The organism is Musicola keenii (assembly GCF_014855505.1).
GTDB classification, from domain to species: Bacteria; Pseudomonadota; Gammaproteobacteria; order Enterobacterales; family Enterobacteriaceae; genus Musicola; species Musicola paradisiaca.
The window spans coordinates 1-57,671 of sequence record NZ_JAAWVW010000003.1 but is presented as its reverse complement, the minus strand read 5'-3'; the positions used below and the strand labels follow the sequence as shown (position 1 = coordinate 57,671).

At 52.7% G+C, this 57,671-nt stretch carries 40 protein-coding genes, 1 tRNA gene, 2 pseudogenes and 1 riboswitch (1 of these 44 running past the window's edge); of the genes and pseudogenes, 20 read left to right on the top strand and 23 right to left on the bottom strand.

From position 1 onward, the window contains the following. Positions 1 to 835, bottom strand: the 5' portion of a protein-coding gene (oppA, locus tag HEP82_RS03970; protein ID WP_192456899.1) for an oligopeptide ABC transporter substrate-binding protein OppA. 809 nt of this gene lie to the left of the window's left edge; the window shows 835 of its 1,644 coding nt (coding positions 1-835); it begins with the start codon at positions 833 to 835; its stop codon lies off the left edge, out of view. Positions 836 to 2,459: 1,624 nt separating this feature from the next. On the opposite strand from oppA, the gene adhE reads away from it, so the two are divergent. Next, positions 2,460 to 5,141, top strand: coding sequence for a bifunctional acetaldehyde-CoA/alcohol dehydrogenase (adhE, locus tag HEP82_RS03965; RefSeq protein ID WP_192456898.1), 2,682 nt, complete (start codon positions 2,460 to 2,462; stop codon positions 5,139 to 5,141). Positions 5,142 to 6,255: 1,114 nt separating this feature from the next. On the opposite strand, the gene HEP82_RS03960 is transcribed toward adhE, so the two are convergent. Then, a complete protein-coding gene (locus HEP82_RS03960; RefSeq protein WP_192456897.1) occupies positions 6,256 to 6,852 on the bottom strand; it encodes a thymidine kinase in 597 nt (198 codons plus the stop codon). A 377-nt stretch (positions 6,853 to 7,229) separates the two neighbouring features. Here HEP82_RS03960 and hns point away from each other — a divergent pair, with 377 nt between their 5' ends. Continuing rightward, positions 7,230 to 7,637: a histone-like nucleoid-structuring protein H-NS gene (hns, locus tag HEP82_RS03955; protein WP_192456896.1), complete on the top strand. Its 408-nt coding sequence runs from the start codon at positions 7,230 to 7,232 to the stop codon at positions 7,635 to 7,637. A gap of 109 nt (positions 7,638 to 7,746) precedes the next feature. Here the strand turns inward: hns and galU are convergent, their stop codons facing one another. The 3 genes from galU to rssA form a co-directional block, all read right to left on the bottom strand. Continuing rightward, positions 7,747 to 8,658, bottom strand: a complete 912-nt coding sequence (gene galU / locus HEP82_RS03950) for a UTP--glucose-1-phosphate uridylyltransferase GalU (RefSeq protein ID WP_192456895.1) — start codon at positions 8,656 to 8,658, stop codon at positions 7,747 to 7,749. 190 nt (positions 8,659 to 8,848) lie between these two features. Continuing rightward, entirely contained in the window at positions 8,849 to 9,865 is a 1,017-nt protein-coding gene (rssB, locus tag HEP82_RS03945; RefSeq protein WP_192456894.1) for a two-component system response regulator RssB, read from the bottom strand. A gap of 49 nt (positions 9,866 to 9,914) precedes the next feature. Further along, positions 9,915 to 10,817, bottom strand: a complete 903-nt coding sequence (gene rssA, locus HEP82_RS03940; RefSeq protein ID WP_192456893.1) for a patatin-like phospholipase RssA — start codon at positions 10,815 to 10,817, stop codon at positions 9,915 to 9,917. 126 nt (positions 10,818 to 10,943) lie between these two features. Here rssA and HEP82_RS03935 point away from each other — a divergent pair, with 126 nt between their 5' ends. The 3 genes from HEP82_RS03935 (at position 10,944) to HEP82_RS03925 (ending at position 12,565) form a co-directional block, all read left to right on the top strand. Continuing rightward, complete coding sequence (locus HEP82_RS03935; protein WP_192456892.1) at positions 10,944 to 11,411, top strand: YchJ family protein; 468 nt, start codon at positions 10,944 to 10,946, stop codon at positions 11,409 to 11,411. A gap of 72 nt (positions 11,412 to 11,483) precedes the next feature. Then, positions 11,484 to 12,332, top strand: coding sequence for a formyltetrahydrofolate deformylase (purU, locus tag HEP82_RS03930; protein WP_192456891.1), 849 nt, complete (start codon positions 11,484 to 11,486; stop codon positions 12,330 to 12,332). 148 nt (positions 12,333 to 12,480) lie between these two features. Beyond that, positions 12,481 to 12,565 (top strand) — tRNA-Tyr (locus HEP82_RS03925). 146 nt (positions 12,566 to 12,711) lie between these two features. On the opposite strand, the gene HEP82_RS03920 is transcribed toward HEP82_RS03925, so the two are convergent. Then, complete coding sequence (locus HEP82_RS03920) at positions 12,712 to 13,332, bottom strand: trimeric intracellular cation channel family protein (RefSeq protein WP_192456890.1); 621 nt, start codon at positions 13,330 to 13,332, stop codon at positions 12,712 to 12,714. A 21-nt stretch (positions 13,333 to 13,353) separates the two neighbouring features. After that, positions 13,354 to 13,448: riboswitch (glycine riboswitch) on the bottom strand. Between the two features lie 248 nt (positions 13,449 to 13,696). On the opposite strand from HEP82_RS03920, the gene xthA reads away from it, so the two are divergent. Beyond that, positions 13,697 to 14,503 carry an exodeoxyribonuclease III gene (xthA, locus tag HEP82_RS03915; RefSeq protein WP_192456889.1) on the top strand — a complete coding sequence of 269 codons (807 nt, stop codon included), beginning with the start codon at positions 13,697 to 13,699 and terminating at the stop codon, positions 14,501 to 14,503. Between the two features lie 56 nt (positions 14,504 to 14,559). Here the strand turns inward: xthA and HEP82_RS03910 are convergent, their stop codons facing one another. The 3 genes from HEP82_RS03910 to HEP82_RS03900 form a co-directional block, all read right to left on the bottom strand. Next, entirely contained in the window at positions 14,560 to 14,892 is a 333-nt protein-coding gene (locus tag HEP82_RS03910) for a DUF1496 domain-containing protein (protein ID WP_192457097.1), read from the bottom strand. A gap of 11 nt (positions 14,893 to 14,903) precedes the next feature. Next, complete coding sequence (locus HEP82_RS03905) at positions 14,904 to 16,823, bottom strand: DNA topoisomerase III (protein ID WP_192456888.1); 1,920 nt, start codon at positions 16,821 to 16,823, stop codon at positions 14,904 to 14,906. Positions 16,824 to 16,911: 88 nt separating this feature from the next. Then, positions 16,912 to 17,463, bottom strand: a complete 552-nt coding sequence (locus HEP82_RS03900) for an NAD(P)H nitroreductase (RefSeq protein WP_192456887.1) — start codon at positions 17,461 to 17,463, stop codon at positions 16,912 to 16,914. Positions 17,464 to 17,644: 181 nt separating this feature from the next. Between HEP82_RS03900 and sppA the strand changes: the two genes are divergently transcribed. The 3 genes from sppA (at position 17,645) to pncA (ending at position 21,284) form a co-directional block, all read left to right on the top strand. Beyond that, entirely contained in the window at positions 17,645 to 19,498 is a 1,854-nt protein-coding gene (gene sppA, locus HEP82_RS03895) for a signal peptide peptidase SppA (protein ID WP_192456886.1), read from the top strand. 85 nt (positions 19,499 to 19,583) lie between these two features. Then, the gene (gene ansA / locus HEP82_RS03890) at positions 19,584 to 20,603 is read left to right on the top strand and encodes an asparaginase (protein ID WP_192456885.1); all 1,020 of its coding nucleotides are present in this window, start codon (positions 19,584 to 19,586) and stop codon (positions 20,601 to 20,603) included. Between the two features lie 42 nt (positions 20,604 to 20,645). Further along, positions 20,646 to 21,284: a bifunctional nicotinamidase/pyrazinamidase gene (gene pncA / locus HEP82_RS03885; protein ID WP_192456884.1), complete on the top strand. Its 639-nt coding sequence runs from the start codon at positions 20,646 to 20,648 to the stop codon at positions 21,282 to 21,284. Between the two features lie 140 nt (positions 21,285 to 21,424). Here the strand turns inward: pncA and HEP82_RS03880 are convergent, their stop codons facing one another. Continuing rightward, a complete protein-coding gene (locus tag HEP82_RS03880; RefSeq protein ID WP_192456883.1) occupies positions 21,425 to 21,694 on the bottom strand; it encodes a YeaC family protein in 270 nt (89 codons plus the stop codon). 64 nt (positions 21,695 to 21,758) lie between these two features. Beyond that, positions 21,759 to 22,175, bottom strand: a complete 417-nt coding sequence (gene msrB / locus HEP82_RS03875) for a peptide-methionine (R)-S-oxide reductase MsrB (RefSeq protein WP_192456882.1) — start codon at positions 22,173 to 22,175, stop codon at positions 21,759 to 21,761. A gap of 350 nt (positions 22,176 to 22,525) precedes the next feature. Here msrB and gapA point away from each other — a divergent pair, with 350 nt between their 5' ends. Further along, on the top strand, positions 22,526 to 23,521 hold the full coding sequence (gene gapA, locus HEP82_RS03870; RefSeq protein ID WP_192456881.1) for a glyceraldehyde-3-phosphate dehydrogenase: 996 nt from the start codon (positions 22,526 to 22,528) through the stop codon (positions 23,519 to 23,521). 96 nt (positions 23,522 to 23,617) lie between these two features. Then, entirely contained in the window at positions 23,618 to 24,490 is an 873-nt protein-coding gene (locus tag HEP82_RS03865) for a D-hexose-6-phosphate mutarotase (RefSeq protein WP_192456880.1), read from the top strand. Positions 24,491 to 24,543: 53 nt separating this feature from the next. On the opposite strand, the gene HEP82_RS03860 is transcribed toward HEP82_RS03865, so the two are convergent. Both HEP82_RS03860 and HEP82_RS03855 read right to left on the bottom strand, forming a co-directional pair. Then, positions 24,544 to 25,398: an aldo/keto reductase gene (locus tag HEP82_RS03860; protein ID WP_192456879.1), complete on the bottom strand. Its 855-nt coding sequence runs from the start codon at positions 25,396 to 25,398 to the stop codon at positions 24,544 to 24,546. 118 nt (positions 25,399 to 25,516) lie between these two features. After that, the gene (locus tag HEP82_RS03855; RefSeq protein ID WP_192456878.1) at positions 25,517 to 26,212 is read right to left on the bottom strand and encodes a MipA/OmpV family protein; all 696 of its coding nucleotides are present in this window, start codon (positions 26,210 to 26,212) and stop codon (positions 25,517 to 25,519) included. A 514-nt stretch (positions 26,213 to 26,726) separates the two neighbouring features. Here HEP82_RS03855 and yeaG point away from each other — a divergent pair. Both yeaG and HEP82_RS03845 read left to right on the top strand, forming a co-directional pair. Continuing rightward, entirely contained in the window at positions 26,727 to 28,661 is a 1,935-nt protein-coding gene (gene yeaG / locus HEP82_RS03850) for a protein kinase YeaG (RefSeq protein WP_012765584.1), read from the top strand. 37 nt (positions 28,662 to 28,698) lie between these two features. Continuing rightward, positions 28,699 to 29,976: a YeaH/YhbH family protein gene (locus tag HEP82_RS03845; RefSeq protein WP_192456877.1), complete on the top strand. Its 1,278-nt coding sequence runs from the start codon at positions 28,699 to 28,701 to the stop codon at positions 29,974 to 29,976. 47 nt (positions 29,977 to 30,023) lie between these two features. On the opposite strand, the gene HEP82_RS03840 is transcribed toward HEP82_RS03845, so the two are convergent. Together HEP82_RS03840 and HEP82_RS03835 are read right to left on the bottom strand one after the other, a co-directional pair. Beyond that, on the bottom strand, positions 30,024 to 30,692 hold the full coding sequence (locus HEP82_RS03840) for a metallophosphoesterase (RefSeq protein ID WP_192456876.1): 669 nt from the start codon (positions 30,690 to 30,692) through the stop codon (positions 30,024 to 30,026). Between the two features lie 254 nt (positions 30,693 to 30,946). Then, the gene (locus HEP82_RS03835; RefSeq protein ID WP_192456875.1) at positions 30,947 to 32,197 is read right to left on the bottom strand and encodes a D-amino acid dehydrogenase; all 1,251 of its coding nucleotides are present in this window, start codon (positions 32,195 to 32,197) and stop codon (positions 30,947 to 30,949) included. Positions 32,198 to 32,486: 289 nt separating this feature from the next. Here HEP82_RS03835 and HEP82_RS03830 point away from each other — a divergent pair, with 289 nt between their 5' ends. Beyond that, positions 32,487 to 34,022: a SpoVR family protein gene (locus HEP82_RS03830; RefSeq protein ID WP_192456874.1), complete on the top strand. Its 1,536-nt coding sequence runs from the start codon at positions 32,487 to 32,489 to the stop codon at positions 34,020 to 34,022. Positions 34,023 to 34,073: 51 nt separating this feature from the next. Here the strand turns inward: HEP82_RS03830 and fadR are convergent, their stop codons facing one another. Then, positions 34,074 to 34,793, bottom strand: coding sequence for a fatty acid metabolism transcriptional regulator FadR (gene fadR, locus HEP82_RS03825; RefSeq protein WP_192457096.1), 720 nt, complete (start codon positions 34,791 to 34,793; stop codon positions 34,074 to 34,076). A 231-nt stretch (positions 34,794 to 35,024) separates the two neighbouring features. Between fadR and nhaB the strand changes: the two genes are divergently transcribed. From nhaB to HEP82_RS20085, 3 genes and pseudogenes are all read left to right on the top strand, one after another. Then, positions 35,025 to 36,599, top strand: a complete 1,575-nt coding sequence (nhaB, locus tag HEP82_RS03820) for a sodium/proton antiporter NhaB (protein WP_407938273.1) — start codon at positions 35,025 to 35,027, stop codon at positions 36,597 to 36,599. A gap of 197 nt (positions 36,600 to 36,796) precedes the next feature. Further along, a complete protein-coding gene (dsbB, locus tag HEP82_RS03815) occupies positions 36,797 to 37,327 on the top strand; it encodes a disulfide bond formation protein DsbB (protein ID WP_192456873.1) in 531 nt (176 codons plus the stop codon). A gap of 401 nt (positions 37,328 to 37,728) precedes the next feature. Then, positions 37,729 to 37,857, top strand: a pseudogene (locus tag HEP82_RS20085) (SymE family type I addiction module toxin); the annotation flags it as partial. Between the two features lie 42 nt (positions 37,858 to 37,899). On the opposite strand, the gene HEP82_RS03805 reads toward HEP82_RS20085, so the two are convergent. From HEP82_RS03805 to HEP82_RS03780, 6 genes are all read right to left on the bottom strand, one after another. Beyond that, complete coding sequence (locus HEP82_RS03805) at positions 37,900 to 38,280, bottom strand: CDI toxin immunity protein (protein ID WP_192456872.1); 381 nt, start codon at positions 38,278 to 38,280, stop codon at positions 37,900 to 37,902. Positions 38,281 to 38,285: 5 nt separating this feature from the next. Then, positions 38,286 to 51,017 (bottom strand): hemagglutinin repeat-containing protein, encoded by a 12,732-nt coding sequence (locus HEP82_RS03800; protein WP_192456871.1) that lies wholly within the window; start codon positions 51,015 to 51,017, stop codon positions 38,286 to 38,288. Positions 51,018 to 51,303: 286 nt separating this feature from the next. Further along, positions 51,304 to 52,953, bottom strand: a complete 1,650-nt coding sequence (locus HEP82_RS03795; protein ID WP_192457093.1) for a ShlB/FhaC/HecB family hemolysin secretion/activation protein — start codon at positions 52,951 to 52,953, stop codon at positions 51,304 to 51,306. 451 nt (positions 52,954 to 53,404) lie between these two features. Further along, positions 53,405 to 53,851 carry a YcgN family cysteine cluster protein gene (locus tag HEP82_RS03790; RefSeq protein ID WP_192456870.1) on the bottom strand — a complete coding sequence of 149 codons (447 nt, stop codon included), beginning with the start codon at positions 53,849 to 53,851 and terminating at the stop codon, positions 53,405 to 53,407. Positions 53,852 to 53,975: 124 nt separating this feature from the next. Next, positions 53,976 to 54,632 carry a fumarylacetoacetate hydrolase family protein gene (locus HEP82_RS03785; protein ID WP_015853703.1) on the bottom strand — a complete coding sequence of 219 codons (657 nt, stop codon included), beginning with the start codon at positions 54,630 to 54,632 and terminating at the stop codon, positions 53,976 to 53,978. Positions 54,633 to 55,046: 414 nt separating this feature from the next. Beyond that, entirely contained in the window at positions 55,047 to 55,340 is a 294-nt protein-coding gene (locus HEP82_RS03780) for a YcgL domain-containing protein (protein ID WP_192456869.1), read from the bottom strand. Between the two features lie 136 nt (positions 55,341 to 55,476). Between HEP82_RS03780 and minC the strand changes: the two genes are divergently transcribed. The 3 genes from minC to minE are packed head-to-tail and all read left to right on the top strand — an operon-like array spanning position 55,477 to position 57,270. Beyond that, positions 55,477 to 56,148: a septum site-determining protein MinC gene (minC, locus tag HEP82_RS03775; protein WP_192456868.1), complete on the top strand. Its 672-nt coding sequence runs from the start codon at positions 55,477 to 55,479 to the stop codon at positions 56,146 to 56,148. Between the two features lie 21 nt (positions 56,149 to 56,169). Further along, complete coding sequence (gene minD / locus HEP82_RS03770; RefSeq protein WP_015853706.1) at positions 56,170 to 56,982, top strand: septum site-determining protein MinD; 813 nt, start codon at positions 56,170 to 56,172, stop codon at positions 56,980 to 56,982. A 3-nt stretch (positions 56,983 to 56,985) separates the two neighbouring features. After that, the gene (minE, locus tag HEP82_RS03765; protein ID WP_192456867.1) at positions 56,986 to 57,270 is read left to right on the top strand and encodes a cell division topological specificity factor MinE; all 285 of its coding nucleotides are present in this window, start codon (positions 56,986 to 56,988) and stop codon (positions 57,268 to 57,270) included. Positions 57,271 to 57,314: 44 nt separating this feature from the next. On the opposite strand, the pseudogene HEP82_RS03760 reads toward minE, so the two are convergent. After that, a pseudogene (locus tag HEP82_RS03760) lies at positions 57,315 to 57,671 on the bottom strand (ribonuclease D); the annotation flags it as partial.

The following is a 57,671-nucleotide window of genomic DNA, read 5'->3' as shown; positions in this document are numbered from 1 at the left end:
CAATCGGCAGGTTGGTATAACTCATATCGATTTCGCCACTGCGATAACGGTTAACATCCGTCACTTCAGAGGAAATCGTCAGGAACGTGACCTGATTGATCACTGTATGCGCGTTATCCCAGTAATTCGGGTTGCGCTCCACCACCAGCTTTTCATTGACGACCCACTCTTTCAGTTTATAAGCGCCATTACCGACCCAGTGTTCGGGTTGAGTCCATTTATCGCCGAATTGCTCGACAACTTTCTTGTTGACCGGATAGGTAGACGGATGCACCAGCAGCTTATAGAAATAAGGCACCGCTTCACTCAGTGTGACTTCCAGCGTGTGGTCATCAATGGCTTTCAGGCCTAATGTATCGGGGGATTTTTTGCCGGCAACCACATCATCGATATTCACGATATGGCCGAATTGCAGGTAACTGGCATAAGGCGATGCGGTCTTCGGATCAGAAATGCGCTGCCAGCTGTAGACGAAATCTTGTGCTGTCACCGGATCGCCGTTTGACCATTTGGCATTTTTACGCAAATGGAACGTCCAGACTTTGTAGTCTTTATTATCCCAGCTTTCCGCTACACCAGGCCCAACCTGACCGTCTGGCGTCACCATCAACAGCCCTTCCAGCAGATCACGAGCAATATTGGACTCGGGCACGCCTTCAATTTTATGTGGATCCAGTGAAGCCGCTTCCGAGCCGTTATTACGTACCAGTTCCTGCTTCTCTGCCAGTTGCACACCGGCAGGCACGATAGCGGCCCAGGCGCTAACGCCTGCTGACGCGGTCAATGCGGCGACAATTCCCATCGCCAAACGCTTTTTAATTGTTTTAGTCACCATGAGTTACCTTGCTCCTGTATTACCATCATCACGCTTTCCGCGTGTAACCCTTTTCCTATGCGATTACCCGTCGCGCCGATCGCGTCACTGAAGGAACGACTTCAGCGATACTGCGATTCAGACTGACGCCTGCTATTGCTGCCCGCCGAAAACAGAGATATGCAATAGTGAACCCCACCTAAGCATAGAAAACCTTTATCTCTGCGCTCTGCATACAGAATGACACGGGATAGACCACTGGTTTTCCGGCACCCCGAAACACCTCTGCCTGCGTTACCTACGACAGTGGTTCTCCCCGTTTACTCATTGATCGACGCGCGGGTCAGACAAGGTAAAGACACATCATCATCTGCATTTATATCTCTGCGTGAATGCGGTCGTTTACGACTGTCTCAAAACCCAAATATTTCGTTAAAAATATTTGCTCCATCACAAATCAATGCGCAAAAGCAATAAATTTAACTTATGCATAACAATCATGAGTAATAATGTGATGCCGAACGTATCAGAAGAATCTGTATTCGCCAATAGGTTTTGCAGAATGTTACTTAAATTTCTTTATTGCGTTTATATGCGCAAAAACATGTTTTTCACAACAACAAGCTGAATACATAAACAACTGGATACATTGGTCCAATGTGGCGGTATATACAGTGTTTTTTTTATATATCAGCAAATTTTATAAAATTAACCCCAGACAAGACCCAAAAATGAGCGATAAAATACTGTGGAATTCCATGGAATTTTCTCAACATGAGAAACAAACAATGTGACGAAATTAACAACAAAAAAGCAATCAGGTGTGGATGTGTAAAGCAGAAAGTATAGATTGGGTGGGTATATTCGATGAGCTTATTTCGCACAAAAATATAAATATATTTAATAAATAGAATAATGTTATGGCGTGCATAAGACGCGACGAGTCAGGGAAGAACCTGGTAGTCGCCAGACTTTTCCCTCCGAGCCCCCATACCGGATTGAATGGCCCCGCGGAGCTGGCGCCATTCAATCCGGGAAAACGCCGGGACGGTTCATGGCGAACTGTCTCATCTTGGGGGACATCATTAGGATTTCGCCACCACGCCATATTGTCGATTTCCGCCACGGCATGACGATGTATGGGTAACATTAGGAATTCTGATCGCTTGAATGATGATGTTCCGCGCTTCTTTCCACTGAATTTAACGTGATCATCACCCATGTTTTATTAAAATAATGGGATAAAAACACAGACAGAATAGATTTAACAATTGATTATCTTATTCAAATAACAACGAATGACTGTGTATTTGATCATCAAAAACGCAATGCTGAATGGAGTCAGCTTGAAGATTTGTAGATATTGATCACAAAATAGGGGTAAGCAAACGAGTATTCTGGATTCATACTGAAACAGACGACAATTAATATCTGTTGCCGATCGTATTTTTAGGAAAGATTGAGAAACCCATATAGATAACATGAATTGTCAGCTATAGGTGTCATAGTAAGCGCTTTGAGTCAATGGAGATAACCTCACATTACCCGACGTCAGAGACGTTTCGCCCGTCGAGGTCGTAGAGAGAGTTACTTGCCTGTAATCCGGCCCATTGACTGAAAGAGCTTAACATTACAGGAGAGTATTATGGCCGTAACAAACGTTGCTGAACTCAACGCCTTGGTCGAACGAGTGAAGAAAGCACAGCATATCTTTGCTAATTATACGCAGGAGCAGGTAGATAAAATCTTCCGTGCGGCTGCATTAGCTGCTGCTGATGCCCGAATTCCGTTGGCCAAAATGGCGGTAGCGGAATCCGGCATGGGAATTATCGAAGATAAAGTGATCAAGAATCACTTTGCTTCCGAATACATCTATAACGCTTATAAAGACGAACAAACCTGCGGCGTCTTGTCCGAAGATGATACCTTTGGCACCATCACTATCGCAGAACCCATCGGCATTATTTGCGGTATCGTCCCAACGACCAACCCAACCTCCACCGCAATCTTCAAGGCATTGATTAGTCTTAAAACCCGCAATGGCATTATCTTCTCTCCACATCCTCGTGCGAAAAACGCCACGAACAAAGCAGCGGATCTTGTGTTACAGGCCGCGATTGCTGCTGGCGCGCCGAAAGACATCATTGGCTGGATCGACGAACCTTCCGTTGAGCTTTCCAACCAATTGATGCATCACCCCGACATCAACCTGATCCTGGCGACCGGCGGCCCGGGGATGGTGAAAGCGGCATACAGCTCCGGTAAACCAGCCATCGGTGTGGGCGCGGGCAATACACCGGTCGTTATCGATGAAACTGCGGATGTCAAACGCGCTGTCGCCTCCATTCTGATGTCGAAAACCTTCGACAATGGCGTTATCTGCGCGTCGGAACAATCAGTGATCGTGGTGGATTCCGCGTATGATGCCGTGCGTGAACGCTTTGCCACCCACGGTGGTTATTTGCTGAAAGATAAAGAACTGGCCGCCGTACAAAGCGTGCTGTTGAAAAACGGCGCGCTGAATGCCGCAATCGTCGGTCAACCGGCACCTCATATTGCCGAACTGGCGGGATTCACCGTTCCGGCCAATACCAAAGTGCTGATCGGCGAAGTCAGCAAAACCGACGAATCTGAACCGTTCGCCCATGAAAAACTGTCCCCGACGCTGGCCATGTACCGAGCCAAAGATTTTGAAGACGCTGTCGAAAAAGCGGAAAAACTGGTCGCTATGGGCGGTATCGGCCATACCTCCTGCCTTTATACCGATCAGGACAATCAAGCCAGCCGCATCAGTTATTTTGGCGATAAGATGAAGACTGCGCGTATTTTGATCAACACCCCGGCATCGCAAGGCGGTATCGGCGACCTGTACAACTTCAAACTGGCCCCTTCCCTGACGCTGGGTTGCGGCTCCTGGGGCGGTAACTCTATTTCGGAAAACGTCGGGCCGAAACACTTGATTAACCGTAAAACCGTAGCAAAACGGGCGGAAAATATGTTGTGGCACAAGCTTCCCAAATCGATCTACTTCCGCCGCGGCTCATTACCGATTGCGCTGGAAGAAGTCGCCAGCGATGGCGCCAAACGTGCGTTCATCGTCACTGACCGTTTCTTGTTCAATAACGGTTATGTTGATCAGATCACTTCCGTACTGAAGCAAAATGGCCTGGAAACAGATGTGTTCTTCGAAGTAGAGGCGGATCCGACACTCAGCATCGTGCGCAAAGGCGCCGAACAAATTAATGCGTTCAAACCGGACATCATTATCGCACTGGGCGGTGGTTCCCCTATGGATGCCGCCAAGATCATGTGGGTCATGTACGAACACCCAGATACGCACTTCGAAGAGCTGGCTTTACGCTTCATGGATATCCGCAAACGTATCTACAAATTCCCGAAAATGGGCGTCAAAGCGAAGATGATCGCCATTACTACGACGTCCGGCACCGGTTCAGAAGTCACGCCGTTCGCTGTAGTGACCGATGACGCCACCGGACAGAAATATCCACTGGCTGACTATGCACTGACACCCGATATGGCTATCGTTGACGCCAATCTGGTGATGAACATGCCGAAATCATTGTGCGCATTCGGTGGTCTCGATGCTGTTACCCATGCATTGGAAGCCTACGTCTCCGTACTGGCCAACGAATACTCTGACGGCCAGGCGTTGCAGGCGTTGAAATTGCTGAAAGAAAACCTGCCGGCAAGCTATAACGAGGGAGCCAAAAACCCGGTGGCGCGCGAGCGTGTTCACAACGCCGCCACGATAGCCGGTATCGCGTTTGCCAACGCTTTCCTCGGCGTCTGTCACTCCATGGCTCACAAACTGGGTTCCGAGTTTCATATTCCGCATGGGCTGGCCAACGCCCTGCTAATTGCTAACGTGATCCGTTATAACGCCAACGACAACCCGACCAAGCAGACGGCATTCAGCCAGTATGACCGACCTCAGGCACGTCGTCGTTATGCCGAAGTAGCAGACCATTTAGGTTTGAGCGCTCCGGGCGATCGTACCGCGCAGAAAATCGAAAAATTGCTGTTGTGGCTGGAAGGCATGAAGAAGGAACTGGGTATCCCCACCTCTATTCGTGAAGCCGGCGTGCAGGAGGCGGATTTCCTGTCCAAGGTGGACAAACTGTCTGAAGATGCATTCGACGATCAGTGTACCGGCGCCAACCCGCGTTATCCGCTGATCTCAGAATTGAAGCAGATTCTGTTGGACACATTCTACGGCCGTCCGTTTACCGAGCATGCTGTCACTGAAGCCAAAGCAGCACCGGCACCGGCAAAAACAGAAAAGAAAGAAAAAAAAGCCGTTAATTAATCTTTCTTGTCGATCATGCTAAAAATGGCCCATGTGGTAAGGCGATCGGTTAATCAAATTTAGCCGGTCGCTTGCCCCGGCGGAACAGTAAAAATCCGTAATCTCAATGAGGTTGCGGATTTTTTTATGTTGCACGCTGACAGGCAACCTTGATGCCCCAATGACAGAAATATTCCCCGCTCACACAGCTCATTAGCGGTTGTCCGGTTCACTTGATGATAGACCTGTACCGGGCGCCATAACGCCTCAATACGCGCTACCACCCTCGCCCATCGGTGTATCAGAGACGTGTGCCACAACGTGTATTGCACACCTGCGCGCGCGACCGGCGAAGATAAAGCATATATACCCCAAATAATTCGAGTGGCAGGCAGACGGCAACCGAGTAAATCCCCAGGAGCTTACTCAAGTCAGTGACTGGGGTGAGCAAGGGCAGCCAACGCACCTGCGACTTGAAGTATGACGGGTATGGAGATATATCCCTGTCATACATCCGGTGCTGAGACGCTGACAGCGTTCATTTATCCAAGCCACTATCGAAGTCAACTCATCGGAATTCACTCACTTGTCGCCTTCCTGCAACTTAATTTATGCAACATGACGCTATCAGCGGGAATTCCTACGCGATTAATTGACCTGCGGTGCCAGATAACCGTGTATCAACACGATGACCTGCTCCCCTGTCGAAATAATCATTAACCAAAGCGTAAAAGAAAATACGGCTAGAAAGAGATAGATACCATTCCATATCGCACGCATCATCCTGAGAAACAACACGGATGGATTTTTATCTTCTTTAATTCAACATCGCTTAACCATCGTCGGGAGTCATGCCATCACACTGGCCATCACCAGATGGAATCATTATCAGATTATTAATATGGTAAATGCAGCTATAACCGTCAGATTTAGTTGCAGGTGCGTTGGCTTTATTATTCGCCCATCCCTGGGCCTCCCCCTGCAGGGGACACAGCAAGCAGGGTTTAATCTGCTTCTGGCAGACTTGTCACTCACCTAAATAGCTTACCGGAATAAGCGTATCGGGATTTTCTGACTTACCGCTTGCCTGCAATTCGGATTATTGAGGATATAAATCCCCCGCCATAGGAAACAACTATTCGTTCTCTTTACGTGTCAGCCCCAGTGCAATTTTATAATGTTTCCGGCACACGGAGACATAACTCTCATTCCCGCCAATAACCACCTGGGCCCCCTCAATGACAGGTTTTCCATCCTGATCAAGTCGCAATACATGGTTGGCTTTACGCCCACAATGACAGACAGTCTTAAGCTCTATCAATTTGTCAGCCCATGCCAATAAATAATGACTTCCGCTAAACAATTCACCGCGAAAATCCGTTCTGAGGCCATAACATAAAACCGGGATATCCAGTTGATCGACCACATCGCACAGTTGACCTACCTGTTCTCGACTCAAAAACTGACTTTCATCAATAAGTACGCAATGAATAGTTTGCTGCCGATGTTCTTGCTCCAGGGTCAGGAATAAATCCGTATGCTCATTAAACAATAATGCTGGTGAGGAAAGACCGATACGGGAACTGACATTGCCGACGCCCGACCGGTCATCTATTTCAGCCGTAAACACCATCGTACGCATACCGCGCTCTTGATAGTTATATGAAGATTGCAGCAGCGCTGTAGATTTTCCTGCATTCATTGCCGAATAATAAAAATAAAGTTGAGCCATTTCGGCCCTCCTCGTCGCCTAGACATCGGTTTGTAATCGTTGAAAATTATTGTAACACAGGCAATGATGTTGAGCTGCAGGCATGGTCTGAAACCTAAAGTTATGTCCAATAAATGTTCAGCAATTTTGTTATATAAAAACATCCATAATGTTTTAGAGCGTGTTCGCAGGTATAGACGGGTCTCTATTTATCTCCACGCTCGATAACATAATCAATTACCCACACAGAACATTTTTATATTGCAGCAGTAACGTGATTATTGTTTTAAATCAGCCAAAATTTAACAATATTACAATTCTGCCTATTGCAGAAAAGAAAATGGCACTCTATTATCTGCGTACTATCACCGATGAATATTTATTTCGAGATTAATACAATGAGCGAAGCACTGAAGATTCTAAACAACATCCGTACTCTGCGCGCCCAGGCAAGGGAATGTAGTCTGGAGACTTTGGAAGAAATGCTGGAGAAACTGGAAGTCGTGGTAAATGAACGCCGCGAAGAAGAAAACCAGGCTCAGGCAGAAATCGAAGAACGTGCACGCAAATTACAGCAATATCGCGATATGTTAATTGCCGATGGTATTGATCCTAACGAATTACTCCAATCGTTAGGTTCAGCCAAGGTTACGAGTAAAGCCAAACGTGCTGCGCGCCCGGCAAAATACCAGTACACCGATGAAAATGGCGAGTTGAAAACCTGGACCGGTCAAGGCCGCACTCCAGCGGTAATCAAAAAGGCCATTGAAGAACAAGGTAAATCGCTGGACGATTTCCTGCTCTAAACCCTCTTCAATAAATAAAAAAACACCCCATAACGGGGTGTTTTTTTATTGGTATACCCAGTCAGAAAACATCCCCTTACACCTATAAGTAAGGGGAATACATCCGGGATTAATTTACTTCATCTTCAATGGCATCGCTCAGCCATTGTGAAAAATCCGCCCCCAGAACATCGTGACGCATAGCATACTCAACAAATGCAGTCATATATCCCAGTTTATTACCGCAGTCATGACTTACCCCTTTCAGGTGATAAGCCTCTACCGTTTCTTTTTCCATCAACATGGCAATCGCATCGGTCAGCTGAATTTCATTACCTGCACCAGGTTGAGTCTTTTTCAACAAATCCCAAATATCCGCAGACAAAACATAGCGACCGACAACAGCCAAATTAGACGGAGCTTCGGACGCTTTCGGTTTTTCAACCACGCCAACCATCGGCGCGCTGTCGCCAGGTTTTAATTCCACGCCTTTGCAATCAACAACACCATAACTGCTCACATTTTCTACCGGCTCAACCATAATCTGGCTATGGCCGGTGCTATAAAAACGTTGCAACATTTCACTCAGGTTATCTTTTTTCAAATCGGAGGCATATTCATCAATAATGACGTCCGGAAGAACGACGGCAACCGGCTCATCCCCGATTAATGGATGCGCGCAAAGAACAGCATGACCCAATCCTTTTGCCAATCCCTGACGCACTTGCATAATGGTGACATGTTCCGGACAAATAGCCTGCACTTCCTGCAACAGCTGTCGCTGTACACGTTTTTCCAGCATGGCTTCCAATTCAAAACTGGTATCAAAGTGGTTTTCTATTGAGTTTTTAGATGAATGCGTAACCAAAACAATTTCAGTAATACCTGCCGCAATACATTCATTAACCACATACTGAATCAGCGGTTTATCGACCAATGGCAGCATTTCTTTGGGAATGGCTTTAGTAGCGGGTAACATACGTGTTCCCAGCCCTGCCACCGGAATGACCGCTTTTTTTACTTTTTTATTGATAGTTGACATAAACAACCTCGCAGATATCGTTCAAATAATGAGCATTATTTATCCGGTGAGTAAAACCGCGAAAGTATACCAGTTTCAAAAAGCAATGCTCATCCAACCTGAGTGATTAATGAAAAAATCATAGATCGCGTAAAAAATAACAACAATCGCTGGCATAGTTTGAAATGGAGCAATAGTCATCGCTATAAGATTAATCTGTAGAAAGCATTAGACGTAACCGACCTCCATTCCCCCAAATCTGACATTCCCAGGATCCGCATTGATAACTTAACTGATTCAGATAAGGGACATCCATTGCTCCCAGTGGTACGCCATTGTTCAGGTCAACCTCATGCTCTTTGGTGCTTAATGCTGCATGCAACCCCGCAGAAATAAGGATCACCCGCTTTAATTCCCGATGATAATAACCCACCAGCAAGGGAAACTGTCCCTTCAAGTTTGCCCGCCGTAGTAATTGATTAACCTGATTCAGCAACACTGGCAATTCCGGCAGACGTCGATTCTGATAAGCCAGATGCTCCTGCAACAAACCATTAAACAGCGAGCGTAATAACAGCGCAGCCAGTATGCCGTTATTATTTTCCGCCTGTGTCACATCCAGACAATAGAATGCCAACTCGATTTCAGACAGTGCGGCAATATCCAATACCAGCCCCGGACGATCGGCAACGGTCAGTTGCCGATAATTAATTCGGCATTCGGCAACAACCTGTTGTACCGGTGGCTGCAGTTGTTCCAGTAATTTGATCGCCGCGCCGGGAGATTGATTGAGAGAATCCAGATCTCGCATCAATTGTTCCAGCTCATTCGCCTGTGAAGTAAACATTGCGGGATAAAGGCAGGACATGACCGATTCCCGCAACCGGGCATAATCGTGAATGGGTTTCAACAATACATCCTGCACCCCCAGCCGTAATACTCTGGCGATATCGGCCATATGATTGGTGGCCGATACCACCAACACTGGGGTGGCGATATCATGCTGGCGGAGTTGTTCCAGAAACTCAAATCCCCCCATCATCGGCATATTCAGATCGCAGATAATCAAATCAGGCAACTGGCTCGCCATCTGTGTCTGGGCTTCACGACCATTGCTTGCTTCGTGTACCATCGCCCCTAATGACGTCAGAAAGCCAGACAGCACCGAGCGGAAAACGGCCTCATCCTCGACGACCAAAATGGATTTTCCCGTCAGCGGCTGTGTCATCAATAATTCCTTCCCCTAGCTTTCACCACAGAAATATGAAGAAACACTTCTATACACTCTGATTAATTAACGGCAACAGCGCATCCCGCTGCCGCTCTACAGCCAGCCGCCCCGCAGCTATGGCTTCTTCGGCCCGATGAAAATCAAGCGTAGCGATTTGCGGGCAATAAGGTTGAATCAATACGTCCGGCGGGTCGCCGGCCATGCGATTCATTTTCAGCCGGTTTTCCAATACCTGAATAGATGTACTCATGATCTCCATGGCTGTCGGCGTCGTATCTGTCTTGTGGCGGAAGCGATGACTCAATCGCTCACGCAGACGGTCACGCCAGCCCAGTGACGACGCGGCGGCTACTGGCCTTTCCGGCTTCACCGATAACAAATCCGGGTGTTTCAGACTGGCGTCGTACTGCAAGTCAACAGCAATCACCACATCCGCCCCCATTGCCCGGGTTAATGATACTGGAACAGGATTAACCACCGCGCCGTCTACCAACCAATATCCATTGAAGGATACAGGGGACAATAACCCTGGCATGCTACAGGAGGCGCGAATCGCCAGATGGAGGTCTCCTTCCGTCAACCACAACTCACGCCCAGTGCTAAGGTTGGTCGCCACCGCACCATACCTGATAGCACAGTCGGCGATGTCCTGTGCGCGAAGCAGGCGCTTCACATGGTTAAACACGCGATCACCCCGTAACAGCCCGCCCCGCCGCCAGGAAAAATCCATCAGACGAATCACGTCCCAGTATCGAAAGCTGCTAACCCAACGAGTCATACTGTCGAGCCGGTTAGTGGCATAAGCCGCACCAACCAGCGCGCCGACTGAACATCCGGCAACCACTTCCGGCTCAATGCCCAACTCCGTCAATGCGTTGATTACCCCGATATGCGCCCATCCTCTGGCCGCCCCCGAGCCCAACGCCAGACCGATTTTCACCTTCCGCATGGTTCCTCCCTCTGTCCCATTCTAGTCCACATTGCTAGACGCGACCCCAGTTGGGTAACATATCGCCGTTTACCCGACGATTTTCCAATTATTTAACCGCTATCGCCAAATCAGGCAGGAGATATTGTGTCCGAGTATTGCCCATGCGGCAGCGGGCGGCAGTTTAAACAGTGCTGTCAGCCTTATCTGCAATTTGAGACCACGGCGGCGCGCCCGGAAACCCTGATGCGTTCACGCTACAGCGCGTATGTCACCCGAAATATCGAGTATCTGCTCGCTACATGGCACCCAGAATGCCACGCAGAAAACTGGCGACAATCGATTATCGACAGTGTCGACAGTACCCAATGGTTGGGTTTGAACATTATTCATATCACCGAAGGTACAACCCCCGATGAAGGTTACGTTGAGTTTGCAGCCAGTTATAGCGACCCGTCTCGGCCCCAACGCCGAATGATGATGCGGGAACGTTCCCGCTTCCTTCACTGTCGCGATCGCTGGTACTATGTCGACGGCGTTCATCTGCAAACTGGCAGAAACGACGCATGTCCTTGCGGCTCCGGCAAAAAATACAAAAAGTGCTGCGGACAATAGCGTTAACGGCAGTGATTCCGGCACTGCACAACGGCAACACCTGATTTATGTTTTGGACAGGATCCCGAATCCATGCAACCTCAGAATATTCAAAGAAAAGTTTTACGGACTATTTGCCCTGATGCAAAAGGGCTTATCGCCAAAATCACTAATATTTGTTACAAGCACGAACTGAACATTGTGCAAAACTCGGAATTCGTCGACCACCGAACCGGGCGTTTTTTCATGCGTACCGAACTGGAAGGCATTTTCAACGACACAACCTTGCTGGCGGATCTGGATGGCGCCTTACCGGAAGGTTCTGTGCGTGAGTTGACCAGCGCAGGGCGTCGCCGCATCGTCATTTTGGTCACTAAAGAAGCGCATTGCCTTGGCGACCTGCTAATGAAATGCGCCTACGGCGGTTTGGATGTGGAAATCTCCGCCGTTATCGGTAATCACGACACGCTGAAAACGCTGGTCGAACGGTTTGATATCCCTTTTCACTTGGTCAGCCACGAGGGCCTGAGCCGCGAAGAGCATGACCTGAAAATGATGGCGCAAATCGACCAGTACCAGCCGGATTATGTCGTACTGGCCAAATACATGCGGGTATTGACCCCGGCGTTCGTGCAGCATTACCCCAATCGCGTCATCAACATCCATCATTCGTTCCTGCCCGCCTTCATCGGCGCCCGACCTTACCATCAGGCTTATGAACGCGGCGTAAAAATCATTGGCGCTACCGCGCACTATGTAAACGATAATCTGGATGAAGGCCCAATCATCATGCAGGACGTCATCCATGTCGACCATACCTATACCGGGGATGACATGATGCGTGCAGGTCGCGATGTGGAGAAAAATGTGCTTAGTCGCGCGCTATATCACGTACTGGCACAACGTGTGTTTGTCTACGGCAACCGCACCATCATTCTCTGACAGATAAAACGACGCCATCTTTCGCTTACAACGGCGGCAGATGGCGTAAAAAATCGGCAAACAATCCTGTTTTCATTTTTTCATGCTTTACAGGGCCATGGCATTTGATATGATGCGCCCCGCCTGAACACAAAGGCTTTTCCCCAGTGGTGGGGTTCCCGAGCGGCCAAAGGGAGCAGACTGTAAATCTGCCGTCACAGACTTCGAAGGTTCGAATCCTTCCCCCACCACCACTTCACCGACAAAACCATTGAGCATGTCGGTATTCGATTCGACACTCCCCAATCAAAAAGTACGTCTCCTCAGCTCAGGCTTAAATGTTCATTTCAGCCCAAACAGAGGATACGCAGCCATATTCCACAGCGTAAAGTCAGATACGTTATTCCGCCCAGCGTCCAGGCATATAACTGAATACCGGCAAACGCCACGACCACCGTATCGCCGCCAAACGAATCATCAGCCCGATCGAAAAAGAAATCACCTGATTGATGTCATGGTTGATACCAAACTCGCGCAACCCCAGGTAAAGCAACGCCACCAGCAGAGAGACGCAGGCGTAAAGTTCTTTGCGCAGCACCATTGGCGTCCGGTTGCAGAAAATATCCCGCAGGATGCCGCCGAAAATACCGGTGGTAATGCCCGCCATGACTACGACGGTCGGTGAATACCCTAATCCGATCGCGACATTGCAGCCAATAATGGTAAACGCCACCAGCCCCATGGCGTCCAGCACCAGAAAAAGTCGATGCAGGTGATGCATGACACGGGCGATGAGTACGGTGATCAACCCGGCACCAATCGTGAGATAGATATAAGCGGGATGTTGGGTCCAACCGATTGGGTAGTTGCCCAGAAGAATATCGCGCACAGTACCTCCCCCTAAGGCGGTAATGAACGCGATCATCGATACGCCGAAAATATCCATATTCCGACGACCGGCGGCCAGCGCGCCGGACATGCCTTCAGCGGTAATGGCAATCAGGTAAATATAGGTCAGCACACCGGCCCCCCTGTGAAATGTGCCCCTCCCTCTGTCCTTTTACCTGAGAGTTTACACAGCGATGCTGCTTGCCCCTTCGGTGGGTTGTCTGGCAACCACTCTCCAGTTGGCGTGATTAAACGTCGCAGTAAGGTAGCCTGAGCGATTATGGGAGTTTGCGCCTTCGGCGGGCGGATGATGACGTCCGCCGCTCTCCTGCGAGCCGCGGAGTATACGGGCTCCCGAATGCATGTTCAACCAGCCATCAGCAATACTTATATTCTGGTATTTCTCCGGCGATAGCATCTGCGCCAGCGCCTCAAGATGACGCCACGCGGCGGTTTCTGCTAACATCGACCCACGTTTTTTAACAGCGGCTACGAACATGAAGTTTGTCTCTTTTAATATTAATGGGCTGCGTGCCAGGCCTCATCAATTGGCTGCAGTGATCGAGCAACATCAGCCGGATGTTATCGGTTTGCAGGAAACCAAAGTGCATGATGATGTCTTTCCGCTGGAGGATGTCGCCAAATTCGGCTATCACGTTTTCTATCACGGGCAAAAAGGCCATTACGGCGTTGCAATGCTGACCCGTAACATGCCGCTTGCCGTCAGACGCGGTTTTCCGACCGATGAAGAAGATGCCCAACGCCGCATTATCATGGCCGACCTTGAAACGCCGTTGGGAACGCTCACCGTCATCAATGGCTATTTCCCTCAGGGGGAAAGCCGTGACCATCCGGTCAAGTTTCCTGCCAAAACTCGTTTCTATCAGGATCTGCAACACTACCTCGAACACCACCACAATGCGGAACAACCGGTATTGATCATGGGGGATATGAACATCAGCCCCACCGATCTGGATATCGGGATCGGCGAAGATAGCCGCAAACGCTGGCTGCGAACCGGTAAATGCTCATTTTTACCGGAAGAGCGGGAATGGATGTTGCGTTTGCAGGACTGGGGGCTGGTCGACACATTCCGGGCCCAAAACCCAGAATGCCGGGATCGTTTTTCCTGGTTCGACTACCGTTCAAGCGGCTTCGATGACAACCGTGGGTTACGTATCGATCTCATCCTTGCCAGTCAACCGCTGGCCAGCCGCTGTAGTGCTACCGGGATCGACTACGCGATCCGTTCGATGGAAAAACCCTCGGATCATGCCCCGATATGGGCGGAGTTTGCCTTCTGACAAACAACAAGGCTGCGGCATCGCTGCTGCAGCCTGTCGACTTTAACGTTAAACGCTTACTGCTTGACGATACGCCATACCAGATTATTCGTACTCAGCCGCTGTTTATCTTCCGCGCACTGTAACAATACGCCTTCCGCCTTGACGACCGCGCCTTCCGAATAACTTTGATTCTGATAAATACAGCAGCGTATACAATGGGTGGCGTTTTGCTGGGCAGTGCCGTTACCATTTCCCCAGATCACCTGCGGCGGCACCGTGACGACCACGTCGGGATTGACCCGCGACGATCCAGTGCCAACAGTGGATGTGGTTGAGCTTACCGATGAAGAAACCGCGTGCGCCCACGTCGGCAACCCGATACACCCCGCCACCACTAATGATGTCATCAACACTCTCATTACTGTTGCTCCTTTGCCCTGGACGATGGCTTGCGCCGTTTTGCGGTTGCCCGTTTCGTCGGCGGCAACCCTCTGAACATACTCATATTACTTGTCTGTTGCGCTTGCTGAATCAGAGAATAGAGCGACTGCGTGAGCGGTTGCATGAAATCCTGATAACGGCAGCGTTTCTCGCTGATTTGCGTCAGCGTCGACTCCCAATGCGCAGTCATATCCGGGTGAGCGGCGCTGGGCGGCAAGGCATGAATCAGCGCTCTTCCCGCTTCCGTCGCGTGAATAGAACGCCCCTTCTTGAACAAAAACGCGCGTTTAAACAGCAATTCGATGATACCGGCTCGGGTCGCTTCCGTCCCCAGGCCATCCGTCGCCCGCAAAATTTTCTTCAAATCCTTATCCTGAACAAAGCGTGCGATGCCGGTCATGGCGGACAGTAACGTGGCATCGGTAAACGGCCGTGGCGGCTGCGTCTGGCGATCGACCACTTCACCGCGTTCACACAACAGCGCATCGCCTTTGGAAACCACCGGCAACGGCGTACCTTCGTTGTCCTCATCCCGCTCTTTGCCGCCAAGCAGTGTCCGCCAACCGGCTTCAGCCAAAAAACGCGCCTTGGCCACAAACTTGCCGCCGGCAATCTCCAGTTCAATCACGCATTTACGAAATACCGCATCGGCGCAAAACTGCATCAGATACTGGCGAGCGACCAGCCCATAAACCTGGTTTTCCGATTCCGTCAGCGTAACGCGAGCGCTGCGTGCCGTAGGAATAATCGCGTGATGCGCATCCACCTTGCTGTCATCCCAACAACGATTACGCCGCTCACTATCCACGGCGGGCTGCGGCAGCATATCTGGCCGGTGCGCCGCAATCGCATTCATGACCGCCTGCCGCCCGGCGAAATGTTCTTCCGGCAAGTAGCGGCAATCCGAACGTGGGTAGGTAATCAGTTTGTGGGTTTCATACAGTTTCTGGCAAATATCCAGCACTTGCTGTGCGCTCAGCCCATATCGTTTAGCCGCTTCTATCTGCAGCGCGGACAACGAATACGGCAACGGCGCTGTTTCTGATTCCCGTTTATCATTATACGCCGTGACTTGCGCCGGCTGTCCTTCAATTCGACGCGCCACATGCTCCGCCAGTGGCCGATGCAGCAGCCGTCCTTCTTCATCCTGATAAGGCTCACAGGAGTCGCTGGGTTGCCACATCGCGACAAAACGCTCTTCCGCCGGTGTGACGATATGCGCCTTAACCTCGAAGTAGTCGCGGGGAACAAAATTTTCTATTTCCTCATCGCGCCGAACCACCAACCCCAGCACCGGCGTCTGCACCCGCCCCACCGACAATACACCGTCATAACCGGCATTACGCCCCAACAACGTATATGCGCGGGTCATATTGATCCCGTACAACCAATCGGCGCGGGAACGGGCTAATGCAGACACGCACAGCGGGACAAATTCGCGGTTTTCACGCAGACGCGAAATTGCGCGCTCCACCGCCTGGGGGTTGAGATCGTTAATCAAACAACGGCGTACCTGGCCGCGTTTTTCTTCTGACAACGCCAGATACTCCAGCACTTCATCCACCAGCAGTTGCCCTTCACGATCCGGGTCGCCGGCATGAACAATCTCATCGGCCTGCTTCAGCAGTTGCCCGATCGCCTTCAACTGCTTACTGACGGAAGGCCTCGGCTGCAATAGCCATTTCTGCGGCACGATGGGCAGATCCGCCAGCGTCCAGCGTGCATAGCGAGGATCGTAGCGCTCGGGCTCCGCCTGTTCCAGCAAATGCCCGACGCACCAAGTCACCACATCATGTTGCCCGCAGGCAATGAACCCTTCGCCGCGTCGCTGCGGCTTGGGTAACACATCGGCGATGGCTCGGGCCAGACTGGGTTTTTCGGCAATAAACAAACGCATGTGACACCGTAACGGAAAGCGGGATTTTACTGCCGCCATCTTCCTCGTTCAGGAGGAAGATGGCATTGAGAACCGTCATAAATAACGATCAGAAGTAACTGACAAATGCTTCAGTATTGGGGGAAGTCACGTTTGCGGGAGCCTTGAGCAGAGGCGTGCCAAGATAAAGGAAGCCGACGATCTCATCCTGAGCACGGCACCCAAAGGCTTCGCGGACTACCGGATGATGCGTCCAGGCGCCACTGCGCCAGATACCGTTGAACCCCTGGGCCTGAGCCGCCATCTGCATAGCATGCACCGCGCACCCGGCGGAAACTACCTGCTCCCAATGCGGTACTTTGGGATTGTCCTCGCAATGCGCCACGACCGTAATGATCAACGGTGCGCGAAACGGCGCCTGACGGGCTTTTTCTACGCCAGCATCATCCATGTTGTCTTGCTGTGCGGCACGAACCAATACCTCGCTGAAACGACCTAGCCCTTCGCTTTGAATAATGGAAAAACGCCACGGCTGCAATGCACCATGATCCGGCGCCCGCATCCCTGCCCGAAGAATATTCTCCAGAATCGCCCCAGTCGGTGCCGGTGTGGTTAACCGGGATGCCGAACGACGATTCAACAGCAACTCAAGAGCCTCCATCACATCTCTCCTGTTAATGATCCAAGTGCCTGTCAAGACAAGATTGCGCGCCACGTTAGCACAGGTAGAAGTTTTGTTACAAGTTAGCCCACGAGCCCTGCCGGTGCAGCGTTATAAATAGCTGACATTTACTGTTACGCTCATTAGGATACTAAACCGGTTTCCAGTAGACGGAGTTAACATGCGCACAATGTGGCGAATTTTCAGCGGATTATTCAAGTGGGGATGGCGCCTGCTGAATTTTATTCGCGAGTTTATCCTCAACCTGTTCCTGCTTGCCCTGATCCTCATCGCTGTCGGTATATACAGCCAGTTCAAAACCGCACAGGTTGTCGAACCCACTCGCGGCGCCCTGCTGTTCGATCTGTCCGGGATCGTGGTGGACAAGCCGTCCATCAATAACAAATTACGCCAACTGGGTCGGGAATTTTTTGGCGTCGCGCCAAACCGCCGCCAGGAAAATTCGCTATTCGATATCGTCGATACCATCCGGCAGGCGAAAGACGACAACAACATTACCGGCATGGTGATGGACCTATCTGATTTTTCCGGTGCCGATCAACCCTCACTGCAATATATCGGCAAGGCATTGCGTGAATTCCGTGATGCGGGCAAGCCTATTTTCGCCATCGGCGATAATTTCACACAGGCGCAATACTACCTCGCCAGTTTCGCCAACAAGATCTACCTGACACCCCAGGGGAATGTTGACCTGCACGGTTTCGCCACCAATAACCTCTATTACAAGACGTTGCTGGACAAACTCAAAGTCAGCACGCATATCTTCCGGGTCGGGACGTACAAATCCGCCGTCGAGCCGTTCATTCGCGACGACATGTCGCCTGCCGCTCGCGAGGCCGACAGCCGTTGGGTATCCCTACTCTGGCAAAACTACCTGAATACGGTAGCAGCCAACCGTCAGATCACCGCGCAACAACTCTTTCCCGGTGCCGACGGTTTGCTGAAAAACTTGCGTGCCGTGGAGGGCGATACGGCACGTTATGCACTTGAGAACAAGCTGGTGGATGAAGTAGCGACCCGCCCGGCCATCGAACAGTCGCTGGTCAAAGCATTCGGTTGGGATGCTAAAAACAAGAATTTCAACGCCACCAGCATTTATGACTATAAGCCGAATAATCCCGTCGCGGACAGCAACGAAATTGCCGTTATTTTCGCCAACGGTACAATCGTTGACGGCCCGGAGACACCTGGATATGTTGGCGGAGACACCACGGCGGATCAGATCCGCGAAGCCCGTCTGGATCCCAAAATCAAAGCGGTGGTGTTACGTGTCAATAGCCCTGGCGGCAGCGTTTCCGCCTCGGAATTGATCCGGGCGGAGCTGGCGGCGGTACGTCAAGCAGGCAAACCAGTCGTGGTATCCATGGGGGGAATGGCTGCATCCGGCGGTTATTGGATCTCAACGCCTGCCAGCGCCATTATTGCCAGCCCTAGCACATTGACAGGCTCTATCGGCATTTTTGGCGTACTGACTACGTTTGAGAACTCGCTGGATAGCGTCGGCGTGCATACTGATGGCGTCGCAACGTCGCCATTGGCCGATTTAGCCGAAACCAAAGGATTACCGTCCGAAACGGCGCAATTGATGCAAATCAACATCGAGCGTGGTTATAAAACCTTCGTCTCACTGGTCGCGCAGTCCCGTAAAAAAACACCGGAAGATGTGGATGCCATCGCACAGGGCCATGTCTGGATCGGTAGCGACGCCAAAGCTAACGGCTTGGTCGATCAGTTGGGCGATTTTGACGATGCGGTGAAAAAAGCAGCGGAACTGGCCAGCCTGGAGCACTATCAATTAAGTTGGTTCACTGAAAACGCCGATCTGTTTTCCGTGATGTTCAGCCAGATCAGAGGTTCGGTCTACGCCATGTTGCCCACAGCGCTGCAGGCTGCTCTGCCCGCACCGGCAGTTCGTCTGGCGGAAACCGTGCAGACACAGATTTCGGCGCTGAATGCCCTCAACGATCCACAAAATCGTTACGCACTTTGCCTGACCTGCGGCGAAGTTCGTTGACGCTTTTCACGCCCGGCCTTGGTGCCGGGCGATTTTTACAATAGGATCCCGAGTATTCGGGCTCTGATAACTGATACCTAATCCCATGCAAAGAAAATCCATTTATGTCGCCTATACCGGCGGCACCATCGGTATGCAACGTTCAGAACACGGCTATATTCCCGTGTCTGGTCATCTGCAACAGCAACTGGCGCAGATGCCGGAATTTCATCGTCCGGAGATGCCTGTATTCACCATTCATGAATATACGCCGCTGATCGATTCTTCCGACATGACACCATCGGACTGGCAATCGATCGCCGATGATATTCGTCAGCATTACGACGAATATGATGGCTTCGTTATTCTGCATGGTACCGATACCATGGCGTTTACCGCCTCTGCACTCTCGTTCATGCTGGAAAATTTGTCCAAACCGGTCATTGTGACGGGGTCACAAATCCCGCTCGCCGAACTGCGATCCGACGGCCAAACTAACTTGTTGAACGCGCTCTATGTCGCCGCCAACTACCCCGTCAATGAAGTCAGTCTGTTTTTCAACAACAAGTTGCTGCGCGGCAATCGCACAACCAAAGCGCACGCAGATGGTTTTGATGCCTTTGCTTCCCCCAATTTTCCACCCTTGTTGGAAGCCGGCATCCACATTCGCCGCATCACACCTCCCACTCAGACCATTGAACAGAGCACGCTGATTGTCCACCCCATCACCCCCCAGCCTATCGGCGTTGTCACCATCTATCCCGGCATTTCCGCCGATGTGGTAAGCAACTTCCTGCTTCAACCAGTAAAAGCGCTAATACTGCGCTCCTATGGCGTAGGGAACGCGCCGCAAAGCAGTGGACTACTGAATGAACTACGCCAGGCTTATGAACGCGGCATCGTGGTGGTCAATCTGACGCAATGTATCTCTGGGCGAGTCAATATGGGGGGATATGCAACCGGTAATGCTCTCGCTCAGGCGGGGGTTATCAGTGGCTTCGACATGACGGTTGAAGCTGCGCTGACGAAGCTGCACTATCTGTTGAGCAGAAATGATCTCTCGCCGGATGAAATTCGCCAGCTTATGCAGCAGAATCTGCGTGGTGAATTGAGCGACAACGATTGATTTTGCGGGACTCATCGACGAACCGGGTATGGGATAAATAGAATGAACAAGGCTCTGCTCCTTATTGATGTGCAAAACGACTTCTGCCCCGGCGGCGCACTCGCCGTCACCGATGGCGATCGCGTGGTCGACGTTGCAAATCTGGCGATAGACGCCGCGATAAAAGCCAATATCACCGTGATCGCCAGCCAGGACTGGCATCCGGCAAATCATCGTAGTTTTGCCGTGAACTCAGGAACCGAAGTCGGGGCAATGGGCAATCTCGACGGGTTAACGCAAATTTGGTGGCCGGTTCACTGTGTTCAAAACCAACCTGGGGCGGAGTTTCATCCACAGCTGAACCAAAATGCGATTGAGTGGGTAGTGCGTAAAGGGGTTCAGCCTGATATCGACAGCTACAGCGCCTTTTTCGACAACGGCCACCGCGCCAGTACCGGCTTGCACGACTGGCTCAATCGCCGCCACATCACCCAATTAACCATCATGGGGCTGGCGACAGATTACTGTGTCAAATATACCGTGCTGGATGCTCTGGAATTGGGTTATCAAACCGAGGTACTGGTCGATGGCTGTCGCGGCGTCAATCTGCACCCAAACGACAGCCAGAACGCACTGAACGAGATGTCGCAACGTGGCGCTACGCTGATTGATTTGACGCATTTCATCAACGTCCTTGCCTGATGCTGTACCGCAGCTCAGGTATTTCCGCGGAAAAGTCATGAAGAAGCATACCGGTAGAACCCATTCGGACTTATTGCTGTCGCCATACCGCGTTCAGACCGCACTCACTGCCCGTCGCGCCGCTGGATGCTACCGTTCTTTTATGGCTTGAGCCTGGCGATTGTCTCCCCAGCAAACCGCTGTTTGAGCTCCTGCTTACTCTTCATCTCGATTTCGCCCTGGGTATTGATGGTCATATGATCGGCTTCTCTGTTGTGGCGAGATTGCCACAACATCACTGCCTGCAAGGCATTTTCTTTCTGTTCCACGCTGAGCACGACACCATCCGGCCACTTGCCCAGTTCAACCGCCGTAACAAGCCGCTGATAAATCTCCGGAGTCATGACGCTAATTAAGTCATCAATTTGCATATTTTTTCCAGATATTGGTTAATTTGAGCTGAAACGTTTCACTTCAATGATTCATTGAAAATGCTTAACCATCAGTCTGCTGATTATTTTCCGCATCAACAAAGCTGAGTGATGCAGAGTTAACGCAGTAGCGCTCACCGCTCGAATCCTGCGGGCCATCCGGAAATACATGACCAAGATGGGCATCACAGTGGCCGCAACGGATTTCGATACGATGCATATGATGAGAATAGTCGTCCAGATAACGTACCGATTCGGTAGTACAAGGCTGATCAAAGCTGGGCCAGCCACAACCGGAATCATATTTGTGCATCGATTCAAAGAGCGGTTGATGGCAACACAAACAGTGGTAAACGCCGGTACGCCGGTTATGAAGCAACTTGCCGGTGAAGGGAGCTTCGGTACCGCGCTGCTGGGTTACATAGCGCTGTATCTCCGTTAACGTCTCAGGATTACGCTGATTCAGGGGTAATTTAGTCATGTTATTCGCACCGCAAACAAAAAGTTTCACCTGATGAATACAACGAATAAACATAACAAAAAATTAACACACCGGCAGCTTGTTTCCCCTTGTACACAAGTAACTCAGCCATAAGCATCCTTAATTGTGATGTCGCTCACAATTAGGCGACGGACAAGTGTTCTAATAACCGCCTATTCCTCATATCATTGTCGCAGCACTTTAGTTAGGCTGATTGCTATTGATCGCGCAATTGTTGGGCAGGCTTTTGACTTACAGCAACTATTGACTCGATTCCGCTTGACGCTCAGTAAGGTTTTTGTAATTTTACAACCAACCTTTTATTCACTAACCAATAGCTGGTGGAATATATGACTATCAAAGTAGGTATCAACGGATTTGGCCGTATTGGCCGTATTGTTTTCCGCGCTGCGCAAGAACGTTCTGACATCGAAATCGTTGCAATCAACGATCTGTTGGACGCGGAATACATGGCGTACATGCTGAAATATGACTCTACTCATGGACGTTTCAACGGCACGGTTGAAGTGAAAGATGGGAATCTGGTCGTTAACGGCAAAACCATCCGTGTTACCGCAGAAAGAGATCCGGCTAGCCTGAAATGGAACGACGTTGGTGTTGATGTGGTTGCTGAAGCAACCGGTATTTTCCTGACTGACGAAACCGCACGCAAACACATTCAGGCTGGTGCCAAGAAAGTTGTTCTGACGGGCCCGTCCAAAGACAATACCCCGATGTTCGTAATGGGTGTTAACCACACGGCTTACGCTGGTCAGGATATCGTTTCCAACGCATCATGCACCACTAACTGCCTGGCCCCGCTGGCTAAAGTCATCAACGACAAATTCGGCATCGTTGAAGCGCTGATGACTACCGTTCACGCCACCACCGCTACTCAGAAAACCGTTGACGGCCCGTCGCACAAAGACTGGCGCGGCGGTCGCGGCGCGTCCCAGAACATTATCCCGTCCTCTACCGGTGCGGCCAAAGCGGTAGGTAAAGTTATCCCTGCGCTGAACGGCAAACTGACCGGTATGGCGTTCCGTGTTCCGACGCCGAACGTATCCGTGGTTGACCTGACTGCACGTCTGGAAAAACCAGCTACATACAAAGAAATTTGTGAAGCCATCAAAGCCGCATCCGAAGGCGAACTGAAAGGCGTGCTGGGTTACACTGAAGACGATGTCGTATCTACCGATTTCAACGGCGAGAAACTGACTTCCGTATTTGACGCCAAAGCTGGTATCGCACTGAGCGATACGTTTGTGAAACTGGTTTCCTGGTACGACAACGAAACCGGTTATTCCAACAAGGTTCTGGATCTGATCGCTCACATCTCCAAATAATGGCGTGATGATGAGACGATGATAAAAGGGCGACGATGTCGCCCTTTTGCTTATCTGCAGGTCTAACTTCACTTTAATAAGGCAAGACCCCATATCATGAACGACAGCATCTATTCGCTTCCTATCATCGACACTATTACCGCTCATATCAGTCAACGTCAGTTAGATCAGCTACCGCTGATCGTCGTCGAACACCCTAAAGTTCGTGCAGCCGTCGCCCTACAGGGGGCGCACCTGCTTAGCTGGCAACCTCAGGGCGAAGCGCCGGTACTGTGGATCAGCGAGAATACGCCATTTGAAGATGGCGTAGCTATTCGCGGCGGCGTCCCCATTTGTTTCCCTTGGTTTGGCCCGGTATCCCAGCCCAATCACGGTTTCGGGCGACTATTGCCGTGGGAGTTCACTGCGCACAGCGAGGATGAGCACGGCGTAACTCTCTCCTTCACATTGCGTGATACCGAGCAAACCCTGCAAGCCTGGCCGCATGAATTCACCGTGGTAGCCCGTTTCCACTTGAGCCAGTCCGAATGTCATATGGAGTTGGAAGCACACGGCAATTACAGCATTACCAGCGCGCTGCATACCTATTTCCAGATTGGTGACATCGGTAAAATCAGTGTCGCTGGGCTGGGAGATACGTTCATCGACAAGGTGAATGGTGGTAATACTGATTTCCAACAGGGTGATTTGGTCTTTACGGATCGGACAGATCGTATTTACACCCACCCCTCGTCCATTAGCCGCATTCAGGATCCGGTACTAAACCGCACCATTGAAGTGCATCACCACCACCATAGCGATGTTGTTGCCTGGAACCCAGGTGCTGATCTGGCGAAAACCATCAGCGATATGACCGAAACGGGCAGCCGAACCTTCGTTTGCGTGGAAACCGCCAAAGTCACTCAGCCGTTTGTCGCCACGACCCAAGCCCCGGCCCGTCTGGCCACTACGATCCGTATCAATAAGTGATGAAATAATGGCTGGTGAATACCAGCCATTACCGCGAAACACCGCTGACGCGACTACACGATATCCAGCGACATCTTGCGGCGAGGCGCGGGAAACGCCTGCTCCAATAGCGCAAGCGCCTCATCGTTCAGCGTCACCGACATAGCAGCGGCATTCTCCCTGACATGAGCTATCGAGCTGGCTTTAGGGATCGCGATCACACCGGGATGACGAATCGCCCATGCCAGTAAAACTTGTGCCGGCGTCAGCCTATACTGCTCTGCCACACGAACAATGGCTGAATTCCTGAATAGATTGTTGCGTAATGTTCCGGCCTGCGCCAACGGGCAATAAGCCATCACCGGCAGCTGGTGTTGCCGACACCAGGGCAGCAAATCATACTCAATCCCCCTGGACGCTAAGTGATACAGCACCTGATTCGTCTGACAGTGGTCTCCCCCCTGATATTCCCAAAGTTCCTGCATGTCATCCACATCCAGGTTAGAGACGCCCCAATGCCGAATCTTCCCCTGCCGCTGTAACTTCTCCATGGCGGCAATGGTGTCCGGCAAGGGGATGCCGCCACGCCAGTGCAACAAATATAAATCGATGTAATCCGTTCCTAAACGCTTCAGACTGCGCTCGCAAGCGGCTTCGGCTTTAGCGCCGCCTGCATTGTGCGGATAAACCTTCGACACCAAAAACACAGCCTCGCGCCGGCCGCAAATCGCTTCGCCAACCACCATCTCAGCGCCGCCTTCCGCATACATTTCCGCCGTATCGATAAGCGTCATGCCCTGGTCGATGCCGGCTTGTAGCGCCCTAACCTCATCAGCGCGCCGGCCGGCCTGCTCCCCCATAAACCAGGTTCCCTGCCCTATAGCCGGTATGCTTACCCCATGGGGGAACGTTACTTTTTTGCTTGTCATCTGTTGCACACTCCTGTTTTCCATCAGGGTAGCAGAGCTGCCACGCCTTATTAACGTGCAAATGAAGTGGGCAGCCCTCTTTTTGTGCATCACTTGCACCATAAAAAAGCGTTATACCTCAGAAGCGATAGCTGACCCCGCCGCCCAACATCAGATGATAGTTTTTATCCACCATCGGGCTGTTTTTGATGTCGTCAGACAACAACACATAACGGCCGCTCAGCCAAGCGTTCCAGTTCTCCGTCAACCGGTAGCCCACATTCAGTTCCGCATAAGGCGACCAGCTATCATCGGGTTGATAGCGCGCGAGTCCCGACCGTACAGACTCATCGCCGGTAATGCCATAGTAGTAGCGATTCTGGTTTTCACTGGACCAAACCACACCCATGCCAGGCGTCAGGCTCCAGTTGCCTGTCGTGATGCGATACAAATAGGCGGAATCCCACTCCAGGCCGTTGCTGTAATCCAGAGTATCGCCCGTTAGCGAGGTGCGGAGTGTGCCCCAATTCGCCTCGTGCTGGTATGCCAATCCCGCCATCAATGTTCCCCGACGACGGTCAAGTTGCTGCAAACGGCTGTCGCTGCTATCCCCAGGTTTGAAACCGAGTGGCGAATAACGAGCGGTCAACGATAGTTTGTCCTGCTCATCGCGCCATAGGTAATACCCCCCCTCCAGACCATGAAAGTACACATACCGGTTATCATAATTAAGCAATGGAAATGGATAGACGTGCCCATTATCGCCGCGATAAACCGATGTTTGTCCTATAACCCCCGCCCCTAGTGAGAGCTCATCCGCAAAAGCCGCAGACATGCCTGTCGTTCCGGTGGCCACGGCCGTTAGAAAAAGTAATGAATACTGTTTCACGATTTCTGCTCCTGTTCAGTGTTGCGTCGTGTTGCGTTGACACCGAGCCATGCCTGGTGCGGGTGTCGGAGTCATACCCAAGTCACATTAATACGAAATATACCTACGTTATAACGATTTTATCTTCCGCCGATAACGCCTTTATCGGCGCGACCCTCCAGCATATTGCACCGGATTACGCGCCAGGTTTGCAAAGTGAGTCCTTGAAATATCTTAAAAATACGTTGTAAGAATGGAGGCAATTTTATGGATGCAAACTACGCTTTAACCTAAGGGGATGGCTGACCACTGAATCCAGCGCAGATGAACGGTTGATAACAAATCCCGATACCACAAGTTGGCATAAGGGTTGCTGTATTCAGAGGGAAGTGCTTCTTCCGGGAGAGCATCCATTACACGGGCAGTACACATACCATTCGCTCTCTAACTCTGTGTTAATCGACGAAGGACGGGCATCGTTATGAACATATTTGATCATTACCGTCAGCGTTACGACGCTGCCAAGGATGAAGAATTCACCTTGCAGGAGTTCCTTACCATCTGCCAGCAGGATCGTAGCGCTTACGTGAATGCCGCAGAGCGGTTGTTGATGGCTATCGGTGAGCCCATTATGGTGGACACTGCCCAGGAACCGCGTCTGTCTCGGTTATTTTCCAACCGGGTGATCGCCCGCTACCCTGCGTTTGAAGAGTTTTACGGAATGGAGGAGGCTATCGAGCAGATCGTGTCCTACCTGAAGCATGCGGCGCAGGGGCTTGAAGAAAAGAAACAGATTCTTTATCTGCTGGGGCCGGTAGGCGGCGGCAAGTCCTCATTGGCCGAGCGCCTTAAAGCGTTGATGCAACGGGTGCCAATTTATGTGCTGAGCGCCAATGGCGAGCGCAGCCCTGTGAATGACCATCCGTTCAGCCTGTTCAACCCTCAGGAAGATGCCTCCATTCTGGAAAAAGAATATGGCGTTCCCCGTCGTTACCTCGGCACGATCATGTCGCCCTGGGCCGCCAAGCGACTGCAAGAGTTCGGCGGCGATATTACCAAGTTCCGTGTCGTCAAAGTCTGGCCGTCGATTCTGGCTCAACTGGCCATCGCCAAAACCGAGCCCGGTGACGAAAACAACCAAGATATCTCTGCGCTGGTCGGCAAAGTCGATATTCGAAAATTGGAACACTTTGCACAAAACGATCCCGATGCCTATGGATACTCCGGCGCATTGTGCCGGGCCAACCAAGGCATTATGGAATTCGTGGAAATGTTCAAGGCGCCGATCAAAGTGCTTCATCCGTTGCTGACCGCCACACAGGAAGGGAACTATAACGGCACCGAAGGCATCGCTGCCCTGCCATTCAATGGCATCATCCTCGCCCACTCCAACGAATCGGAATGGGTACAATTCCGTAACAACAAAAACAACGAGGCCTTCCTCGACCGTGTCTATATCGTCAAGGTGCCTTACTGCCTGCGCGTGTCCGAAGAAGTCAAAATTTACGATAAGTTACTGACAAACAGCGAATTGTGCCGCGCACCCTGCGCACCCGGAACGTTGGAAACGCTGGCGCGTTTTTCCATCCTTTCGCGGTTGAAAGAACCGGAAAACTCCAGCATCTATTCGAAGATGCGGGTTTATGATGGCGAAAGCCTGAAGGACACCGACCCGAAAGCGAAATCCTATCAGGAATATCGCGACTATGCCGGCGTTGACGAAGGCATGAAAGGGCTTTCTACCCGGTTTGCCTTCAAAATTCTGTCGCGTGTTTTCAACTTTGATCACGGTGAGGTAGCAGCCAACCCGGTACATCTGTTCTACGTGCTGGAACAGCAAATCGAACGTGAGCAATTTCCGCAGGACGTGTCAGAGAAATATCTGGAGCATCTGAAAGGGTATCTGATTCCCAAGTATGCGGAATTTATCGGTAAAGAAATTCAAACTGCCTATCTGGAATCCTATTCCGAGTACGGACAGAACATTTTCGACCGTTACGTTACCTACGCCGACTTCTGGATTCAGGATCAGGAGTACCGTGATCCGGATACCGGGCAGCTTTTTGACCGCGAGTCACTGAACGCTGAACTGGAGAAAATTGAGAAACCGGCGGGCATTAGCAACCCGAAAGATTTCCGTAACGAGATTGTCAATTTCGTGCTGCGTGCTCGGGCTAACAATAACGGCCGCAATCCGAACTGGACCAGCTACGAAAAACTGCGCACGGTCATTGAGAAGAAAATGTTCTCAAACACCGAAGAATTGCTGCCGGTGATTTCGTTTAATACCAAGACGTCAACGGAAGAACAGAAGAAACACGACGACTTTGTTGATCGCATGATGGAAAAAGGCTACACCCGCAAACAGGTGCGCTTGCTCTGCGAGTGGTATCTGCGCGTGAGGAAGTCGTCTTGATGCAATACATCGGCAGACAACGTCGTTTGGGGGAAACATGGCCTATTTCATTGATCGGCGATTAAACGGTAAAAACAAAAGCGCGGTGAACCGCCAGCGCTTTTTACGCCGCTATAAATCGCAGATAAAACAATCGATTGCCGAGGCCATCAACAAGCGTTCGGTAACCGATGTGGATAACGGGGAATCGATTTCGATCCCCAATTCGGATATCAGTGAGCCGATGTTCCATCAAGGTCGTGGCGGCGTGCGTCACCGGGTTCACCCCGGTAACGATCATTTTGTACAAAATGACAAAATTGAGCGGCCACAAGGTGGCGGTGGCGGAGGAGGTTCAGGCCAGGGAGATGCCGGTCAGGATGGCGAGGGACAGGATGAGTTCGTCTTTCAGATTTCGAAGGATGAATACCTTGACCTGCTGTTTGAAGATCTGGCGCTGCCAAATCTGAAAAAAACCGAGCACCGTCAATTGAATGAATACAAAACACATCGGTCGGGATACACCTCTAACGGCGTTCCCGCCAATATCAGTGTGGTGCGTTCGTTGCAAAACTCGTTGGCTCGCCGCATGGCCATGACCGCGGGGAAGCGGCACGAACTGCATCATCTGGAAGAAGAACTGGTACAGCTGGAAAATACCGAACCAGCCCAGCTGCTTGAAGAGGAGCGCATCCGGCAGGAAATTATCGAATTACGCCAACGTATCGCCAGCGTACCGTTCATTGATACCTTTGATCTTCGCTATAAAAATTATGAACGTAGACCTGAACCATCCAGCCAGGCCGTTATGTTCTGTCTGATGGATGTTTCCGGCTCAATGGATCAGGCAACGAAAGATATCGCCAAACGCTTCTATATCCTGCTGTACCTGTTCCTGAGTCGTACTTACAAAAATGTAGAGGTGGTGTACATTCGCCACCATACGCAAGCAAAAGAAGTGGATGAACAGGAATTTTTCTACTCACAAGAAACCGGTGGAACCATCGTATCCAGCGCCTTAAAACTGATGGAGGAGGTAATTAAAGAGCGCTATGACCCCGCACAGTGGAATATTTATGCCGCACAAGCATCGGATGGCGACAACTGGGCTGATGACTCGCCGCTGTGCCGCGAACTGCTGACAACCCATATCTTGCCGGTCGTTCGTTACTACAGCTATATCGAGATCACCCGGCGTTCACATCAGACTCTGTGGCGTGAATATGAAATATTACGGGAGCAGTATGAGAATTTCGCTATGCAGCATATTCGTGATCAGGAAGATATCTACCCAGTCTTTCGCGAGCTTTTTCATCAACAAACGGCTAATGCGTAATCTCCGCACTCTCCCGATATCAGCCAGCGCTTGCTGGCTGATATTTTTTAATGATGGGACAGTCCCTGAATCTGAATCATAGTTAGATTACCGGTAAATACTGCGCCAGTATCAATGTAATAGAGATTCAGGAAACGTAAGGGGCGAAGTACCGGCGTGTGTCCAAAGATAAACAGATCGGCGCCGTTAATAGAGGTGCCTACTCCTCTGGTGGCTTCACTGATACGGCTGCGATTCCACACTACCCGTTGAGCATCAATCGGCTTATCAAATGCATAGTCATGTCCGGGATAATCGGCATGAGCAATCACATAACGACGATCACCCGAATTCACTTCAATCACCAGCGGCAACCGCGCAGTTTCCTCCAACAAGATTCGCGCACGATGCATTGGTGTCTCATTCAATTGAAAAAACCAGCCGCCGCCGTTATTCAACCAATGATCGCGCGACACCTCGTGTTTAGATCCAACAATCGCCATCTGTTCATGATTTCCCTGCACTGCCCGGAACCATTTCTGTGTTATCAATTCGAGACATTCCAGATTGTGTGTTCCCCTATCGATTAAATCGCCAACGGAAATCATCAAATCCTGATCCTTTTCAAACTGGCATGACGCCAGTTTGCTCGTGAATAGCGGATAACATCCGTGTAGATCACCTACGACATAAATATTGCGCCAGTCGGTGCCATCAATTCGCAGATAAAGGCTCATGCTTCCCCCCGTGACGGCTTCACTCGCCGTATCAATCGCTCACCGTGCACACTCCTTTGCGCTGATCTCTGATGTAAGTATTGTCCACCTTTTAATTAAAGGGCTTATTATTTCCAAAAATGACAACCGAATAGCAGCACAGGAATTCGGAACTGAACAAAATGGGGAAACGCTACCAAGAGGAAATGACCGGATAAATGGAATAACGCAGTGTGTGGTGCCGTATCCACACGGCACCAGAAAACACAGACGATCTAGAGATAGCGGAAATACGAAAGATCGTCGAATTCGATATCGGGGGTTTTCGCCGAAATAATATCCGCCAGCAATTGACCTGAACCACAAGACATCGTCCACCCTAATGTACCGTGGCCAGTATTGAGGTACAGATTTTGCAACGGCGAACGGCCCACCAACGGCGTACCATCTGGCGTCATCGGGCGTAACCCCGTCCAAAAAACCGCCTGTTCGATAGGGCCGCAGTGCGGATACAAATCGCGGACTACCTTTTCCAGCGTCTGACGCCGTTTCGGATTGAGTGAAAGATCAAATCCAGCGATCTCCGCCATCCCACCGACACGAATGCGTCGGTCAAAACGAGTGATGGCAACCTTGAATGTTTCATCTAGCACCGTCGATACTGGTGAGCCTGCCTCATCCGCCAATGGGATGGTTAATGAATATCCTTTTAATGGATAGACCGGGATAGAAAACCATGTTGCCAGCAACGCCGTAGAGTAAGAACCACAGGCGACGACATATGCATCGGCAACGATTTTTTCGCCATTGCAATACACCCCCGCGATACGATTTCCCTCAACATCCAGGCGCTGCACCTCCACACCAAAGCGAAAAGTGACGCCAGCATCCGCCGCCATCTGCGCCAACTGTCGGGTAAACAGCTGACAATCACCGGTTTCATCGTGCGGCAGCCGCAGCCCTCCCGTCAGCTGATGGCGAACAGCGGCCAAAGCCGGTTCAACTGAGGAGAGTTCAGCCGACTCCAACAGTTGATAGGGCACGCCGGCCTCTTTCAGCACAGCAATATCACGCTGTGCGTTTTCAAACTGCTGCGGAGTACGAAACAGCTGCAACGTTCCCCCCTGACGGCCCTCATAGGCTATCCCTGTTTTATCTCGCAACTGTTGGAGACAATCACGGCTATATTCTGCCAGACGAACCATGCGCGCTTTGTTGATCTTGTAATGTGCGCCATCACAATTCAGCAACATTTGCCACATCCAGCACAACTGAGCCGTTGTGAAATCAGGACGAATAGCTAAAGGCGCATGCCGCTGAAATAGCCATTTAACCGCTTTTAATGGGATACCCGGCGCTGCCCACGGCGCGGAATAGCCGGGAGAAATCTGGCCTGCATTGGCCGCGCTGGTTTCCTGCGCCGGCTCTGCTTGCCGGTCAATTACCGTGACATTATGTCCCGACTGGCTCAGATACCAGGCCGTACTGACGCCAATCACCCCACTCCCTAAGATCACCACGTTCATTATTACTGTTCTCCCATACTCTTCCGCCAGACCCGCGAAATATGCTGCGTAAAGCCACTCACACCAAAATAAAAGACTACTTTAGCATTTGACTATTAATTGTCATCCGTCGAGATATAGCTTTTATTTATTATGAGAGAACGATGCGGGCACGTAAGATGAAATGCGCAACCATGACGAAATGTTTCATCCAAGCTACCGATTTCACATCACTTTTCCCATATTGGGCTACGATTTAAATAGGCTGGCGCCAACATGATGGCGCTGGCGGTAATAGTGAGGTGCGCTGATGGCTATATCGATTGATGACCGGGTGACAAACCCACAACGTCTGAATGATGGACCAGACTGGACATTCGATCTACTGCAAGTCTATCTGGATGAAATAGATCGGGTTGCCAAGCTGTACCGGCTGAATACCTATCCTCATCAGATTGAAGTCATTACTTCCGAGCAAATGATGGACGCTTACTCCAGTATTGGGATGCCCATCAACTATGCTCACTGGTCCTTTGGGAAAAAGTTCATTGAAACCGAGCAACGTTATAAGCATGGACACCAAGGATTGGCCTATGAAATCGTAATTAATTCAAATCCTTGCATCGCTTATCTGATGGAAGAAAATACCATGCCGATGCAGGCGCTGGTTATGGCACATGCCTGTTACGGTCATAATTCCTTTTTCAGAGGCAACTATCTGTTCCGCAGTTGGACGGATGCCAGTTCCATCATTGATTATCTGTTATTCGCCAGACAATACATCGCACAATGCGAAGAGCGTCACGGCGTAGATGAAGTAGAACGACTGCTCGATTCTTGCCATGCCTTGATGAACTATGGTGTAGACCGTTACAAACGCCCGCAGAAGATCTCGCTGGAAGAGGAAAAGTTGCGCCAAAAAAGCCGCGAGGCCTATCTGCAAAGCCAAGTGAATGAACTGTGGCGGACGTTGCCGCGTAAAGAGCAGGAGAATACGCAGGAAAAATCACGCCGTTTCCCTCAAGAACCACAGGAAAACTTGCTTTATTTTATGGAAAAGAACGCACCGTTACTGGAACCATGGCAGCGGGAAATTCTGCGTATCGTGCGTAAAATCAGCCAATATTTCTATCCGCAAAAACAGACTCAAGTCATGAACGAAGGATGGGCAACCTTCTGGCACTATACTATCCTCAACCATCTGTATGATGAGGGGAAACTCTCCGATCGCTTCATGCTCGAGTTTCTGCACAGCCACACCAATGTGGTATATCAACCACCGTATAACAGCCCTTACTACAGTGGCATCAATCCCTATGCGTTAGGCTTTGCCATGTTCCAAGATATCAAGCGGATTTGCCAATATCCGACCGATGAAGATCGTTACTGGTTCCCAGATATCGCAGGCAAAGATTGGCTTGATACTCTGCACTTCGCCATGCAGAACTTCAAAGACGAAAGCTTTATCAGCCAGTTTTTATCACCTAAGGTCATGCGGGACTTCCGGCTGTTCACCGTGTTGGATGACGACCACAATAACTATCTGGAAATCGCAGCAATACATGATGAGAAGGGGTATCAGAAAATACGCCAGGAACTCTCAGCTCAATATAATTTGAGTAATATCGAGCCGAATATTCAGGTATGGAATGTGGATTTACGCGGCAACCGTTCGCTGACACTGCGCTATGTACCGCAACAGCGCACCCCCTTGGATAAAAGCAGCAGTGAAGTCATGAAGCACGTACACCGGCTGTGGGGATTTGATGTCTATATGGAACAGGTTAATGAAGATGGCAGCATAGAACTGATAGACCGCTGCCCGCCCCGCAGCAACAATCCCTGATAAGAACGGAGTATCACATAAAACGGGTAGCCAGTTGGCTACCCGTTTTATTTAGCGACGGCCTTCCGCCAGATCTTTGGGAATGGCATTCTGCATTCCGTGCCAGATTGAACCACTCTCTTTACCATATTGGCGAATAGCATCAGGCACTTGTTCATAAAGTCCTTCCCGGCTCAGCGACTCAAGACGGCGATAGAACGACAAGGCCACTTTACGTGCATCCTGATTAGAGAAATAGTAACGTCCAACCCGGATATAAAGCCCTTTCAGACCATTAATGATCAAACCGTAAATCGGATTGCCGGAGGCAAAGGCCAATCCACGGAAGATGTTGTAATCCAGTTCAGCATACGCATCGGACGAATCCTGGACAGATTCAGCCATCTTAAGTATTTCTGCCGATTTGGCAGGGTGAAGCCTAACGGCCGTGCGAATAAAAATACCGGCAATATTCGTGCGAACCGCCAGCAGATTATCTATCAGTTGAGGAACGCTATCATGATCAAGCCGCGCCAGTGTCTCCAGGATATTGAGACCTGATGTTTCCCAAAAATTGTTGATTTTGGTTGGCTTACCATGCTGAATCGTCAACCAGCCATCACGGGAAAGGCGCTGTAGCACCTCACGCAACGTGGTACGGGTGACACCAATCAACTCGGACAGTTCTCGTTCTGCCGGAAGAATGGAGCCAGGAGGAAAACGATTATTCCAGATACTTTCAATAATATACTCTTCCGCGAATCCCGCCGGACTTTGCGCCTTAATAACCATAAGTTTATATTCCGTAGCGATGTTTACCAATGAAAGTCAACATCATCATACCAAACGAACCCTACATGACATAGCATAGAAGAACCTTAGCGTCTCAATTCGACATAAAAACTGTGACTAAAGACAATTCCTTTCAGACATAATCGAATATACTGCGCGATTTGCTATAAATTCCTCTAAACACGCTTTAGATTGTTAAACAATATTAACGATAAGGGAAAAAACACTACGATGTTGGACCTACCTGCTCACCGTATTATCCTCAAAAATTTCCTTGGCAATGCACCCGACTGGTACAAGCTCGCCATACTCTCGTTCCTGATTATCAACCCTTTGATTTTTCTATTCGTAAGCCCACTTTTGGCAGGCTGGCTACTCGTCATTGAGTTCATATTTACTCTTGGCATGGCACTGAAATGCTACCCCCTGCAACCAGGTGGATTACTCGCCCTGGAGGCTATTTTCTCTGGCATGACCGCCCCAGATCAAGTATGGCGTGAAATCACAAATAATATTGAAGTGTTATTATTACTGGTATTCATGGTGGCAGGCATTTATTTCATGAAACAGCTCTTACTGTTCGCCTTTACCCGCCTACTCCTGAATATCCACTCAAAAGTCAGATTATCTTTGGCTTTTTGTCTCGCCGCTGCATTTCTTTCAGCATTTCTTGATGCCTTGACAGTAATCGCTGTAATTATCAGCGTTGCCGTCGGATTTTATGAAATCTATCACCGTTATGCCTCGGCACAAGGCGAACATGTCGATATCAGTGACGATAGCGCAATGCGAAGCGAGGAACATCGTAAAGCACTGGAACAATTCCGCGGATTCCTACGTAGTCTGCTAATGCATGCGGGCGTCGGTACTGCATTGGGAGGGGTGATGACCATGGTTGGCGAGCCTCAAAATCTGATCATCGCCAAAAGTGCTGGCTGGGATTTCATCAATTTTTTCCTTCGCATGAGCGCCGTTACCGTACCGGTTCTGATATCTGGAATGATTATTTGCATTATTGTCGAGCGCTATAAGTGGTTCGGTTACGGTATCACTCTGCCAGCAGCGGTGCGCAACGTTCTGGAAGAGTATGACCATTCTGTGACGGTCAAACGCAGCCGGCAGGAGAGAGCCAAACTGGTCGTTCAGGCTATAGTCGGCTTATGGCTTATCATTGCGTTGGCGTTCCATCTGGCGGAAGTCGGGCTGATCGGATTATCGGTCATCATTCTTACGACATCATTCTGCGGCATTACTGATGAGCATGCTCTCGGTAAATCTTTTCAGGAAGCGCTGCCGTTTACTGCCTTATTGACCGTCTTTTTTACCGTAGTCGCCGTGATCATTGATCAACACCTGTTTACTCCCATCATTGAGTTTGTATTACAAGCATCTGAACACTCGCAACTGGGAATGTTCTATTTGTTTACCGGGCTGCTATCTTCTATTTCGGATAACGTTTTCGTCGGTTCCGTCTACATTAATGAAGCGCGCAATGCTTATGTATCCGGCAACATCAGTTTGCAACAGTATGAACTGTTGGCCGTGGCCATCAACACCGGAACCAATCTCCCATCAGTCGCCACCCCTAATGGGCAAGCGGCATTTCTGTTTCTGCTGACATCGGCCGTTGCCCCCCTAATTCGTCTCTCATACGGACGGATGGTCTGGATGGCTTTACCTTATACCCTGGTCATGACACTCGTGGGGCTACTCTGCATCGAACTGACGCTGGTACCATCGACTGAATATTTACAATCCATACAGTGGTTGCAATTACCGGAGATGACACACGCTGCCGGGCATTAATCGTTACAATTCGTGTATAGTAAGGGCGAAATTGGTCCACCCTCTGGCGTTTACGCACAGAAAGCGTTAAAAACACAGATATTTTGTTGGCACAGCAACCTCTCTCAGGTAGCGGAGTGCACTGAAGAGAGAATAAATGAGGGCGGTGACGACGGTAATTACCGCCCATACTATCATTTTTAGCAGGGACTTATTTTATGTTGCGATATTTGAACCGTTGCTCTCGTGGACGGGGCGCCTGGCTCCTACTGGCTTTCACCGCGTTGGCTTTTGAGTTGGTTGCGCTCTACTTTCAATACGGCATGTTGCTCAAACCTTGCGTGTTATGCATCTACCAGCGTACAGCTATCCTGGGCATCATGGCCGCGGGGGTTGTCGGCGCAATCGCACCAGGTACTATTCTGCGTTATCCTGCTATCGCATTATGGCTCTACAGCGCTTACGAAGGGCTGGATCTGGCAATAAAACATACCAACATCCAATTGCATCCTTCTCCGTTTGTTACCTGCGATTTCTTTATCAGCTTCCCATCCTGGTTGCCGCTGGATAAATGGATCCCCGCTATTTTTACCGCCACCGGTGATTGTTCAGAACGTCAGTGGAATTTCCTTAACCTGGAAATGCCACAATGGATGATCGTGATCTTTGGCGTCTACCTGCTGATGGGCTTACTGGTTCTGTTCGCTCAACCTTTTCGCCCCAAACGTCGCGACCTGTTCAGCCGCTAATGATCGTTTATCCGGGCCGAATCTGGCCCGGTTGCCATAACGGCACAATATTTCCATTATTCCAACAACATGCACACATTTTTTCTTCCTCTCTCTGAGGTTCCTTCTTACACCCTCGAACAAATTCCCAACAACATGAAAGGCAACCCACTGCTGCAACTCACATCCAATAGTCGTGCCTCAGCATCGAGCCCTTTGACCCGGACGCCGCCGCCAACTGGATCAGGAATTACCCCGGCGGCCTTAAGTTCGCCGAGTAACCAACACCCCCCCCGGCCCGCGCCGTTTTTTTTGTTTTAACCGAGGGGTGTCGGGGCATCGCCCTGACCGGGTGGTTTTGTCATACCGTCGGCATGACGGTAATGACAAAACATTTCCTGTCCGGGGGTTGAAGCTCTTTCAGGCAATCGCCGCCGCAACTCACGCTGAAGGGCCGATGGTTGGAAGACCTCGGCTTTAACACCGGCCAGCCGGTTATCGTCACCGTCGAGCGCGGGCGGCTGGTGATTGAGGCGGAACTCAGGATCTGACCGGTAAAAACGACGATCCCGGCTCAGAGGCCGGGATCATTTCTATAACTGAGTCTTTACACCCAAGCGGATCATTTCAGTTGGGAACAAAGGTTGTAATATCATTTCATCATTAAAAATGAATAATTTTGGCGACAAGGCTGTAACGTCATAAATATTTTCAGCAATCAATTTTAATTTCGTCTTAAATACAGGAATACTAGCATCATCTGCAAAAACGAATACATCATCGGTTTTCATAGTGCTCTTAATCAACAGATCATCAATATTTTCATAATCTGAAGATTTTATTTCTGACCAAGCAATACCCCCTTTTGAAAATGGATATTTGTTTAAAATATCCATAGCATCCTTCAAGGCTTGACCATCAACCACACTAAAATCAGCACTAAGTGCTTCTTTACACTCTTCAAATAAAGTCATCTACTTTACCTGTTTAGCTGTTTCAATATCGTTTCAAAAGACTTTTCATTACCCTCAAATGGTATGACCTGCTTGATTGCTTTCCCCGGACCTTTACCTTGAGAATAATCCCATGTATTGATGTGAGTACCTTTTTCCGGATCATAATCGACACGCCAGCCTACCTTACCATCGCCAGATTGCCGACCAATAACCTTTCCATTCCCAGCACTTACCTCTAACCTCCCAATAACAGGTTTAGAATCTGCACCTAAATTACCAACTATATCCAATGCCTTATTCCGAGCACTTTCCCAATTTTTTTCAGGCTTCAGCGTTTGCTCAATTCGATTTTCCGGTTGTGTGCCAGACTTAGCTTTACCAACAACACCAAGAGCCGATAATGCTTTGCCTCCAACCGCTGCACCAACTCCCAGCGCATCGACTGCTTCTTTCGCGTTTAGCGCAACCTTCACATAATCCGGCATCGCCTGATAAATTGCTCTGGCGCTGTCTTCATTTTCTGCTAAAACAAAGCGATCAAGCTGCGCCCGATCATCACTGCTCAGTCCAGAGAATATTGGTAGCCTGTTCAGACTGTTCGCAATATCTGAACCCGCATCAGCCTCGGACAAAGCGCCATAAGCACATAACGGATTACCAGAACAACTTTCAGCAACAGCTCCTTCTCGGTTCTTCTTGCTGATTTCTGCATATTTTTCATAAATCGCAAGTTTGTCAGCGCCCGTTTTATCTGCTTCCTCAAGTTCTTTATTCATATCCAGAACGTTTTTCGAATTGAGGTAGTTATTCTCCACCGCATTATTACCGGCCTGTGCCCCGCCGGCGGCATCGGTAGTGTTACCCGAGACTATCCCCGCTGCCAGCCCCGCCGCCACCGTCGACAGCGCGCTCAGCGACTGTTTCTCCGACTCCGTCAGCTCGTTCACCGTGCGTCCCGGGTATAGCGCCTCCATCAGCGCCCGTGCCGCCAGTTCGCCTCCGGACGCACCCACAGCCCCTGCCACTGCATCCTTGCCCGACAACTGCGCCACCACCGCACCCAGTAACGCATGCCCCATCGCATTCGCCGCGATGTCCGAGGCCGTGGTTTTCTTCTCGTCCACCGGCATCGTGACGCTTTTCACCAGTTGCGCCAGATACGGCGCCGACGCCCCGGCCAGCGCCTGTTGCAGGTTCCCGCCTCCCGCCAGCGCCTGTAACACCGATGTCGCTGCCTGCGCCGCCCGTTGCAGGTCACTGCCGGTGCCGTAAGACGCCATCACCGCTTTGTACTCCGGCGTCTCCGTCAGCGCCTTACGGTAACTCTCCCACGCCTTTTCCTTCTCATCCTGCGTCTTCAGCGTCGCGTCATCCGGCTTATCCACCACGCCTTCCGCCGCCTGCGTCGCTCGGATTTCACCCGCCGTGCGCAGCGTCTCCATGACCTGCCCGCCCAGCTCGCCCAGCATCTGCGCCGTCTGCAGCCGTTTCTGCTCTTGCTCCTTGTCGAATATCGCGCTCAATGCATTGTTCGCGTGCGCCACATCCCGGCTCAGCTCTCTTACATCCTGCTGCTGGCCCGCCTGATGACGGATAACCAGCTCGCCCTCGCTCACCGCCGCGTAAGTGGTGCTGTCGGCATTCTCTCCGCGGCCCAGCGACATCAGCGCCGACGGGCCGCTCAGCGCCGCCGTTTTCAACGTATCCAACAGGCTGAGTGACGGACTCAGGCTCAACCCGACACCGCTGTGCGACACCGAGAACGCCGCCTGATTGCCGATATTGCTCCACCCCAGCGTCCCCGTCTCCAGCCGGTTTTTATCCGCGCTCGCCGTCGACCCTATCACCGCGCCATCCAGCTGGGTGTGGTTCCCCACCGTCACGTCATAACCGCCCTGGCCCGCAAACAGCCCCGTCTGCTGCTGCACGCTGTCGAAACGGCTGTGCAGCTTGTCCTGGCTCGCACTCAGGTAGCCGCTGCCGGTCATCGTCCCAAAGGTCAGGCTACCGCCCGACGACACGCTGGTCTGCGTCGAATCATAGCGGTTGTTATCCTGCTGGCTTTGCAGCAACAGATCGCCGCCGACATTGGCCGTTATCTGTTCACCGCTGACCTGTGCGCCAATCAGGCGGGTATCGCCGCCACTCTTCAGCGAGACCTGCTGCCCGGCATCCACAGTGGTTTCCGACCAGCTATTGCCGCTGCCCAGTTCACGTCCGTTGGCCGCATTCATATTGGCCAAAACGCTGAATCCGGCGCCGCTATTACTCAGACCGACACTGACACCGATATTCCCGCCACTGCTGCTGTTGCTGCCGGTTATGGACTCGGTATTACGTGCCGACAACAGATTGATCGCTCGGGACGCATTCAATTCTACATTGTTCGCCGCCTTCAATTGGCTGCCAACCGCGGTGATATCCCCCGACCGGGCGACTACGCTGATATCGTGGCCGGCGTTCAGCGTGGAGGCAAAACTCTGCGATTGTTCGCTGCTTTGGCTGCTGCTGGCCCGCTGTGCCCCCAGCGACACGCTGATACCGACAAATGACAACGCGCCTTTGTCATTGCTCGCTATCTGCGTGCCCTGATAAGCCTGATAACCGGACAATGCCGCTTTCATGCCTTGCAGTGCCTGCAACCGGCTGTCACTTTCACTGCGCACCGCTTGCGCGGCTTGTACCGCGCTGTTCACCGCAGAACCTACGACACCGGACAACGCAACCGTCAGCCCGGCCGATTTTTGCTCCATCCGCTGAACCTGCTGGCGCGTGTCATAACCGGGATCAATGCTGACGTTACTGCCTTCAATCTGAACATCCCGTGCCGCTATCACATCCGTACCCGCGAGGTTAACATCCTGCCCGGCGCTGAGCCGCACCGAGCCGCCGGTACTCCCCAGCGTACTGACACTCTGGCTTTGCGTCGTGCCGGCCGCATCCAGCGTCTGGCGCAGCGACGTACTGCCTATCGTGAAGCCAATACCCCCGCCGCTGAACACCCCGCTCTTCTTGCGACTGATTTCCTCATATTGCCGATACGTCTCCACGCTCGCCGCGGTGTTGATGTTGTTCTTCGCTTCCAGCGAGACATCCCCATCCGCCGCCACCGACGACCCCTGCACGTTAATATCGTGCCCCGCTGCCAGCGTCACGCTGCCCGCCGACAACAGCGAGCCCTGTTCCGTGGTCTGTTGCGTTTCTCGCAATGTATGGGTTGTGGTCTTCGACAGGAAACCCTTCTTCACCGTTGTTTCTTCAAAGAAATCGTGCTGGCTTTCAGTGGCCGACAGCAGGTTGAGATCATTACCGGCCCACGCCGTCAGGGCACCGCTGGTTTCCACCTGCGCCGCCTGCAACGTCAGATCCTGGCCCGCGCTCAGGCTCACCCCCTCGCCCGCACTCAGCGTCGTGCCTTGCTGGTTGATGGTTTGCTGCCAGTCCAGATGCCGCGTCCACGCATTCGAACTGAACTGCTCCTCTGTCGTCGACAACAGATTGAGATCACGTCCTGCCGCCAGCGCCATCGTGCCCGTGGCGCTCAGTTGCGCCGCCGTACTGGTCAGATCACGCCCGGCACTCAGGCTCAGGTCGCCCGCGCTGGCCAAGGTACTCTGAACCAGCCCTTGGCTGCGCTGCTCCGTCGTCGCGCCGTTACGCTGATCCACCGTATCCGTCGTCGTCTGCAATGCCTCCAGCCGGATGTCGTTACCCGCCGTCAGCGACAGCGCACTGCCCGCACTCAGCGAGCTACCCGATAGGACGATATCGCGCCCGGCCTGCAGCGTCAGCGCGCCATCGGCAAGGATGCTGCCGGTCAGCCCAAGATCGGTACGAACCAGTGAACCGCTGCCTTGCCCCGCCTGCGCGGCTGTTTGCCAGGTATTCAACGTGGTGGTATTGAGAATATCGCCCTGCAGGCTCGCCAGTGTGACAGTATTGCCCTGAATGGTCGCACTGCTGTTGGTCAGATTATTGAGCGCGACCAGATTGAGGCTGCCGTCCGATTTCAGCACCCCGCCTTCGTTATTGACGATTTCATCGCCGCTGGACGCGCTGAGCGTATTCGTCGCCTGGATGGTGCTGCCGCTGTTGACGATCGACCCGCCGGCATTAAGGCTGACGTTGTTGGCCACAATGCGGCTGCCCTGTAGGTTGCTGCGATCCGCCTGCGCCAGATACAGTTTCGGCGCCAGTACGGTCTGGCCGTCGACGGTGATGTTCTCCCACCACACGATGCTTTGGGTCAGCCCCGCGACTTGTTCCGCAGTGAGGCTGACGCCCAGTTGCAGGTTCAGGTTTTGCTGCGCGGCGGCAGCGTTGTCCATCAAGGTTTGCATCTGCGTTAGATCAGAACCGGTGCCATTCAGATAACGCTGGCCGGTCTGGCTCAGCACCGCATTGCTGATATAGCGGGTATCGAACTCAGCATCCCCCAAGAAACGGTAATCGTGATCGGCATCCAGATTGAGTTTATCGAGCAGATAGGAAGAGCCGAGGATCTGCGAGGCGTCCGTCAGCAGGCTGCTGGTTTCTGTCTGCGCCTGCGTGGTCGGCTGCGTATCCAGCAGGCTACGCAGATCGTTAAACAGGCTATTGTCTACCTGCCCCAACCCGGACAATTTCGGATTGCTGCGTATCAGATAACGTCCACCGGTATCAACCACAAACAACCCGTTACTGCTGGTCGGTAGCGGATAGTCGGTGGTGGTCTGCGTTCCCAGTTGTTGCAGTTCCCGGCTGATGGATTGAGTCAATGCCGTCAACGACGCCCCCATCAACGGCGCGGCCACATGCCCATCCGCCCCAGCAGTAGCGCTGAGCGCCAGATTGCTGCCCGATGCCGTCAACGGCGTGGTCGACACCCCGATCGTCGGCGCGGTGTCTGCGCTTGTCGCGACGGCATTTAGCGCCAGGTTGCTGCCCGATCCCGTCAACGGTGTGGTCGACACCCCGATCGTCGGCGCGGTGTCTGCGCTTGTCGCGACGGCATTCAGCGCCAGATTGCTGCCCGACGCCGTCAACGGCGTGGTCGACACCCCGATCGTCGGCGCGGTGTCTGCGCTTGTCGCGACGGCATTCAGCGCCAGATTGCTGCCCGACGCCGTCAACGGTGTGGTCGACACCCCGATCGTCGGCGCCTCAATGTCTGACGGCTGAGCGCCATTACCCGACAACCCTACGCTCTGGGCTTGTATGGTTCCCGCGCTGGGCGTAACCACATCGGATCCGTTCACCGACAGGGCATTCAGGCTACTATTCGCCGCCGCACTAGCCATCCCCACTGTTGATACATCGGTCAGACTAACCCCTTGACTCTCTTGTGCACTGATGCCGCTACCCAATCCACGGCTCTCCTGTGCATCCACGCCGGAGAGCGCCGCGACGCCGGTCAATGTCGGCGTCGCTATCGCCGGAATAAAACCGCCGCTGCCCGGCTGTAAATTGGTATTGCTGATATTTTGCGAGAAATTAGCGTTAATCGAACCGCCCGCTTGAATAGTGGCGTTATAGCTTTGGCCGGGGGTGAATTCGGTAATGGGGTCGCCTGCCAGAGTAAAAGGCAAATAGGAAGATAATCGTTCAAGACTGTAAGCAGAAGGGATATCTTCTCTATTATCAAACTTATAAACAAGGTATTGCTTTCTGCTTCCCGCCTGATATGACGCATTATTCAGCGAATTCCCTGAGAGATTAATATCGTTATTCGCATAAATAAAAGAAGCCTGATTATTCAATGACGAGGCACTGAATAGGATATTTCGTCCCGAATTAATTTGCGCACTGCCACCTCTAGCCTCTACCCCGATATTACTTTGGGAAAGAGGCACATGAATATTGGCATCCGTGATACTTCTACCTAGCAAATAATAATATATTTTAACCGTCCAACATCCGCAGCCAGTATCACTACCACTACCAATATCATCCTCCTTAAATAATATGTCGTAATCTTTTGAGTCAAAATAATTTATCGGTATTTCCGCTTTTGTCCCCCCAGCCCATGACGGCATATCCGCCGTCGTGCTGCCGCTTTCGGTAACGGTTAAGCCTTCGCGCTGATTGGTCAGGGTGCCGGTGCGTACGGTGATGTCGCCGCGTTGGGTCTCGATGGTGCCCGAGCTGTTCAACAAGCTGCTACTGGCGTTGCCGGCGTCGTCGCGCTGCACCCACAGGCTGCCGCCCGCCAGAATATTGCCGAAACGGTTGGCCAGCGCATCGGAGAACAGGCGCATATCGCCGCCGCTATACAACAGGCTGGTGTTATCGATCAGCCCGCCAGCGCGCAACAGCAAGTCCGACGCGGTACCGATAAAACCCCGGTTGCTCAGTGCGCCGTTCGCCAGCAGATTCAGGCTACCGCCCGTCTGCACGTTGCCGCTCTCCGCCTGATACAGATCGCCGCCGGCGCTCAACGTACTGTCGCCGCCGCCGGCGACAATCGTTCCTTGCTGCGTCAGTGCGCCGGTGCTGCTCACCGTTACGCCGTTGCCCTGCAGGCGGCCGGCCTGCACCAGATCGCCATTGACGTTCAGTGTCAATTGCCCGCCCGCCGCCAACGTGCTGGTAAAGGTGGTCGGGTTCCACAAGTCGGCCCGCAGGTTGCCCAACGCCACCAACTGACCGTTTTGCTCCAGTTGCCCGGTGCCCAGTTGCAGATCGCCGGCGCTGTACAACCGCGCACCGGATGCATTAACCAGGCGGTTTGCGGTCAGCGCCAGGCGCGTCAGCCCCAACAGCGTACCCTGGTTGGTCAGCGTCCCGTTTACGCCGATATCCAGTTCGCCCGCCTGCACCATGCCTTGATTGGTCCAATCCGGCAGCCGCAGCGTCAGATTGCCCTGCGCCCGCAGCGTTCCGCCGTTATCCAACTGCGCGGTGTTCAATGCCAGCGTCTGCCCTTGTACCCAGCCGCCGTTCTCCACGCGATCGGCCGTCAGGCGCGTGTCCCCGCTCGAGAGAATTTGGCCTCCCGCCTGATTGCTGAGCGTCCCCTCCACATTAATAGTGACATTGTCACGCCCTTGCAACAGCGCCTGATTGCGGACGTCTGTACCACCAAGCCCAAGACTCTCGGCGACGATACTGCCCTGGTTAGTCACCTGCGTGGCTTGCAGCGTAACGTTTCCGCCGCCGATCTGCCCGCTGGCAAGATTACTCAATGTGCTATCCAGCACCGCGCTCAACGCGCCAGTGCCGTTTAGCCGGCCTTGATTGTTGAGCTCCACGGCACGCAGCGTGACGGACTGCCCTTGCAATAATCCTGGGTTAACGATTTGCTGCGCATTCACCGTTAAGGCGCCGCCGCTGACCAACTGGCCATTAACGTCGCCCTGGTAGTCGCCATTTAATTGCAAGTCGGCCTGGGCGATCCCCAGCATGCGCCCCGAATTCACCAGCCCGCCGCTGGTCAGTTGCAGCATCTGCGACTGCCACAACCCTTGATTAGTCATGGCGCCGGTCACGATCTCGCCAAGGCCGTTGCTCAGCAGTTGCCCCGTCGCACGGTTGAGCACGTTGTCCGTGAACCGCCCATTAAGCCCGTTCAGCGCAGTCAGTGTGCCGCTGTTGTCGAACTGACGCCCCGTCAGCGTGGCGGCCCCTTGCGAATACAGCTGGCCACGGTTATCTATCCCGTCAACCGACAACGTAAGCCCACTCACTCCGGCCAACAGCCCGGTATTCACCAGCGTATTGCCGGTGACATCAAGCCGGTTAGCCTGCCAAGTACCGGCGTTATTCACGTCCGCCACATGCGCGGTCACGGCGCCGCCGCTCACCAGCAGGCTGTTTAGCGTGCCGATATAACGCGACATGTCGTTCAGCTCCAGCGCCGACGTGCCCTGAACACGGCCCCCGTTGGTGAAAATGTCGGATTGCAACGTCAGGTTATCGCTCTGGATAGTGCCCTGATTGTCCAGCTTCGCCGCACTGAGTGTCGCGATGCCATTACCCAGCAGCTGTGCGTCGCCGCGATTGGTGATCACGCTACGGCTGGATACCGCCAGTTGCGACAGGCCGGTGATACGTCCGGCGTTATCCAGCGCCCCTGTGGTTAACGTCAGTTGGTCGGCGCCCAATTCCCCGGACTGGCTGATGGCATCCGCGTTTAGCGTGATTGCCCCGTTGCTCAGCAACCGGCTGCCGGTTCCTCCGTCATAGCGCTGCGCCAGCGACAGCGTGGCGCTATCCACGCCCAGCAGCGAGCCGTTATTGGTTAACGAATTGGCGGTGACAGCGAGGGATTTACCCTGCCAAACGCCCTGATGGTCGATCGCTCCCGCCCGTACCTGCCATAACCCGTTGCTCAACCATTGGCTGTCACCACCGCTCACCACGTCACCGGAGAGCTGCAACTGCGCACCGCTATCGGCGACAACCGTGCCCTGGTTATTCAGTGAATTGCCCGCCACGGACAGCGTTTGGCCTTGCCAGCGCCCAGTATTGCCCAGGATCTCCGCAACCAACGTCATCAAGCCATTGGTCAACAGGTTGCCGCTGTTGTCGATTTGCTGCCCCGACAAGCTCAGATCACCGCTGCTGCCGAGCGTCCCCTGATTGTTCAGCTCACGCGCCGTTATCTGCCCACGGCCACCGGCGATCACCGTGCCGATATTGCTGAATGTGCCATAAGCCGCCGTGGTTAACGGACTGGATAGCGACATGACCCGCACCAGACTCGCCATGATGGGTGCTGCCGATGTGGGCAGAATCAGGTTCAGGTCGTTGTCGCTCTGTATCTGCCCGCCGTTGTTCAGGGCCGTGGCCCGCAGCGTCAGGCTGCCCGTCTGCCACGCCCCCTGATTGTTCACCGTCGCCGCCTGCAATACCGCCGCCCCGGCCGTCAGCAACTGCCCCGGCTGCTGGTTGTCCAGCCGGCCGCCGCTGGTCAGCGTCAGCGCCGACAACCCGAGGACTTGCCCGGCGTTGTCGATGGCCTGCGCTTCACCCGTTACCCGGTCGCCCTGCCAGGTGCCGGTGTTTTCCAGCGTCCCCGCCGTCAACCGGGTTTCACCTTTACTCAGCCACTGCCCCTGATTGCGCGCGCGGCCCGCGACCGCCAGCGTCAGCGCGTCCACCCCCAGCACTTTGCCGCGGTTGTCCAGCGTGGCCGCCGTCACCGCCAGTTGCTGCCCTTCCAGGGTGCCGCCGTTATCCAGCGCCCCGCTCAGTTGCAGCGTCAGCGACCCGGTGCCGGTGATGCCGCCGTGGTTACTCAGTTGCGCGGCATCTACCGATACCGCGCCGCCGCCCAGCGTGCCCTGATTGCTCAGCGCGCCGTCCAGCGTGACCCCCAGCCGCTGCCGCCCGGTGATGACGCCGCCGTTCACCAGTTCGACCCCGCGCCATGTCAGCGCATCCCCCAGCAGCGTGCCCTGGTTCTCCAGCCGTTCGCCGCTCAGCGACAGCGTCGCCGCCTGCCAGCGACCGCCGTCGTCATTCGAAAGGCGGTCTCCCTGCAACGTCAGCACGTCGTTGCTGTACAGCAGCCCCGCCCCCTGATAATTCCCCCACAGCGTCAGCGCCCCGTCACTCGCCACCCGACCCGCGTTGTTAATCTGCCCGATCGCCAGCTGCGCCTGGCCCGCCGCCGACAGCGCCCCCGGATTGCTCAGCTGCGTCGCCGTCAGCCGCAGGTCGCCCCCCGCCGCCAGCGTGCCGCTATTGTCGATATGACCGCCGTCTGCCAGCGTGACGGTCAGGTCGTTGTCGCTCTGTATCTGCCCGCCGTTGTTCAGGGCCGTGGCCCGCAGCGTCAGGCTGCCCGTCTGCCACGCCCCCTGATTGTTCACCGTCGCCGCCTGCAATACCGCCGCCCCCGCCGTCAGCAACTGCCCCGGCTGCTGGTTGTCCAGCCGGCCGCCGCTGGTCAGCGTCAGCGCCGACAACCCGAGGACTTGCCCGGCGTTGTCGATGGCCTGCGCCTCGCCCGTTACCCGGTCGCCCTGCCAGGTGCCGGTGTTTTCCAGCGTCCCCGCCGTCAACCGGGTTTCACCTTTACTCAGCCACTGCCCCTGATTGCGCGCGCGGCCCGCGACCGCCAGCGTCAGCGCGTCCACCCCCAGCACTTTGCCGCGGTTGTCCAGCGTGGCCGCCGTCACCGCCAGTTGCTGCCCTTCCAGGGTGCCGCCGTTATCCAGCGCCTCGCTCAGTTGCAGCGTCAGCGACCCGGTGCCGGTGATGCCGCCGTGGTTACTCAGCAAACGGCCGCTCCCGTACACCGTCTCACCCAGCAGCGTACCTGCGGCGCGGTTGTCGACATCAGCGACAGCGAACGACAGCAGGTTGCCGCGAATGCTCCCGGTGTTGGCCAATGCATGATCGATCGTCAATCCTAAATGATTGCTTCCCAGTATCGTGCCCGTGTTGTCGGCGTTGGCGGCGCTTACAGCCAGGTCATTGCCACTCAGGGTGCCTTGATTGGTTAACCCGCCTGACAGCGAGAGGGTGAATTGATCGATGCCGGTGAGTTGCCCCGCATTCGTCAGTTGCTGGCCGGATAGACTTAGCAACGGTGCCTGCAGACTACCGAGATTGACCAACTGGGGCGCAGCAACGGTAAATTGCTCACCGCTCAGCCAGTCGCCACGGTTGGTTAAGGTACCGAGCGCATTCAACTGCATCGCGCCCACGCTCTGACCACGGCCGCTGTTTAGGATATCGGTCGCCGCCACCCACACTCGGTTGCCCTGCAACGTGCCGCTGTTGTTGAACCCGACGCTCTGGATGTCCCAGGTTCCTGCACTCAACAGCGTGCCCGCATTGTCCAGCGAATTCAGCGATATCGTGCCGTCACCGTTCAGGCTGACATCGCCCGTATTGAGCCAGTTTCCGGTACGCAACGTCAGCGCATTAGCCTGCAACCGCCCCGCGGTTTGCTGACTGCCGCTTTGCACCCCCAGCCGTCCTCCCGATACGACACTCCCCGTCGCGGACTGGTTGAACGCTCCGCTCACGGTCAGCGTCGCTGCCTCCTGGCCTTGTAGCGTGCCGCTGTTGCTCAGATTCCCCGAATTCATCGACAGCCGACTACCGCTCATCGTGCCTGCGTTATCCACGCTCCCCGCATCAAGCACCACGTCCTGGCTGGCCAATAGCGATCCCTGATTGACCACACCCTGACGCAACATTAGCGTCAGGGTGTGGTCGGCACTCAAGGTGCCGACGTTATTCAGGCTGGTTGCCTGCAGGTTCAGCGCCGTATGGGTTAACATTCGTCCCGTGTTTGCTAACCGCTCGCCATTAAACGACAAACCTTGCTCTGCGGAGATTTCGCCCTGATTATCCAGCGCCCCCAGATTCAGCCCAATCTTGCTGGCCGCCAGCATTCCCCGTTGAACGAGTGCGTCCCCGTCAACAGATAACGTTCCACCGGCCAGCAGTTTGCCCGCCCAATCGCCCTGCGCGATGCCCAGCGATAGATCTTTTTCCGCCTGCCAACGGCCGATGCCGCTCAGCCAACGGGTACTGGTGATATGAACATCCTGCGCGCTGGCATCACCCTCCAGCACGGCGTCGGCGCTATTCAGTACCAACCGACTACCGGCCAGAAAACGGCTGTCAATGTCCTGTGAAATGCCTTGCGTTGCCTGTAAAGACAACGTATCGGCCGATAGTGTCGATCGTGAAAATGTGACACCGTCACCCTCAATACGGCTTTGATACCCTGAGCGGACAGTGCCATCGTCGTCTACGCCGGCGCCAATCTGGCTGTCGGCCAGCGTAATTTTCCCTGATGAAGACAGTGATACCGTCTGCCCAGCGCGTACCGTGCTGCCCTGTAGCTGAACCCCCTGCGTGCCGTTCACCGTCAGTGTTCCGCCGGCTTGTTGCTTCCCGGACAGTGCCACTTCACGCCCGTTGGCTTGTATCGTCCCGCTCGCCACCGTGTTGCCCAATGACAGGCGCCCATCCGCCGTCAATTGAATATCGCCGCTACGCGCGCTGAGTCCTGCCGTGTTGACGCCCACACCCTGTTCGGTTGAGATCAAATGGATGCGATTGGCGTACATACCGCCCAGGGCTCCGGTATCCAACGCCAGTGACGGCGCTGCGCCGTCGCCGGACTGTGCCGTCGCATTCCCCGCGCTGTCTACCTGGTTGGCGCCCAGTACCAGCCGTGCATCTTTGGCATTCAGTCCAGCCTGTAGATTGGCTGTGCGTGCAATCAGGCTGAAGTAGTCGCTGTTGCTGGCATCCAACCCTTGCCCGGTGATCAGGATATCGCCCCTACGGACATCCAACCCTTGCCATTGCCCTTGTGCATCAAGCACGGGCCGACCGGTGCTGAGCGTCACCCGCGGCGTATTGATGAACCCGCAGCCATCGCAGGTAATACCGTAAGGGTTGGCCACCATGACATGTGCCCCTGGCCCGGCGACTTCGAGATAACCGTTGAGCTGGCTGCGATTGGGAGAAACGACTTCATTGATAATGACGGAGGCAGACGTCCCCTGGAGATTCGGGTTATTCTGGATAAGCCCGCCCAGTTGCGTGGCGTTTAGCTGCCCGGTGGCATTATTCAGGATGAGCCCGGACGAGCCGACATCGAAGTTGTGGTACAGGTTATGCGACACCCCAGCTCCGTTCGGCGTCACGATATTGACTACCGGCACCCCATTGCCCGCCGCTTCTACCTTGGTGTTGCCCGATGCTACGTTGACCGCCGCCAACGTCGGCATCATCGGCTGCAGCCCGATCAGCCATACCAGCACATAGCTCAGCCTGCGTTGAAGGGGGGTTACTGTTTTCATCCCTGAACTCCTGACTTGTCTCTCATTGGCAAGACAAGCTTCACCGGTACTTATTTTTATCAAACGCGATCGGCCAGAACCTGCTCCGGCCTTGCTGTGATGATGAAGAAACCCGACGCCGCCATGCCTCTCGGTGAATCCTCAGCGCCTGTGGGTTAGCCGCCCTTGACAGTTTCCCCACCGACATCAAACTCAACAACGTCGCATTCCCACATCGCAGATGTCGCGATGACACGCCCCGACAACCAACACACGCGGGCGTGCATCGGCAACCGGGGACAAAAAATCAGAAGGACAATCCGACCCGGTAAGACACCACTACCGGATCAGGCTTTAGCCAATCCGGGTAGGACAACGGCCAGCCAACGCTGACCTGCTGGCTTGCCCAACGGTTTGCCACCGTGATGCCTAGCGCGCTACCCCACAATGAGGCGGCGCTGTCATTGTCTTTTTTGTGGTTGTACAGCTGCCCGCCATCTACTGCCGCCTGTAATGTGATGTTCCCCAGCACTGGCGCCTGCCACACTTGCCAGTTCAACTCGTTACGCCAGAAACCGCCCCGATTGCCTGCCGTATATTGCTCTCTGAACCCTCGAACCGAAGACTCTCCGCCCAACGTCAGCTGTTCGCTACCGTATAACCGCGTCGCCGCATACTGGCCGTACAGGCTACTCAACCATGTCACCTGCTCGCTAAGCGGATAGTAATAACTGGCCGACAACACCCATTTGTTGAATTCAGAACGAGGATCGTCATCCGTTTTGTCGGTGTCGGTTTCGGCGCCTAACCAGCGCAAGCCGCGGCTATAGGCGGGATTGAACGTGGCCAAACCACCAGCCACTTTCTGGCTATGGTTGATGCCTAACGTCAGGCTGCTTACCGTTCTGCTGCTTGACGGCAAGCGCGTTCCGTTCAGGAAGTTACTGCCGATACGTCGCGACAGACTGCCGTTCACGGCCGTTTTCATCGTGCCGTTACGAAACACTACGCGGGACAAGGAAAAGCGATGGGTAGCGGTATCTCCGGTTGAATGCCAAGGATAATCGCGATTAATGAATACATTACGGTAACGGCTTTCTGAGTAAACGTATCCCAGCGTCCAGTATCCGTAAGGCACCGAGACGCCAGATTGCAGGCTGGTTGAATGCTGACTGGTGGCGAATCGACTATCGTGACCGGTGTTGATGAACCATTGATCGGCTAGCCCCAGAGGGTTATCAAGCGTCAGACCACCGCTCAGTTGATGCTCGCCGGTACTACTCTGCCCACTGTTGTCAAACCCCACGTCGAGGGTAAACGGCAGATGCGGCGCTTGTGTCAAGTTGACGACTGAATATCCCGGCTGGCTGCCCGGTACTATGTCGATCGTCACCTGCTGCGTTGGCATACGGTTGATCTGATCCATCCCTTGCTCGATATCCCGCAGATTTAGAATATCCCCTGCGCGTGCAGGAAAAGCCATGCCGGTCATGCGAACCGGCTCGTGATTGATGGTGATGGCTTCCAACCGGCCTTCCAGTATCTCCAGTTGCAGTACGCCGCCGGACAGATCCTGTTCACTGAGAAATGCGCGACTGGTGATATATCCACGCTGGATGTACCAATTGCTGACGTCATGCACCAGTTGATTGAGTTGGGCGAGATTGTTGCAGCGGTTCAGATAATGCTGGCTCAGTGCAGCCTGATCCGCCGCCGACAACAGCGTACCGTTGTGGAACTCGATACGATGCAGGGAAAAACACGGGCCGCCCTCTTCACTTGCCGACGGCAGAGGCGACTGAACAATATCATTAAGTTGCTGTAATGCTTCCCGCTGCTGACGTGACTGTTCAATCACTTCTGATTGCTGTTGTTGCAAGACATTGCGATCAGCAGGCGTCAACGGCGCAGAAAATAGCATTGGGGCGTGTGTAAATAGCAAGAAACCAGACAGCATAGCCATCCATTGGCGGTGCAAAAACATGAACAAACCATCCATGACTCATTTTTTTGGAAATAATAATACTTAGTCTTTTCAAAAACAATACAGATAATTACAAATAGAAACATTCAGAGTTAAGCAAAAAATACCAATATAAATATCGATATATCAAAAATAGTTAATATTAATTTTTTAAATCAATACCAATGGCATGAGATCGTAATAATCAGACTGGAATGGAACGTAAATTTACCGACAACCCTCCTTACAAAAACAACACTTTTCCATGTGGGTGGAATACGCAACGAAGCGTCGCATAGCAGCGGCGGTGCAATGATGGCAAAGCCACCACCACAGATTGTGGCGCGGGTTTATTCAACACCGGACGAAGAAAGGGCAACCCATTATCCGGATTGCCCTATGTGCAAATAAGTGAACCTCGATGAGTGGTTTCAAATAGGCATAACTATCGCGCCCAGTCAGGCTTATTCAGGATATGATCCTGCCAGTCCACAACGTCACTTTCCCTGACTGCGATATGACGAACGGATATTCTCTGTTGGTGCATCGCGGCTTTGTCGCCAGCGATCAACGGGTGCCAAGGTTGCAGCCCTTTTCCTTCATGAACCAACCGATAAGCGCAGGTTTCCGGCAACCAGTCGAACGACAGTAGGTTATCGCGCGTCAGCTTGATGCAATCCGGCTCGAATTCGAAGCGACGGGCATAATTCCGACACTGACAGCTTTTGATGTTGAGCTGGTTGCAGGCAACGTTGGTGAAATAGAGTTCGTCCGTGTCTTCATCGATCAATTTATGCAAACAGCACCGGCCGCAGCCGTCGCATAATGCTTCCCACTCGTCATCAGTCATGTCTTCCAGCGTTTTACTCTGCCAGAAAGGGGTTTGGTTCATTGCGAAATTCCAGTGATAAACAGGGCGCTCTGTATAACGGCATCCCGAGGGGATAGGCAAGAAAAATCATTCAACACCGGGCAACGACACCTGCTCGCTCCCCGGATAGATATGATATCCGGGGTTAGATCACCCGGGTATTCAGGGTTTTGTCCCCCAGGGACACCGTCAGCATATCGCCGGATTGCAACGGCCCGACGCCTTGCGGGGTTCCGGTCAAAATAATGTCGCCGGCGCGAAGCGTAAAGAAACGGCTCATATAGGCAATCAACGGCAGGATCGGCGTGATCATATCCCGCGTATTGCCCTGCTGTCTGATCTCGCCGTTTACGCTAACACCCAGATCCGTCTGCTGCGGATCGCCGAACTCCGCCACCGGGATAAATCCGGATACGGGGCAAGAGCCATCAAACCCTTTCGCCTTCTCCCACGGTTGCCCGGCTTTTTTGAACCCAGCCTGCAAATCACGCAGAGTCAGATCCAGCGCCACCCCATAACCGGCAATGGCACGCGCCACGCGATCCTCGCTGGCTTGTTTCAGGGGAGTACCAATCAATACAGCCAGCTCAACTTCATGATGGACGTCGCCAAACCCTTTCGGAATAGCCACTGGCTGGCGCAAATCGCACAGCGCCGTTTCCGGTTTGATAAACACGACGGGTTCCACCGGCGTCGCACTTCCCATCTCGCGGATATGTTCGGAGTAATTGCTGCCGACGCAGACCACTTTGTTGGCGGGGAAATCCAGTAATGCACCCTGCCAGTCTCTGTGTTGATACATGAACCCTCTCCTGATCTGTCCTAGGCTTTATCACATGCTCGCCTTTTGCGGCGAAACCCTATCCGCGATATTGGAGGGTTAAAACCAAACATGCAAGGTCAGAGCACCCAATCTCCGCGGTGCGTCCAAAAAGAGAGAGTGATAACGCTAGCCCCGCTCTCGCGAATGGTCACGTCGGATACTATTCAGGCTCCGCAATGAGTACGCAATAACCCATATAATTCGTCAGCGTAAATAATGTATCTACCCGACACAAATAAAAAAGGAAGCGTCAACGCCTCCCTTTATTTAATACCGATAAGCAATATAACTGTATATAAATCAGTATATGGAAAACTTACTGTCGATATTTAAGCCATTTCCGACTCATACCTGTATTTAAAAACAGCATAAATACATCACGCCATTTCGATATTAATCAGAAATAATACGAGTATTATTTTTTACACTCTCACGCATTTTATCCAGCAAGTTTTCCGGCGGTGGCGGAACCTGCAGGTAAAAACCTTTTTCTTCAATATGTTGCTTAACTTTCTCTCTGTCAGCTGCCACCAGTTTCTTACTGCCGTTCAATGGCAACAGCATCACCAGTTTAGGGGTACCGAAACTTTTCATTAGTTCTTCCGGCACACGCGAGAAATCGTCTTTTTTTTCTACATAAAGATATGTTTGATCGCGTTTCGAACTTCTGTAGATCACACAATACATCTTTTTTACTCTGATTGAGGGGAATGGTGTCTTGCCTGTATTTTCGTGTGACTATAACATGCTTGCAGCGCTCTGGAATATCATGTCTTAAATGTTACTCTGGGGATTTAAAGATGCTGAAACCGAGTCAGGACAGATGTCACAAACGCCAATTGAGTTGAAAGGCAGCAGCTTTACCTTATCCGTGATTCACCTGCATGACGCACAACCTGATGCCATTCAACAGGCGTTGCAGGAGAAAATCGAACAGGCTCCCGCATTTCTCAAGAATGCGCCGGTTGTCATCAATGTGTCGTCGCTGACGGCGGGTGCCGACTGGGTGCAGCTTCAACGCGCCATCGCCGCTACCGGATTACGGGTGGTAGGTATCAGCGGGTGCAATGACGAGCAACTCAGACAAGCCATTGCGCAAGCGGGGCTTCCATTACTACGAGAAGGCAAGGAACGTCGGATCACGCCGCCGCCGGCCCCGATAAAAACTCGTGTCGTTAAAACCCCCGTCCGCTCCGGGCAGCAGATTTATGCCCGCGACAGCGATCTTATCGTTTTGAGCCAGGTCAGCGCCGGCGCAGAGATCATCGCCGACGGCAATATTCATATTTATGGCATGATGCGTGGCCGCGCACTGGCTGGCGTATCCGGCGATACCGGCAGCCAGGTTTTTTGCACCCATCTGAGCGCAGAGCTGGTTTCCATTGCAGGCCGTTATTGGCTGAGCGATCAGATACCGGAAACCTATTTCGGGAAAGCGGCGCGGCTAAGCCTCAGCCAACCGGATCTCGAATTAAATATACAACCTCTAGACTAGGCCCTGGACAAGGAATCATTTATGGCACGCATCATTGTTGTTACTTCAGGTAAAGGGGGCGTTGGCAAGACCACTTCAAGCGCGGCCATTGCTACCGGTTTAGCCCAAAAAGGCAAAAAGACGGTTGTTATCGACTTCGATATCGGCCTACGTAATCTGGATTTGATCATGGGATGCGAACGGCGGGTCGTTTACGATTTCGTCAACGTCATTCAGGAAGATGCCACGCTGAATCAGGCGTTGATCAAGGATAAGCGTACCGAAAACCTTTACATCCTGCCCGCCTCCCAAACCAGAGATAAAGATGCTCTGACCCGCGAAGGCGTAGAAAAGGTGCTTAACGGCCTGCATGGGATGGATTTCGAATTCATCATCTGCGACTCGCCGGCAGGTATCGAAACCGGCGCGCTGATGGCACTGTACTTCGCCGACGAAGCCGTCATCACCACCAACCCGGAAGTCTCTTCCGTGCGCGATTCCGATCGCATTCTGGGGATACTGTCCTCAAAATCCCGCCGCGCCGAACAAGGTGAAGAGCCCATTAAGGAGCATCTGCTGCTGACCCGCTACAACCCGGGGCGCGTCAGCCGGGGGGATATGCTCAGTATGGAAGACGTACTGGAAATCCTGCGGGTGCCGTTGCTCGGCGTTATTCCTGAAGATCAGTCGGTACTGCGCGCATCCAACCAGGGCGAGCCGGTGATTCTGGACAAGGAAGCGGATGCCGGCAAAGCCTACGCCGATACCGTGGATCGTCTATTGGGCGAAGAGCGGCCTTTCCGCTTTATCGAGGAAGAGAAGAAGAGTTTCCTTAAACGACTTTTCGGGGGGTAAATCATGGCATTGCTCGATTTCTTTCTATCCCGTAAAAAAACGACAGCCAATATCGCCAAGGAACGGCTACAAATCATTGTCGCGGAGCGACGTCGCGGGGACAGCGAACCCCATTACCTGCCGCAGTTAAAACGGGACATTCTGGCAGTCATCTGTAAATACGTGCAGATCGATCCGGAAATGGTGAACGTTCATTTGGAACAGAAAGGCGACGACATTTCAGTGCTGGAACTGAATGTTACTCTGCCGGAAACGGAAGAAACGCATCCGTCGTCACCGTCAAAATAGACGCGCGTCGCCTCCCCGGCATCGGGGAGGCCTCTGCGCGGCCGCTAGATATAATCAGCCAAAATCCCTTTCAGCGGCTCACCGAACAGGCGTCCTCGCCAGCCGGAAAGCAGTTCCGGTACATGGGTTTGCGGCGCGAGTTTCCAGTGCCAACTCAACAACCGGTTAATCTGACGGCGCGACGCCAACAGTTCAGCGGACAACCCTGAATGTTCAGCCTGTTGCTGTACCAGATCTTTAATCTCGCGAAACGCTTTTTTGTATCCCGGATAATCGATCAGGTTGATGACAGGTTCCGGATATTCCGCTGCCTCCATCGTCTGAGTTTCCGCCACCAGATCCAGCAACGTCTTACCGTGATAGCGGATTTCCGGGCCGCTTAACCCCAACGCCCCCAGTTC

Excerpts from the sequence above, each read along its gene's own strand:
- adhE (WP_192456898.1), top strand. The coding sequence starts at position 2,460 with ATGGCCGTAACAAACGTTGCTGAACTCAACGCCTTGGTCGAACGAGTG.
- HEP82_RS03960 (WP_192456897.1), bottom strand. The coding sequence starts at position 6,852 with ATGGCTCAACTTTATTTTTATTATTCGGCAATGAATGCAGGAAAATCT.
- hns (WP_192456896.1), top strand. The coding sequence starts at position 7,230 with ATGAGCGAAGCACTGAAGATTCTAAACAACATCCGTACTCTGCGCGCC.
- galU (WP_192456895.1), bottom strand. The coding sequence starts at position 8,658 with ATGTCAACTATCAATAAAAAAGTAAAAAAAGCGGTCATTCCGGTGGCA.
- rssB (WP_192456894.1), bottom strand. The coding sequence starts at position 9,865 with ATGACACAGCCGCTGACGGGAAAATCCATTTTGGTCGTCGAGGATGAG.
- rssA (WP_192456893.1), bottom strand. The coding sequence starts at position 10,817 with ATGCGGAAGGTGAAAATCGGTCTGGCGTTGGGCTCGGGGGCGGCCAGA.
- purU (WP_192456891.1), top strand. The coding sequence starts at position 11,484 with ATGCAACCTCAGAATATTCAAAGAAAAGTTTTACGGACTATTTGCCCT.
- xthA (WP_192456889.1), top strand. The coding sequence starts at position 13,697 with ATGAAGTTTGTCTCTTTTAATATTAATGGGCTGCGTGCCAGGCCTCAT.
- HEP82_RS03910 (WP_192457097.1), bottom strand. The coding sequence starts at position 14,892 with ATGACATCATTAGTGGTGGCGGGGTGTATCGGGTTGCCGACGTGGGCG.
- HEP82_RS03905 (WP_192456888.1), bottom strand. The coding sequence starts at position 16,823 with ATGCGTTTGTTTATTGCCGAAAAACCCAGTCTGGCCCGAGCCATCGCC.
- HEP82_RS03900 (WP_192456887.1), bottom strand. The coding sequence starts at position 17,463 with ATGGAGGCTCTTGAGTTGCTGTTGAATCGTCGTTCGGCATCCCGGTTA.
- sppA (WP_192456886.1), top strand. The coding sequence starts at position 17,645 with ATGCGCACAATGTGGCGAATTTTCAGCGGATTATTCAAGTGGGGATGG.
- ansA (WP_192456885.1), top strand. The coding sequence starts at position 19,584 with ATGCAAAGAAAATCCATTTATGTCGCCTATACCGGCGGCACCATCGGT.
- pncA (WP_192456884.1), top strand. The coding sequence starts at position 20,646 with ATGAACAAGGCTCTGCTCCTTATTGATGTGCAAAACGACTTCTGCCCC.
- HEP82_RS03880 (WP_192456883.1), bottom strand. The coding sequence starts at position 21,694 with ATGCAAATTGATGACTTAATTAGCGTCATGACTCCGGAGATTTATCAG.
- msrB (WP_192456882.1), bottom strand. The coding sequence starts at position 22,175 with ATGACTAAATTACCCCTGAATCAGCGTAATCCTGAGACGTTAACGGAG.
- gapA (WP_192456881.1), top strand. The coding sequence starts at position 22,526 with ATGACTATCAAAGTAGGTATCAACGGATTTGGCCGTATTGGCCGTATT.
- HEP82_RS03865 (WP_192456880.1), top strand. The coding sequence starts at position 23,618 with ATGAACGACAGCATCTATTCGCTTCCTATCATCGACACTATTACCGCT.
- HEP82_RS03860 (WP_192456879.1), bottom strand. The coding sequence starts at position 25,398 with ATGACAAGCAAAAAAGTAACGTTCCCCCATGGGGTAAGCATACCGGCT.
- HEP82_RS03855 (WP_192456878.1), bottom strand. The coding sequence starts at position 26,212 with ATGTCTGCGGCTTTTGCGGATGAGCTCTCACTAGGGGCGGGGGTTATA.
- yeaG (WP_012765584.1), top strand. The coding sequence starts at position 26,727 with ATGAACATATTTGATCATTACCGTCAGCGTTACGACGCTGCCAAGGAT.
- HEP82_RS03845 (WP_192456877.1), top strand. The coding sequence starts at position 28,699 with ATGGCCTATTTCATTGATCGGCGATTAAACGGTAAAAACAAAAGCGCG.
- HEP82_RS03840 (WP_192456876.1), bottom strand. The coding sequence starts at position 30,692 with ATGAGCCTTTATCTGCGAATTGATGGCACCGACTGGCGCAATATTTAT.
- HEP82_RS03835 (WP_192456875.1), bottom strand. The coding sequence starts at position 32,197 with ATGAACGTGGTGATCTTAGGGAGTGGGGTGATTGGCGTCAGTACGGCC.
- HEP82_RS03830 (WP_192456874.1), top strand. The coding sequence starts at position 32,487 with ATGGCTATATCGATTGATGACCGGGTGACAAACCCACAACGTCTGAAT.
- fadR (WP_192457096.1), bottom strand. The coding sequence starts at position 34,793 with ATGGTTATTAAGGCGCAAAGTCCGGCGGGATTCGCGGAAGAGTATATT.
- nhaB (WP_407938273.1), top strand. The coding sequence starts at position 35,025 with ATGTTGGACCTACCTGCTCACCGTATTATCCTCAAAAATTTCCTTGGC.
- dsbB (WP_192456873.1), top strand. The coding sequence starts at position 36,797 with ATGTTGCGATATTTGAACCGTTGCTCTCGTGGACGGGGCGCCTGGCTC.
- HEP82_RS03805 (WP_192456872.1), bottom strand. The coding sequence starts at position 38,280 with ATGACTTTATTTGAAGAGTGTAAAGAAGCACTTAGTGCTGATTTTAGT.
- HEP82_RS03800 (WP_192456871.1), bottom strand. The coding sequence starts at position 51,017 with ATGAAAACAGTAACCCCCCTTCAACGCAGGCTGAGCTATGTGCTGGTA.
- HEP82_RS03795 (WP_192457093.1), bottom strand. The coding sequence starts at position 52,953 with ATGCTGTCTGGTTTCTTGCTATTTACACACGCCCCAATGCTATTTTCT.
- HEP82_RS03790 (WP_192456870.1), bottom strand. The coding sequence starts at position 53,851 with ATGAACCAAACCCCTTTCTGGCAGAGTAAAACGCTGGAAGACATGACT.
- HEP82_RS03785 (WP_015853703.1), bottom strand. The coding sequence starts at position 54,632 with ATGTATCAACACAGAGACTGGCAGGGTGCATTACTGGATTTCCCCGCC.
- HEP82_RS03780 (WP_192456869.1), bottom strand. The coding sequence starts at position 55,340 with ATGTATTGTGTGATCTACAGAAGTTCGAAACGCGATCAAACATATCTT.
- minC (WP_192456868.1), top strand. The coding sequence starts at position 55,477 with ATGTCACAAACGCCAATTGAGTTGAAAGGCAGCAGCTTTACCTTATCC.
- minD (WP_015853706.1), top strand. The coding sequence starts at position 56,170 with ATGGCACGCATCATTGTTGTTACTTCAGGTAAAGGGGGCGTTGGCAAG.
- minE (WP_192456867.1), top strand. The coding sequence starts at position 56,986 with ATGGCATTGCTCGATTTCTTTCTATCCCGTAAAAAAACGACAGCCAAT.